Annotated in this window: 52 protein-coding genes and 2 pseudogenes (1 of these 54 only partly in view); 23 read left to right on the top strand and 31 right to left on the bottom strand. The window is 74.1% G+C overall.

Annotated elements, in window-relative coordinates; all coding sequences use genetic code 11:
• From FH715_RS26775 to FH715_RS26760, 4 genes are all read left to right on the top strand, one after another.
• Window positions 1–189 carry the 3' portion of a GntR family transcriptional regulator gene (locus FH715_RS26775; RefSeq protein WP_139649865.1) on the top strand. 972 nt of this gene lie to the left of the window's left edge, so 189 of the gene's 1161 nt are visible here — the last part of the coding sequence; the start codon falls outside the window, past its left edge; its stop codon occupies window positions 187–189.
• Window positions 186–1205, top strand: coding sequence for a Gfo/Idh/MocA family protein (locus tag FH715_RS26770; protein ID WP_139649863.1), 1020 nt, complete (start codon window positions 186–188; stop codon window positions 1203–1205). Before FH715_RS26775 ends, FH715_RS26770 begins: the two co-directional genes overlap by 4 nt.
• Window positions 1206–1933: 728 nt before the next feature.
• Entirely contained in the window at window positions 1934–2599 is a 666-nt protein-coding gene (locus FH715_RS26765; RefSeq protein WP_139649861.1) for a hypothetical protein, read from the top strand.
• A 9-nt stretch (window positions 2600–2608) separates the two neighbouring features.
• On the top strand, window positions 2609–6697 hold the full coding sequence (locus tag FH715_RS26760; protein ID WP_139649859.1) for a CHAT domain-containing protein: 4089 nt from the start codon (window positions 2609–2611) through the stop codon (window positions 6695–6697).
• A gap of 1067 nt (window positions 6698–7764) precedes the next feature.
• Here FH715_RS26760 and FH715_RS26750 read toward each other — a convergent pair.
• Both FH715_RS26750 and FH715_RS26745 read right to left on the bottom strand, forming a co-directional pair.
• Window positions 7765–8607 carry an NAD(P)H-binding protein gene (locus FH715_RS26750; RefSeq protein ID WP_139649857.1) on the bottom strand — a complete coding sequence of 281 codons (843 nt, stop codon included), beginning with the start codon at window positions 8605–8607 and terminating at the stop codon, window positions 7765–7767.
• The gene (locus FH715_RS26745) at window positions 8607–9071 is read right to left on the bottom strand and encodes a nuclear transport factor 2 family protein (protein WP_139649854.1); all 465 of its coding nucleotides are present in this window, start codon (window positions 9069–9071) and stop codon (window positions 8607–8609) included. Before FH715_RS26745 ends, FH715_RS26750 begins: the two co-directional genes overlap by 1 nt.
• A gap of 128 nt (window positions 9072–9199) precedes the next feature.
• On the opposite strand from FH715_RS26745, the gene FH715_RS26740 reads away from it, so the two are divergent.
• Window positions 9200–10027 carry a helix-turn-helix transcriptional regulator gene (locus FH715_RS26740; RefSeq protein ID WP_139649852.1) on the top strand — a complete coding sequence of 276 codons (828 nt, stop codon included), beginning with the start codon at window positions 9200–9202 and terminating at the stop codon, window positions 10025–10027.
• 173 nt (window positions 10028–10200) lie between these two features.
• Here the strand turns inward: FH715_RS26740 and FH715_RS26735 are convergent, their stop codons facing one another.
• Both FH715_RS26735 and FH715_RS26730 read right to left on the bottom strand, forming a co-directional pair.
• Window positions 10201–11358, bottom strand: a complete 1158-nt coding sequence (locus tag FH715_RS26735) for a CobW family GTP-binding protein (RefSeq protein WP_139649851.1) — start codon at window positions 11356–11358, stop codon at window positions 10201–10203.
• Window positions 11355–11618, bottom strand: coding sequence for a type B 50S ribosomal protein L31 (locus tag FH715_RS26730; RefSeq protein ID WP_139649850.1), 264 nt, complete (start codon window positions 11616–11618; stop codon window positions 11355–11357). Before FH715_RS26730 ends, FH715_RS26735 begins: the two co-directional genes overlap by 4 nt.
• Window positions 11619–11790: 172 nt before the next feature.
• On the opposite strand from FH715_RS26730, the gene FH715_RS26725 reads away from it, so the two are divergent.
• Together FH715_RS26725 and FH715_RS26720 are read left to right on the top strand one after the other, a co-directional pair.
• Entirely contained in the window at window positions 11791–12132 is a 342-nt protein-coding gene (locus FH715_RS26725; RefSeq protein WP_139649847.1) for an ArsR/SmtB family transcription factor, read from the top strand.
• 68 nt (window positions 12133–12200) lie between these two features.
• Window positions 12201–13808: a SulP family inorganic anion transporter gene (locus FH715_RS26720; protein WP_139649879.1), complete on the top strand. Its 1608-nt coding sequence runs from the start codon at window positions 12201–12203 to the stop codon at window positions 13806–13808.
• Window positions 13809–13821: 13 nt separating this feature from the next.
• Here the strand turns inward: FH715_RS26720 and FH715_RS26715 are convergent, their stop codons facing one another.
• The 3 genes from FH715_RS26715 to FH715_RS26705 form a co-directional block, all read right to left on the bottom strand.
• On the bottom strand, window positions 13822–14727 hold the full coding sequence (locus FH715_RS26715; RefSeq protein WP_139649845.1) for a CE1 family esterase: 906 nt from the start codon (window positions 14725–14727) through the stop codon (window positions 13822–13824).
• A 208-nt stretch (window positions 14728–14935) separates the two neighbouring features.
• Window positions 14936–15964: an endo-1,4-beta-xylanase gene (locus FH715_RS26710; RefSeq protein WP_139649843.1), complete on the bottom strand. Its 1029-nt coding sequence runs from the start codon at window positions 15962–15964 to the stop codon at window positions 14936–14938.
• A gap of 37 nt (window positions 15965–16001) precedes the next feature.
• Window positions 16002–17639, bottom strand: coding sequence for a glycoside hydrolase family 43 protein (locus FH715_RS26705; RefSeq protein ID WP_139649841.1), 1638 nt, complete (start codon window positions 17637–17639; stop codon window positions 16002–16004).
• 602 nt (window positions 17640–18241) lie between these two features.
• Between FH715_RS26705 and FH715_RS26700 the strand changes: the two genes are divergently transcribed.
• Window positions 18242–19357: a glycoside hydrolase family 62 protein gene (locus FH715_RS26700; protein WP_139649839.1), complete on the top strand. Its 1116-nt coding sequence runs from the start codon at window positions 18242–18244 to the stop codon at window positions 19355–19357.
• 89 nt (window positions 19358–19446) lie between these two features.
• Here the strand turns inward: FH715_RS26700 and FH715_RS26695 are convergent, their stop codons facing one another.
• The 12 genes from FH715_RS26695 to FH715_RS26640 form a co-directional block, all read right to left on the bottom strand.
• Window positions 19447–20460, bottom strand: coding sequence for a MerR family transcriptional regulator (locus FH715_RS26695; protein WP_139649837.1), 1014 nt, complete (start codon window positions 20458–20460; stop codon window positions 19447–19449).
• A 13-nt stretch (window positions 20461–20473) separates the two neighbouring features.
• A complete protein-coding gene (locus FH715_RS26690; RefSeq protein WP_246109001.1) occupies window positions 20474–21181 on the bottom strand; it encodes a HEAT repeat domain-containing protein in 708 nt (235 codons plus the stop codon).
• Between the two features lie 47 nt (window positions 21182–21228).
• On the bottom strand, window positions 21229–22329 hold the full coding sequence (gene paaE, locus FH715_RS26685) for a 1,2-phenylacetyl-CoA epoxidase subunit PaaE (protein ID WP_139649835.1): 1101 nt from the start codon (window positions 22327–22329) through the stop codon (window positions 21229–21231).
• Window positions 22329–22832, bottom strand: coding sequence for a 1,2-phenylacetyl-CoA epoxidase subunit PaaD (paaD, locus tag FH715_RS26680; protein ID WP_139649833.1), 504 nt, complete (start codon window positions 22830–22832; stop codon window positions 22329–22331). Before paaD ends, paaE begins: the two co-directional genes overlap by 1 nt.
• A complete protein-coding gene (gene paaC, locus FH715_RS26675; RefSeq protein ID WP_139649831.1) occupies window positions 22826–23674 on the bottom strand; it encodes a 1,2-phenylacetyl-CoA epoxidase subunit PaaC in 849 nt (282 codons plus the stop codon). The genes paaD and paaC overlap by 7 nt, the downstream gene beginning before the upstream one ends.
• 33 nt (window positions 23675–23707) lie before the next feature.
• On the bottom strand, window positions 23708–24010 hold the full coding sequence (gene paaB / locus FH715_RS26670; protein ID WP_246109000.1) for a 1,2-phenylacetyl-CoA epoxidase subunit PaaB: 303 nt from the start codon (window positions 24008–24010) through the stop codon (window positions 23708–23710).
• Complete coding sequence (paaA, locus tag FH715_RS26665; RefSeq protein ID WP_139649829.1) at window positions 24007–24972, bottom strand: 1,2-phenylacetyl-CoA epoxidase subunit PaaA; 966 nt, start codon at window positions 24970–24972, stop codon at window positions 24007–24009. Before paaA ends, paaB begins: the two co-directional genes overlap by 4 nt.
• A gap of 55 nt (window positions 24973–25027) precedes the next feature.
• Window positions 25028–25837 carry an enoyl-CoA hydratase/isomerase family protein gene (locus tag FH715_RS26660; protein WP_139649827.1) on the bottom strand — a complete coding sequence of 270 codons (810 nt, stop codon included), beginning with the start codon at window positions 25835–25837 and terminating at the stop codon, window positions 25028–25030.
• Between the two features lie 50 nt (window positions 25838–25887).
• Window positions 25888–27147 (bottom strand): dihydrolipoamide acetyltransferase family protein, encoded by a 1260-nt coding sequence (locus FH715_RS26655; protein ID WP_139649825.1) that lies wholly within the window; start codon window positions 27145–27147, stop codon window positions 25888–25890.
• Window positions 27144–28184, bottom strand: a complete 1041-nt coding sequence (locus FH715_RS26650) for an alpha-ketoacid dehydrogenase subunit beta (protein ID WP_139649873.1) — start codon at window positions 28182–28184, stop codon at window positions 27144–27146. The genes FH715_RS26655 and FH715_RS26650 overlap by 4 nt, the downstream gene beginning before the upstream one ends.
• A 1-nt stretch (window position 28185) precedes the next feature.
• Window positions 28186–29304, bottom strand: a complete 1119-nt coding sequence (locus FH715_RS26645; protein WP_139649823.1) for a thiamine pyrophosphate-dependent enzyme — start codon at window positions 29302–29304, stop codon at window positions 28186–28188.
• A gap of 197 nt (window positions 29305–29501) precedes the next feature.
• A complete protein-coding gene (locus FH715_RS26640; protein WP_139649821.1) occupies window positions 29502–30341 on the bottom strand; it encodes a helix-turn-helix transcriptional regulator in 840 nt (279 codons plus the stop codon).
• A gap of 141 nt (window positions 30342–30482) precedes the next feature.
• Between FH715_RS26640 and FH715_RS26635 the strand changes: the two genes are divergently transcribed.
• The 4 genes from FH715_RS26635 (at window position 30483) to FH715_RS26620 (ending at window position 33681) form a co-directional block, all read left to right on the top strand.
• Window positions 30483–31280 carry an SDR family NAD(P)-dependent oxidoreductase gene (locus FH715_RS26635; protein WP_139649820.1) on the top strand — a complete coding sequence of 266 codons (798 nt, stop codon included), beginning with the start codon at window positions 30483–30485 and terminating at the stop codon, window positions 31278–31280.
• A 185-nt stretch (window positions 31281–31465) separates the two neighbouring features.
• Window positions 31466–32230 carry a glycosyltransferase family 2 protein gene (locus FH715_RS26630; RefSeq protein ID WP_139649818.1) on the top strand — a complete coding sequence of 255 codons (765 nt, stop codon included), beginning with the start codon at window positions 31466–31468 and terminating at the stop codon, window positions 32228–32230.
• Between the two features lie 2 nt (window positions 32231–32232).
• Entirely contained in the window at window positions 32233–33072 is an 840-nt protein-coding gene (locus FH715_RS26625) for a P-loop nucleotide/nucleoside kinase family protein (RefSeq protein ID WP_139649816.1), read from the top strand.
• 213 nt (window positions 33073–33285) lie between these two features.
• Window positions 33286–33681 (top strand): hypothetical protein, encoded by a 396-nt coding sequence (locus tag FH715_RS26620; protein WP_139649814.1) that lies wholly within the window; start codon window positions 33286–33288, stop codon window positions 33679–33681.
• A gap of 15 nt (window positions 33682–33696) precedes the next feature.
• Here FH715_RS26620 and FH715_RS26615 read toward each other — a convergent pair whose 3' ends face one another.
• Complete coding sequence (locus FH715_RS26615) at window positions 33697–34125, bottom strand: hypothetical protein (RefSeq protein WP_139649812.1); 429 nt, start codon at window positions 34123–34125, stop codon at window positions 33697–33699.
• Window positions 34126–34567: 442 nt separating this feature from the next.
• Between FH715_RS26615 and FH715_RS26610 the strand changes: the two genes are divergently transcribed.
• The 4 genes from FH715_RS26610 to FH715_RS26595 all read left to right on the top strand — a co-directional run bounded on the left by FH715_RS26610 (window position 34568) and on the right by FH715_RS26595 (window position 40099).
• On the top strand, window positions 34568–35620 hold the full coding sequence (locus FH715_RS26610) for an SGNH/GDSL hydrolase family protein (protein WP_211367782.1): 1053 nt from the start codon (window positions 34568–34570) through the stop codon (window positions 35618–35620).
• 186 nt (window positions 35621–35806) lie between these two features.
• The gene (locus tag FH715_RS26605; RefSeq protein ID WP_139649810.1) at window positions 35807–38038 is read left to right on the top strand and encodes an iron-containing redox enzyme family protein; all 2232 of its coding nucleotides are present in this window, start codon (window positions 35807–35809) and stop codon (window positions 38036–38038) included.
• 4 nt (window positions 38039–38042) lie between these two features.
• Window positions 38043–39872 carry a carbamoyltransferase family protein gene (locus FH715_RS26600; RefSeq protein WP_139649808.1) on the top strand — a complete coding sequence of 610 codons (1830 nt, stop codon included), beginning with the start codon at window positions 38043–38045 and terminating at the stop codon, window positions 39870–39872.
• A 47-nt stretch (window positions 39873–39919) separates the two neighbouring features.
• A complete protein-coding gene (locus FH715_RS26595) occupies window positions 39920–40099 on the top strand; it encodes a hypothetical protein (RefSeq protein WP_139649805.1) in 180 nt (59 codons plus the stop codon).
• Here FH715_RS26595 and FH715_RS26590 read toward each other — a convergent pair.
• Complete coding sequence (locus FH715_RS26590) at window positions 40090–40422, bottom strand: ArsR/SmtB family transcription factor (RefSeq protein WP_211367781.1); 333 nt, start codon at window positions 40420–40422, stop codon at window positions 40090–40092. The genes FH715_RS26595 and FH715_RS26590 overlap by 10 nt on opposite strands.
• A gap of 16 nt (window positions 40423–40438) precedes the next feature.
• Here FH715_RS26590 and FH715_RS26585 point away from each other — a divergent pair, with 16 nt between their 5' ends.
• Window positions 40439–40918, top strand: a complete 480-nt coding sequence (locus tag FH715_RS26585; RefSeq protein ID WP_139649802.1) for an SRPBCC family protein — start codon at window positions 40439–40441, stop codon at window positions 40916–40918.
• The gene (locus FH715_RS26580; protein ID WP_246108999.1) at window positions 40915–41718 is read left to right on the top strand and encodes an alpha/beta fold hydrolase; all 804 of its coding nucleotides are present in this window, start codon (window positions 40915–40917) and stop codon (window positions 41716–41718) included. The genes FH715_RS26585 and FH715_RS26580 overlap by 4 nt, the downstream gene beginning before the upstream one ends.
• On the opposite strand, the gene FH715_RS26575 is transcribed toward FH715_RS26580, so the two are convergent.
• Entirely contained in the window at window positions 41696–42382 is a 687-nt protein-coding gene (locus tag FH715_RS26575) for a class I SAM-dependent methyltransferase (RefSeq protein ID WP_139649798.1), read from the bottom strand. The two genes, FH715_RS26580 and FH715_RS26575, sit on opposite strands and share 23 nt — an antisense overlap.
• Before the next feature lie 114 nt (window positions 42383–42496).
• On the opposite strand from FH715_RS26575, the gene FH715_RS26570 reads away from it, so the two are divergent.
• Entirely contained in the window at window positions 42497–43546 is a 1050-nt protein-coding gene (locus FH715_RS26570) for a zinc-binding dehydrogenase (RefSeq protein ID WP_139649796.1), read from the top strand.
• 64 nt (window positions 43547–43610) lie between these two features.
• On the opposite strand, the gene FH715_RS26565 is transcribed toward FH715_RS26570, so the two are convergent.
• The 4 genes from FH715_RS26565 to FH715_RS26550 form a co-directional block, all read right to left on the bottom strand.
• Window positions 43611–44516 carry an NADP-dependent oxidoreductase gene (locus FH715_RS26565; protein WP_139649794.1) on the bottom strand — a complete coding sequence of 302 codons (906 nt, stop codon included), beginning with the start codon at window positions 44514–44516 and terminating at the stop codon, window positions 43611–43613.
• 130 nt (window positions 44517–44646) lie between these two features.
• Entirely contained in the window at window positions 44647–44916 is a 270-nt protein-coding gene (locus FH715_RS26560; RefSeq protein ID WP_139649793.1) for a hypothetical protein, read from the bottom strand.
• 109 nt (window positions 44917–45025) lie between these two features.
• Entirely contained in the window at window positions 45026–46516 is a 1491-nt protein-coding gene (locus tag FH715_RS26555) for a carboxylesterase/lipase family protein (protein ID WP_139649791.1), read from the bottom strand.
• Entirely contained in the window at window positions 46509–47453 is a 945-nt protein-coding gene (locus FH715_RS26550) for an MBL fold metallo-hydrolase (RefSeq protein ID WP_139649789.1), read from the bottom strand. Before FH715_RS26550 ends, FH715_RS26555 begins: the two co-directional genes overlap by 8 nt.
• 269 nt (window positions 47454–47722) lie before the next feature.
• Between FH715_RS26550 and FH715_RS26545 the strand changes: the two genes are divergently transcribed.
• Entirely contained in the window at window positions 47723–50536 is a 2814-nt protein-coding gene (locus FH715_RS26545; protein ID WP_139649787.1) for a helix-turn-helix transcriptional regulator, read from the top strand.
• A 36-nt stretch (window positions 50537–50572) separates the two neighbouring features.
• Here the strand turns inward: FH715_RS26545 and FH715_RS26540 are convergent, their stop codons facing one another.
• On the bottom strand, window positions 50573–51616 hold the full coding sequence (locus FH715_RS26540; protein ID WP_139649785.1) for an NAD(P)-dependent alcohol dehydrogenase: 1044 nt from the start codon (window positions 51614–51616) through the stop codon (window positions 50573–50575).
• Window positions 51617–51713: 97 nt separating this feature from the next.
• Between FH715_RS26540 and FH715_RS26535 the strand changes: the two genes are divergently transcribed.
• Window positions 51714–52310, top strand: a complete 597-nt coding sequence (locus FH715_RS26535; protein WP_139649783.1) for a TetR/AcrR family transcriptional regulator — start codon at window positions 51714–51716, stop codon at window positions 52308–52310.
• 193 nt (window positions 52311–52503) lie between these two features.
• Here the strand turns inward: FH715_RS26535 and FH715_RS26530 are convergent, their stop codons facing one another.
• Entirely contained in the window at window positions 52504–53439 is a 936-nt protein-coding gene (locus tag FH715_RS26530) for an NADP-dependent oxidoreductase (protein ID WP_139649781.1), read from the bottom strand.
• A 96-nt stretch (window positions 53440–53535) separates the two neighbouring features.
• On the bottom strand, window positions 53536–54414 hold the full coding sequence (locus FH715_RS26525; RefSeq protein WP_139649780.1) for a DODA-type extradiol aromatic ring-opening family dioxygenase: 879 nt from the start codon (window positions 54412–54414) through the stop codon (window positions 53536–53538).
• Window positions 54415–54536: 122 nt separating this feature from the next.
• Here FH715_RS26525 and FH715_RS26520 point away from each other — a divergent pair, with 122 nt between their 5' ends.
• On the top strand, window positions 54537–55007 hold the full coding sequence (locus tag FH715_RS26520; RefSeq protein WP_139649778.1) for a MarR family winged helix-turn-helix transcriptional regulator: 471 nt from the start codon (window positions 54537–54539) through the stop codon (window positions 55005–55007).
• Window positions 55008–55234: 227 nt separating this feature from the next.
• Here FH715_RS26520 and FH715_RS26510 read toward each other — a convergent pair whose 3' ends face one another.
• On the bottom strand, window positions 55235–55690 hold the full coding sequence (locus tag FH715_RS26510) for a cupin domain-containing protein (RefSeq protein WP_139649775.1): 456 nt from the start codon (window positions 55688–55690) through the stop codon (window positions 55235–55237).
• A gap of 151 nt (window positions 55691–55841) precedes the next feature.
• Here FH715_RS26510 and FH715_RS26505 point away from each other — a divergent pair.
• A pseudogene (locus tag FH715_RS26505) lies at window positions 55842–56045 on the top strand (LysR family transcriptional regulator); the annotation flags it as partial.
• Between the two features lie 169 nt (window positions 56046–56214).
• On the opposite strand, the pseudogene FH715_RS29615 reads toward FH715_RS26505, so the two are convergent.
• Window positions 56215–56370: pseudogene (locus FH715_RS29615) on the bottom strand (IS701 family transposase); the annotation flags it as partial.

Raw genomic sequence — 56370 nt, 5'->3', positions numbered from 1 at the left:
CCGCTGACCGCGGTCTCCCCACCGAAGGAAGAGGTCGGCGCCCTGGCGGCGCAGCTGCTGCTGAACCGCCTGGAGCGAGGAGAACGGGCGCCGGCCCACCGCGTTCAGCTCCAGCCTCGGCTGGTGGTCCGCGCTTCCTGCGGGGCCAAGCCGCCTGCCGCCGAGCACCCGCCGGCGGGGCCCGCGTGACACCCCCCGCCGTCCCGTTCCGCGTCGGAGTGGTCGGCGCCGGGACCGTCGGCACCGAGCACGTCCGCGCTCTCGCCGACAGCCCGGTCCGCGGGCCGGCCGCGGTCTGCGACATCGACCGTGCCGCGGCGGCGAGGCTCGCCGCGCCCTTCGACGCCCCCGTGTACACCGACCACCGCGAGATGTTCGCGCGCTCCCGGCTCGACGCCGTCATCGTCACCTCGCCGCACGCGTGGCACGCGCCGATGGTGCTGGACGCGGCGCGGGCGGGCCTGCACGTCCTGGTCGAGAAGCCGATGGCGACCACGGCCGAGGACTGCACACGCATGATCGAGGCCTGCCGGAGGGCCGGAACGCTGCTGGCGGTCGCGCACATCATCCACTTCGACCCGATGGTGCGGGAGGCCCGGCGGCTGATCCGCTCCGGCGAGTACGGCGCACCGCTGCTCGTCACCCACCAGCGCTCGTCCCACTACGCCCCCGGGTCCAGGCCGGGATGGTTCTTCGACCGCGCGCTCGCGGGCGGCGGCATCGTGCTGAACGTCGGTACCCACGGCCTGGACCGCGTCCAGCTGTTCGGCGGCGCACTCGTCCGGCGCGTCAGCGGCGTCGTGCGCGGCCGTCCGGGCATGGAGGTGGAGACGGACGCGCTCGCGCTGCTGGAACTCTCCAACGGGGTGTGTGCGAACCTCACGTTGACCAGCCGTGGAGCCCCCTACCTCGACGAGACCGAGGTGGTGATGGAGACGGCCACCCTGCGGCTTTCCCGCACGAACGGACTGGCCCTGCTGCGCGACGGGGAGTCCGTCGGCCTCCTCCCTTCCGACCGGGACCACCCGCGCCCGGCCTTCCGGGCCCAGCTCGACGGATTCGTCGCGGCGGCCCGCGGCCGGGGCGGCCGGTACGCCGACGGGACCTACGGTCGGTCGGTCGTGTCGGCCGCGCTGGCCGTCTACGACTCGGCGCGCCTCGGCGACCCGGTCGAGATACCCGGCGAGGACGCGGTGGTCCCGTGAACCGGGGGCCTTCAGCACCCGTGCCCCGGTGCCCCGGAGCCGGACTCGACGGGGCGATCCGCCTCGCGCTGACCGACGGCCGCCGCACCGGAGTCGAACCGCGTGCCGTGGTGCCCGGGCTCTGGCTGTTGTTCGCCGCGAGTGTCGACTCCGAGCGCTCTTCTCCTCCGACCTCTTCGACATGTCCAGCTTCTGCGGTACCAGGTGAGGTAGATGCCGTCGCTCTCGCTGAGAAGCGCCTCGATGTCGCGGAACAGCAACTGAGCCTGGGGCCCTACAGTGGGAACGCCGCCGCCCCCACGTCGCCAAGACATCCGGGCAGCGGGGAGACTCCTCGCCGTTCCCAATGCTTCTGAGCTGAGGACCGGGAGTAGGACCGGGAGTACCACTCGACCTTCGCGGCGGTCTCCCGCCCGACCGGCAGCTCCGATTCGACGTCATCCGCGCGGGGACGTACCCCTGCATGCGGACGGTTGCTGAGGGTACGCTTTTCTGACGGAAAGGGCTTTGTGTGGGGGCTCACATATGTCTGAACACGTATCCGGGGCGGATGAGGTTCCTGAACCAGGCGCCGTTCGGGTCGACGACGAGGGCCGGGTGGAGTACTACGACGGTACGGCCTGGCGGCTTTACGTGGAGCTGCCCGACGATGGCGACCCTTCGGAGCTGCGGTTCCGGCGTGACGACGATGCGAGTTCCGTGTGACCGTCAGCGCCTCGTCTCCCGCGATGTCGCAGCCGCGGAATGCCGCGGCGTCGATCGGTGAGCAGGCGGTCGTGGCCACTCATGCGGACGCCACCGTTGCCGACATGCGCGCCGTGGCGCGCTGGACGATCACGGCGTACGCCGCCGTCGGCGGACTACTGCTCGCCGGCTTTCCGCTGGCCGCCATCGGGAAGATCCACGATTCACGCGACGCCCTGTTGGCCGGCGGCGGGCTCGCCATAGCGTCGCTGGGGATTTTCTGGGCGATTTGGAGCACCGCTGAAGTGCTCACACCACGTTTCACCACGCTGAAGTCCATCCGAGACCCCGCTTTGGCTGACCTGCGCGCGGAGATCGATGCCGCTCCGGAACTGTTCTTCGGCCCGTTCGGAACAACGGTGGAGGAACTCGGCCGGGCGTGCCGGCTACACACCACGGTGGCCGTCAACCTGAAGGCGCGTCTGACCCGGGAGTGTGACGCAAAGCTGCGCGACGAACTGGAACACGCTCTTGCGGCTGCCCAGGCCAACATCGCCCGCGCCGCCGCCCGCCGTCGGGCCCTGGTGGAACTCGCGCACGCCTGGCAGGTGCGCGGGGTTCTGCGCCGGGCGAGGCTGTACACGATGTTCGGCGCGCTGCTCGTCGTGTTCGGCGCGGTGTTTTTCCTGTTGGCTACCGACGGAGGGTGAGCTGACGCGGTGAGCACGTCACGAGAAGGCGACGCGACACGCCTCGCCGCCCGGGCTCTGGAGCAGTACGCGCGCTGGGGCGCGGTTGGTGATCCGCGCGCGCTGGAAGAGGCCGTCAACCTCCTCCAGCGAACGTGTGATCTGCTACCCGAGGGCCATCCCACCCAGACCGTCGCGTTGTCCCATCTCAGTGCCGCGTTGCGAGACCGGTTCGTGGTGCGGCGGGATGCGGCTGACCTGGATGCGTCGGTGGACTCCGGGCGGCGGGCCGTGGCCCGCACGCGCGCCATCGATCCGAACTCCTGGATGCATCACGGCCACCTCGCGGGTGCTCTCATCGCTTTGGTGCAGAACCGGCCATCGAGCCCGGACAGCCTCCTCGACGAAGCCGTCTCGTGCGCGGCGACGGCGGTGAGGGCCGCGCCTCGACCTTTTCCACTCTTCCACTCGCACCTGGGCCTGGCTCTCCTCTTTCGCGCCGGGAGGGGCGGCGACCGTGCCCTCCTGGACGCGCGCAGGGCAGCCGAGGCCTTTCACGAGGCTGTGCGCACGGCGGACCCGCGTGACCCGCAACTCGCGATGTACCTGAGCCACCTCGGCGTGGCCCTGCACCAGCGAGCTCTCGGCACCGAGAACCCCCGTGAGCGCACCGACTTCCTGCGTGGAGCCCTCGTCCACACCCGGCGGGCGGCGAACCGGTGCTCCCTGACAGATCCGGAATACCCCCTGTATCTGGGCAACTTGGCCCTCGTGATGGAGAGCGTGCTGAAGTTCGCCCAGGACAACACCGAGGTCGATGCCTTGGTGGACACCGAACGCGGCGATGTGCTGGCCCTCCCAGAAGGGGCACGCCCGCGGCGGATGTGGCTGCTCACGACGCTCCTGATGCTTCGGTGCGGTCGAACGTATGATCCCCGAGATATCGGCGAGGTCATCGAGCGCTGCCAGGAGGCACTTCAGTCGGGCGAGGGTAACGTCGTCGGGGTCTACCTCCTGCAGTGCGGCAGCGCCTACCTGGCGCGCTTCCGGCGGTCCCTGGACCCGGCGGACGGCGACGCCGCCGTCGACCTCGCCGAGCGGGCCCTGGCTTCCGTCGCTGGGACGGAGCGGGAGCGGGCCGAGGCGCTGCTGACCGATGCGAGGGTGACCCGGTACCGCCTCATGGAAGACACGAGTGGTGGAGCCGCGAGCCCCGATGATGGCGGGGAAGCTGCCATCGCGGCGCTGGAAGCCGTCTGCCGCCGATCGCCCATCGGCAGTGCGGAACGTGCCGCGAGTCTTTCCGAATTGGGAATCACCTACCTCACCCGGGCGACCCGCCACTCGCACGCGGGCCGGAATGACTCCTCCCATGCGCTGGAGCGTGCTGTCGCTGTCCTTCGGGAGGCGGCGCAGTCGCGGGCGCTGGAGGAGAGACAGGCGCCACCGGTGCTATTCAACCTCGGCACGGCCCTCGTGATGCTGTACGAGCGTTCCAGCGACGTGGACCTGTTGGACGAGGCTGTGCGATATCTGGAGAGAGCCGAGGCCATAGGTGCCAAGATGGGCGGCCTGCGGGCCGCGCAGGTGCTCTCCACACTCGGGATGACCCTGCGGCAGCGCGCCGAGCGCCTCGACAGCCAGGCCGACCTGCACCGCGCGGTGGCCCTGACGGAGCAGGCCGTACGGGTCACCCCCGCCGGTGATCCGGAACACTCGAAGTGGCTTTCGCACCTCGGAGCGGCGTTGACTCATCGCTATACCCGGCTGGGCATGGCGGCGGACCTGGAGGCGGCGGTTCGGGCTGCTCGCGAGGCCGTAGGCGGACTGCTGGCCGGGACACCGCCGCACGACCGGGCAGTCGTGCTGATGAACCTGGGCGTGGCACTGCGTCGTGCATATGAGCGGTCGGGGGCGGTCTCCGATTTGGACGAGGCTGCCGAGGTGCTGCGCGAAGCCGTTGAGACGGCGGCCCCCGGCAGCCAGCGCGCGGGTCAGGCGGCCAGCACCCTGTCTCTCGTCCTGGCCGAACGACACGAGCGTACGCAGAGGATCCAGGAGTTGGACGAGGCGGTCGACGCCGGGCGGCTGGCTGTGCAGACGCTGCCGCGGGGCGGTGTGTGGCGGTTCGCGGCGCTGACAAATCTGGCAGCGGTGCTCCTGGACCGCTCGCGGCTGCTGGAACGGCTCGGTGACATCAACGAGGCCGTCCGCTGTTGCCAGGAGGCTCTGGCCGCGGCCCCGGAGAGTCACCCGGCCTGGCGCAAAGCGCTGCTCGGGCTCTCCATCGCCTACATCACGCGGTATCCGCTGACGCGCGCCGCCGCCGACCAGGCTGCGGCGATCGACGCGGCGAAGGCCGGACTGAGGGACACGTCCGAGGATGACGCGTGCCGCGTCTCCTTTCTCGTGGCGCTGGCACAGGCATACTCCCTCGCTGCCGCGCGCGGTGCGGGTGATGACGGACTCGCCGAGGCATGCGCCCTGTTTCGGGAAGCGGCAGCCGTCGACGGCGTGCCGCATCGGGTGGCCTTCTCCGTCTCGGCGCACTGGGCGCTGCGGGCCGCATTGCTCCAGGACTGGGGACAGGCCGTCGACGCCTACCGAGTGGCCCTCGCCCAGCTGCCGTTGCTGGCCTGGCACGGCCTGGAGTTGGAGGACCGCGTCAGTGGGCTGGCTGTCTCGGACAGCATCGCCTGCGACGCGGCTGCTGCTGCCCTGTACGGAGGCACACCCGAGGTGGCCCTGCAGTTGTTGGAGTCGGGGCGCGGGGTGCTTCTTGCTCAAGCCGTGGCCCCCCGTTTCGGCATGGCGGAGTTGGAAAAGCGGTCGCCCGGGCTTGCCGGGCGCATCGGGGAGATCTACCGGGCCCTCCACTCGGCCGACGCTCCTTTCGCCGACCCGATGGCATCTGCTCACGAACAACGGGCCGACGCCCGCGAACGCCGCGAAATGGCGGCTCAGCTCGATGAGTTGATTCGCGAGGCATACCGTCTGCTCGGTTTGGACGATCATCTGTACCCACCCACTCCCGAGGAACTGCGGGCCTCGGCAGCCGACGGGACCGTGGTGGTCGTCAACACGAGCTTCCTACGCTGCGACGCGTTCGTCGTCACGCGGGACAGGGTGCGGACGGTGCCGTTGCCGAACCTGAGCCTGGAGGACGCTGACGGCATCCGGGCCCGGACAGAGAGGTTGCTCGCCGCGTTATCTTCGGCTGGCTCCTCGCCGCACGAAGCCAACCGCGTCCTGAAGAGCACCCTGGAATGGCTCAGGGAGACAGTCGTGGAGCCGGTGTTGACCGTCATGCGGTCCGCTGGACAGGAGTCGGGACGTTTGTGGTGGTGCCCCACCGGCCTGCTCGCTCTTCTCCCCCTGCACGCTGTCGGCGACGTCCCCGAAAAGTACGTCTGTTCGTACGCCACGACGCTGAGATCCCTGACAGATGCGCGTAGGCGGGCCGGTGGCGGCCGAAGTGGCGGTGGGGACCGAGCCGCCGATAGCGGTGACGGGGGTGGAATCCTGGTGGTGGACCAGGCCGACGTCCCTGGGCTGCGGCAGTTGCCGTTCGCTCGCAAGGAGGCGCTGCGGCTGGTCGCACAGGTGAAGGAACGCCGGCTGTTGGCGGGGACCACGATCGATCAGCGCGCCATCCTCACGGCCCTGCCCCACCACTCCTGTTTGCACTTCGCGGGGCATGCCCGCCATGACCCGGCCAGCCCCGCCCGAAGCGGGCTGTTCTGCCACCGGGACGGGCGACCCGCGCTGGTCACCGTCGAAGACATCGCCCGCCTCCGGCTCGGCGCCGCGAAACTGGCCTTCCTGTCGGCCTGCGAGACCGCCCGTGGTCCCGAACGATTGCCGGACGAGGCGTTGCATCTGGCAGGCGCCCTCCAACTCGCGGGATTCGCCCACATCGTGGCCGCGCAGTGGGTCGCCGAGGACACGGCGGCTCAGGAACTGACCAGCCATTTCTACGCCGAGTTGCGTTCCCCCGACACCGCCGATCGTCTGCAGCCCGCCCGCTCCGCATATGCCCTCCACGCGGCTGTTCGCCACATCCGCCAACGCTTCGCCGACCCTCTGCTGTGGGCCGCATACGTTCACATAGGCCCCTGAGTCGTGTCTGTGGCAGTTGGGAGAGGCCCTCCACGCGGGCCCGTCCGTTCTGCTGGGTTCCGTTGTCGACACCCTCTTCCGCGCCAGGTGCGCCTCGGAACTCCTATGGCTGCGGAAGGCGAGACGGTCGTGGAGGGGACCACGTTCGCCTGAGGTGGCAGACGCCGGCCCCAACGCACGCGCCTACGTAGTCACCCACACCAACAGGTTCCTCGGCCGGCTCGACGCCCAGCTCAACCAGATGGTGGCCAACGGGCTCGGCGCAGGACGCGGGCCACCGCGCGATCCGCGCCCGCCCGGGCGACGAGCCGCGCGGCATACTGGACCGCGTGAGGAGCGAGGCCGCCCCCGAAGCCCTCGCCGTGTACCGCCTGCTGCCAGGACTGGGCGGTACCCGGCGCACGCTCCGCCTGGACGACCTGCCGCTGCGGCGGATCACCCGCTGGCAGCTGACGCGTTCGTCCGCCGACCGGCCCACCGAGGTCACCGCGCGCTGGAGCGACGACGCGGACCAGCCGGCCGCCGAGTTCCCCAGCGCCTACCCGGGAGCACCGGTGCTCAGCCGACGGCTGGTCGCACTGCTCGGCGACGGGCTCTCCGACGCCGAACTGGTGCCGGTGCACACCGACGAGCCGGGGGAGGAGCCGCTGCTGGCGCTCTTCCCCGAGCCGGTGGACTGCGTGGACACCCGCCGCTCGTCCAGACCCAGGAAGCGCGACGGCCAGATCAAACAGGTCGCCTTCCTCCCCGAGCGGCTGCCGACCGGTCAGGCCGCGTTCCGGGTCCCGGGGTTCCCCTCCGGCGTGTACTGGAACGGCTGGGCCGCGGCACGCCTCACCGCCGAGACCGGCGGCGACGTCGAAGTTTTGCGGCAGTGCTGGTGCCAGGACCCGTCACGCACGCCCCCACCCGGCCCCTGGACCTTCCAGCCCCGAGGCGCGGGGGAGCGAACAGCCGGCTCCCGGGCGCCTCGCGTCCGGCGGGTTCCCGGGGGACCGCGGGCCGGTGGGACCACCGCTCCGGCCGACCGGCCGACCGGCCGACCGCGCGGCGCCGTCGCTCGGGCGCTACGGCGTCCACTCGTGCGCGTGAGCGGAGACGAACTCGGCGAAGGCACGCGGCGGACGGCCGGTCAGTTCGAGCACCGCGGTGCTGACCTGGTCCTCCCGTCCCTCCTCGATGCCGCGCTCGACGGCGGCGAGGGCGTCGGCGAACTCCGCCGGCATCCCGGAGGCGCGGTAGGCGGCGGCCTGCTCCCGTTCCGTCACACGCTCCACCCGCACCCGTCGGCCGGTCCGCGCGGTGATGATCCGCGCGGCCCGCGGATAGCTCATCCCGTGCGGCCCGGTGATCAGGTAGTCGCTCCGCGCCTCCACCTCCGGGTCCGCCAACAGCGCGGCGGCACTGGCCGCGACGTCCCGCGCGTCGACCCACCCCACTTGGCCGTCGCCGGCCGCGGTGCGGATCTCACCGTGGCGGAGGATGCGGTCGGCCAGTGGGTGCGGGCGCAGGAAGTTCTGCATGAAGCCGGACGCGCGGAGTACGACGCCTCCGGGCTGGGCCCGGACCTGGGCGGCCATCTCCACGGCGCTGGGCGCGTGGGGCAGCACGATGGCGGAGCCGAGCAGCACCAGGCGCCGGACGCCGGCCCGTCGCGCGCGGCGGAGGAAGGGCTCGACCAGCGGCAGCGGGTCCACGCTCTCCACCGGGGGGACCAGGAAGACCCGGTCGGTCCCGTCGAGCGCGGGGCCGTGCGTGGCCGGGTCGTTCCAGTCGAAGCGGATCGCGTCGGGGTCGGCCGCGGCCGGGTTCCGGCTGGCGGCGCGCGTCGACACCCCGGTGCCGCGAAGCCGCCGCACCAGCGCCCTCCCGGTCCTGCCCGTCCCTCCGGTCACGAGCACCCCGGCCATCAGGCGTTCTCCCCTTCCCGCTTCCCTTCCCGCTTTCCCTCCAGCGAGCCGAGCAGCTCGGCGAGCCCCCCGGCGGCGTTGGCCGCCGACAGCGGGCTCCAGTAGTCCCGGTACAGGGCGATCAGCCCGTCGCGGACCGTGAGCACCACGACATAGTCCAGGCGGTAGGGCCGCGAGGTGGCCACGGTGCGGCCGGTGGCCGTCCACTCCACCACGGCGGTGTCCCCCTGGTCCGTGGGCCGCACGGTGAGCGCGGCCACCTCCCGCATGTCCATCAGCTCCGGATAGTGGGCGAGGTAGGCGCGCACTTCCTCGCGTCCACGGAGAACGCGAGGGGAACCCCCGGCCGCGAAGGGGAACTCCGCGACGCCGTCGGGCGCCCACAGGTCCGCCACGGCGTTCATGTCCTTGGCCAGCATCAGGTCGATCATGCGGCGGAAGGTCTCCTCGGGATCAGCGGGCATCTCTTCTCCTCGCGGTCGGGTACCGGCCGGGCCACCCTGCACGGCGGAACCGCGGGCGCGGAACGGACGGTTGAGCCCCGGACCGGCGGGGTGAGGCTCGGCCGCCCCTCCCGTGACACGATGGAACGGTGAGCAGCCAGGAACTCGCGGACTTCCTCCGCCGCCGTCGCGAGGACCTGCGGCCGGAGGACGTACCGGCCGGGGCCGCGCCTCCACCGGGCCGGCGTGCTCGCCGCACGCCCGGGCTGCGCCGCGAGGAGGTGGCCGCCCTGGCGCGGGTGTCGGTGAGCTACTACGAACGACTGGAACGGGCACGGGCGCCTCGACCCTCACCCCAGGTGCTGTCCGCGCTGGCGACGGCTCTCCGGCTCACCGGAGCGGAGCGGGACCATCTGGCGCGCCTGGCCGGACAGGTGCTGCCGGCCGAGACCGACGCCGCGCGGCGGCGCGTGCCCGAGGAAGCCCAACGGCTACTCGACGGGCTTGACGGCGTCCCCGCCTATGTCGTCAACGCCCGGCAGGACATCGTCGCGTGGAACGCGGCGGCCACGGCTCTCCTCACCGACTTCTCCGGTCTCGCGCCCGAGGAGCGCAACGTCCTGCGTGTCGCGGCGAGATTCCGCGACACCCTCTGCGCGGGCACGTCCGGCGCGGAGTCCGCTTTCTCCCGGCAGGTGGCCGCCGAACTGCGCGCGGTCAGCGTGCGATACCCCGCGGACCGCCATCTCGCGGGGCTGATCGACGAGTTCGCGACCCGCGACCCGGATTTCGCGCGCAGTTGGCTTCACCACGCGGTGCGCCCCGTCCCCGGCGTGCGGAAGACCCTGCGTCACCCCGCACTCGGCGAGCTGGAGGTCGACCGGTACACCCTCGGCCTGCCCGGCTCGGATTTCTCCCTGGCGATGTACACGGCGGAAGCCGGCAGCCCCAGCGCCGCGGCGCTCCGGAGCCTCTGACCGCGCGCCCGACGGCCGGCGGCTCCCCCTCGGGAGGCCGGTCCAGCCCGTGTCCACCGTGTCCATCGTGCCCGGATGCCGTCCGCCGTCGACGCGGCCCCCGCCCGAGCGGTACCGGCGCGGCGGTGCGGGCGGCCCGCCCGCACCCCCTCGGCCGCTGCCGGTGCCCGCCGTCAGCGGATCGGTTCGAGCAGCCGGTCGAAGTCGCTGTCGTGGTGTGTCCAACGGGCCGGGTCCGCCGTGTGCGCGGCGAGTTCGGCGTCGGTGAGCAGGCAGGACTCCAGGCGCGCGCGGAGCGCTCCCACGTCGAGGCCGGGGGAGGTGAAGACCAGGTGCTGGCTCCGGTCGCCGAGGGTCGGGTGCCAGTCGACGAGGGCGGCGGCGCGGCGGGCCGTCGGCACGTCGGGCCAGGCGGCGCGGGGGAGTGCGGCGAGCCAGGGACCGAGGGCCTCGACGCACAGGGCTCCGCCGGCTGCCTGCCAGGAGAGCAGCGTCTCGCGCCTGTTCGCCAACCAGAACCTGCCGCGGCTGCGGAGCGCCCCGCAGGCCAGTTCGGGCAGGGCCGCGTAGAGGCGGTCGGGGTGGAAGGGCCGGTCCGCGCGCCACACGAACGTGGTGACGCCCGCCTCCTCGGCCTCCTGGGGGAGCAGCGCGGTCGTCGGATGTACGCGGGCGGCGGCGGCCGAGGCGTCGAAGCCCGCCGTGGCCTCCGGGAGGAAGGCGGGGTGGCCGGGGCTGGTGAGCCGCGCCAGCGGGTGGAGTTGGGAGAGCAGGGCCCGGTCGGTGGCGTCCGGCGCCGCCTCGCCCTCGACGAGGGCGAGCAGCGGCGCGTACTCCAGCTGGCGTGCGAAGGTGTCGCCGACCGTCCGCTGGTCGTCGCGGGCGGCGGCCAGTCCGGCGCCGGCGAGGTCGTCTCCGTTGGCCAGGCAGGGGTGGACCAGCGCCGGATCGACGGCGGTGACGACGCCGACGAGCGTCAGCCGCTCGTCGCCCCGGGTGCGCAGCAGTTGGGCGACGGAGAGCGGTTCGACCGAGTCCCACAGCTCCACGACCGCCAGCGCGCACAACTCCCCGCTGTCGGCGAGCCGTTCCAGCTCGGGCAGCAGGTCCTCGCGCAGCGCGCAGCAGGCGCAGTCGTTGACCAGCGGTGCCGTCGCGGAGTCGAGGACGCCGCCCGCGTCCCGCAGGGTGCGTCGCACCGTGCCGGCCGGTGCGGAGGTGAGGTCGTGGTGGAGCGCGACGCCCCTGGGCACCGCGCGCAGCAGGGCGTCGACCGTGGCGCGCCGGGCGTCGGCGTGCAGTCCGGCGACGAGAACGACGGGGAGTGTCACCGCCCCTCCCGGCGCTCGTAGCGGCGGCGGAAGCGCTCGACGCGGCCGGCGGAGTCCACGATGCGCAGCTGGCCGGTGTAGAAGGGGTGGCTCGCGGAGGAGATCTCGACGTCGAAGACCGGGTAGACGTTGCCGTCCTCCCACTCGACGGTCGGCACGTCCGTGCGCGCGGCCAGCGTGGAGCGGGTGAGGAACGCGAAGCCGGCCGCGCGGTCGCGGAAGACCACGGGGCCGTAGTCGGGATGGATGCCGGAACGCATGGGAACGGGGCCCTCCTTCGGGAACGGGAAGCGGGGGACCCACTATACAGAGATGGAAATCATTTTCATCTAGGGGTGGGTGGCGTTGTTGGCCAATTGCATAGTTCTGCAATTGGCCATAGAGTCGCATCCGGTTCTCCGGACGGACGAGGGACGGGTAGGGGAGAGACACATGCCGGTGCCGCTGTACCAGGCGAAGGCCGAGTTCTTCCGGATGCTGGGGCACCCGGTGCGGATCCGGGTGCTGGAGCTGCTGCAGGACGGGCCCATGCCGGTCCGCGACCTGCTCGCCGAGATAGAGATCGAGCCCGCCGCGCTCTCCCAGCAGCTCGCCGTGCTGCGCCGCTCCGGGATCGTCACCTCCGCCCGCGAGGGCTCCACCGTGGTGTACGAACTGGCGGGCGGGGACGTCGCCGAGCTGATGCGGGCGGCGCGCCGGATCCTGACGGAGATGCTGGCGGGACAGAACGCGCTGCTGGCCGAGTTGCGGGAAGCCGAGGTCCCGTCCGCGTGAGCTTCTCCGCAGCGCCGGGCCTCGCCCGGGTCCGCTCCCTCCTGCCCTCCCGCGCCGACCTGGCCGCCATGGGGCGTTCCCCGCGTCGTGACCTGCTGGCCGGGCTGACCGTGGCCATCGTCGCCCTTCCGCTGGCGCTGGGATTCGGCGTCTCCTCCGGGCTCGGCGCCGAGGCCGGGCTGGCCACGGCCGTGGTCGCCGGGGCGCTGGCCGCCGTCTTCGGCGGTTCGAACCTCCAGGTCTCCGGCCCGACCGGCGCGATGACCGTGGTGCTGGTCCCGATCGTCGCGGCGCACGGCGCCGGCGGCGTGCTGATGGTCGGTCTGCTCGCCGGAATCATCCTGGTGGCCCTCGCGCTGGCGCGGGCGGGGCGCTACATGTCCTACATCCCGGCCTCCGTGGTGGAGGGGTTCACGCTCGGCATCGCCTGCGTGATCGGGCTCCAGCAGGTGCCGGGCGCGCTCGGCGTCGCCGACGCGGAGGGCGAACGGGTGCTGACGGTGACCTGGCACGCCGTCGAGTCGTTCGCACGGGACCCGAACGTGACCGCGGTGGCGCTGGCCGCCGGTGTGGTCGCGGTGATGCTGGCCGGCGCGCGCTGGCGGCCGACCCTCCCCTTCTCGATCATCGCGGTGGTCGCGGCGACGCTCGTCGCCCAGGTCTTCCACCTGGACGACGCCACCCCGATCGGGGACCTTCCGGCGGGGCTGCCCGTTCCCTCGCTCGGCTTCCTCGACCTGGGAACGCTGGGCGCCCTGCTTCCCTCGGCCGTCGCGGTGGCCGCGTTGGCCGCCCTGGAGTCGCTGCTCTCGGCGCGGGTCGCCGACGGCATGACGACCGGGCAGCGGCACGACCCGGACCGCGAACTGTTCGGCCAGGGCGTGGCGAACATCGCCGCGCCGCTGTTCGGCGGCGTGCCCGCCACCGGCGCGATCGCCCGCACGGCGGTCAACGTCCGCACGGGCGCCGCCTCCCGGCTGGCCGCACTGACGCACGCGGCCGTCCTGACGGTGATCGTGTTCGCCGCCGCCCCGCTCGTCTCCCGCATCCCGCTCGCTGTCCTGGCGGGCGTGCTGGTCGCCACCGCGATCCGCATGGTGCACGTCGCCTCGCTGCGCGCGACGGCCAGGGCCACCCGCGCCGACGCCGTCGTGCTGGTGCTGACGGCCCTCGCCACGGTCGTGCTGGACCTGGTGTACGCGGTGATCATCGGCCTGCTGGTCGCCGGCGCGCTGGCGCTGGGCGCGGTGGCCCGGCACGGGAGCGTCGCCCGGCTCGACCTGCCGGGGGCGCGCGAGGAGGAACCCGCGCCGTGGGACGGGCAGATCCTCGCCTACCGCGTCGACGGGCCGCTGTTCTTCGCGGGCGCCCACCGCCTGCTCCGGGAGCTGTCCGAGGTCGGCGACGTGCAGGTGGTGATCCTGTGCGTCTCCCGGGTCAGCGCGATGGACGCCACCGGCGCCCTGGCCCTCAAGGACGCGGTGCGGGCCCTGGAGCGACGCGGCATCACGGTGCTGGTCTCCGGGGTGCGCCCCGAGCAGCGGCAGGCCCTGCGGTCGGTCGGCGCCCTCGACCCGCCGCCCTCGGGGCCACGGGAGTACGCCACCACCGCCGAGGCGTTCGCTGCCGCTCGCGAGCGGGGGGAACGCGGGGCGGTGCCGGCGCCTCCCGTCTGACACGCCACCGGCGTCAGAACTGGGTGAGGAACTCCCAGGTCTCCTCCGGCAGCCACGAGTCGCCGCCGTCACCCGGCGCGCCGTCCCGGGGCGCCGAGATGTGTCCGCCGTCGAAGGCGGCCCAGACGACGGGGTGGTCGGCCGAGCAGCCGGTGTAGGCGGTGGTGACATGGGTGAGACTGCCGGGCGCCGGTGCCGGCGGGTCCTGCGCGTCGCATCCGTTGTTGCGCACGAACGTGTCCCGCAGCGGCGCGTGGCCGTCGCTGTCGCTGACACCGTGCGCGCCGAAGTAGGCGACCGGCTCGGTGCCGCCGTCGCACCCGCTGACCGGACCCGGCGAGCCGTAGGCGGCGACCGCGCGGAAGACGTCGGGGCGGGAGCAGGCCAGGGAGTAGCTCATGGCGCCGCCGTAGCTGAAGCCGACCGAGAACCGCTGCTCGGTCTCGACGCAGAGGTTCTCCTCCAGGACGCGGAGCAGTTCGTCGACGAAGGCGACGTCCTGGCCGCCGTTGTTGGGCCACGCGTTGTCCAGGCCCTGCGGCGCGACGAAGATGGTGCTGTCGCCGGCCAGCCGCTTCAGCCCGTAGTAGGCCCAGGTGCCGGTCTCGACGGTCTGGCCGGTCGCGACGTCGTCCGCGGTGCCGCCCCACCAGTGGAAGCCCAGCACCAGTCGGTGGGGGTGGTCGTTGTCGTAGTTGTCGGGGATGTCGAGGATGAACGACCGGTCCTGGCCGCCGCTTTGCACGGTGTGGGTGCCGTCGGTGAGGCCGGGGTCACTGCCGCATCCGGCGGTGGCCTCGGAGGTCCCGGGGACGGCGGCCGGTTCCTGGCCGTCGGCGGCGCCGAGTGCCGAAGCACCGGTGCCCAGCGTCAGCAGGAAGGCGGCGACGACGGGGACGACGGCGAGCCTGAGTTTCATGGCGCGTCCTTTCGTAATACTGGCACGGGGGAATCGACTCCTTTTCATGGAAGGGGGAAGGGAATGGCGTTCTCTCGGTTTGTGCGGGGTTGCCGGCCACCCGGGTGTTCGGCTATCCGGGTGGCCGAGAATTCGGGTTCCCGGGGAGTCTCACTCTCCACTTCCCGGGAACCCCTGCCGCGCCCTGACGGGGGAGACCCCGGCCGGTCTAGGCGGCGTTGAGCGCGTCGAGGACGGCGTGGTACGCCTCCTTCTTCTGGTAGTTGGTGTCGAACAGCAGCGGGGTGTCGTCCGCGCGCCAGGAGTGCCTGTCGGTGAAGCCCCAGATGGTGATGCCGGTGCAGCGGGAGACGGCCAGGCACGCCTCGGTGACCTGGCGGTAGGCGTCGGCCTGGGCGCTGCCGGACCCGCCGATGTCGAGCTCGGTGATCTCGACGTCGACGCCGAGGTCGGAGAAGCGCTGCAGGTTCGCCTGGTAGCTGGAGAGGTCGGAGTTGGAGTCGAGGTGGCTCTGGAAGCCGACGCAGTCGATGGGCACACCGCGGGCGAGGAAGTCCTGGACCATGGCGTAGATGCCGTCGCTCTTGGCGTTGATGGCGTCCGTGCCGAAGTCGTTGTAGCAGAGCTTGGCCTCCGGGTCGGCGGCGTCGGCGGCGCGGAACGCCTCCTCGATCCAGCCGTCGCCGAGCTGCTGCTGGAGGTTGGACTGGCGGCGGCTGCCGTCCCACTCGAACGCCTCGTTGACCACGTCCCAGGACGAGATCTGGCCCGCGTAGTGGCCGGCGACGCCGTCGATGTGGTCGAGCATGGCCTGCCGCAGGTCGTCACCGCCCAAGCCGTTGACCCACGAGGGCTGTTGGGCGTGCCAGACCAGGGTGTGGCCGCGCACCTCCATGCCCTGCTCCTGGGCGTGGGCGACCAGTTGGTCCCCGCCGCCGAAGTCGAACTGGCCGCGGTTGGGCTCGGTGGCGTCCCACTTCATGACGTTCTCCGCCACCACGCTGTCGAACTCCTGGTTCAGCGTGGACGCGTAGTCGGCTTCGCCGAGGAGGTGCGGGGCGACGGCGGCGCCGTAGTACCGGCCGCTCTGCTCGGCGGCCCCGCCCAGCGTTTCCGCTGCCTGGGCTGAGCCCGCGAAGACCAGGAGGCCGGTGGCCGCCAGGCCGGCGCTGGTCGCCGCCGCGAGGGTGGCCCGTGCGCGGCGACGGGTGCGCCGTCCCGGGGAGGTGCTGGTCATGGGGAACTCCTTCGGTGTGGAGGATGGTGAGGTCGGCTCAGGGAGTGGTCAGGTCGAAGCGCGCCACGCGGACGCTGCCGCCCAGCGCCCGGGTGGCGTGGTGGAAGAGCGCGAAGCGGTAGCCCAGGAAGAACTGCCAGGCGTTGCCGAGCGTGAAGCCGGGGCCGAGCGCCGTGAACGTGGAGCCGTCGGCGCTGTGGGAGAAGTGGGCCTGGCGGCCCGAGCCCGGGGTGATGTCGACGGTGACGCGCAGCCAGAGGCGGGTGCCGGCAACGTCGGCGCTGGCCCGCTCGGTCCCGGTGGAGACGGTGTTCCAGCTGTCGTCCATGCGGATGTCGTCGACCATCGCGAGCCGGGTGGCGCCGTCGTCGCGCACCAGGCCGATCCAGGCGGAGGAGTCGCGCAGCACGGCCAGGCCCGCCCGGTCGCCGTCGGTCATGGCGGCGTGCTCCAGCTCGATCGTCGCGGTGGAGGTGGGGCCCTGGATGCGGTGGGTGAGGGTGTTGCGGGCCGCGTAGAGGTCGTCGGTGACGGTGGCGGTCGACAGGGTGAGCCCGTTGTCGACGGTGAAGCGGTCGTTGTCGGGGTTGTGGTTCCACTCCCAGCGGGGGGCGAGCGCGGGGCCTTCGAAGGTGTCGGGGCCGGTCATCGGCCGGGTCTCACGCGGGGGCTGGGGCACGTCGGGCAGCGGGTAGGAGGCGCCCCAGGCGCCGTCGACGAGCTGGAGCTCGGGCCAGCCGTCCGCCGTCCAGCTGACGGGGGCGAGGGCCGGGACCCGTCCGCCGGGGTAGGCGTCCACGAACGCGAGGTAGTACCAGTCGCCACCGGGTGTGTCGACCAGTCCGCCCTGGTGGGGCACGCCGCCGCCCGGGATCGGCCCCGGCAGGTCCAGCAGCAGCTCCCCCAGCTCGTAAGGGCCGAAGGGGGAGGGCGCCTTGAGGATGTACTGGCCGTTGGCCGGGCGGGTGAGGAAGATGTAGTAGTCGCCGTTGATCCGGTAGAACCTGGCGCCCTCCAGCGTGCCGATGCCGGAGGGGGTGCTGAACACCTGCTCGTTCCTGACCTCCGCGGTCAGGTCGTCGGAGAGCTGGGCCACGGAGATCTGCGTGTTGCCGTACGCCACGTACGGGGTGTCGCCGTCGAAGAGCAGCCCGGCGTCGTAGTAGGCGCGGGGGAGCGTGGCGACCTTCTCCCAGGTGGCCTCGACGTCGGTGGCCGCGTACACGTGGCTGACGGAGAAGTCGGTCTGCCCCAACCAGTAGAAACGGCCCTCGCTCGCACGGTGGTTGAGGGTGGAGGCCCAGATCCCGGCGACATAGGCGCGACCGCCGTCCAGGTCGTACCTGGCGCCGAAGTCCAGGCGCGGTACGGAGTGCCCGGCGAACTCCCAGTCGACCAGGTTCCAGGAGCGCAGCACGGGCGCGCCGGGGGAGTAGTGCATGGTCGAGGCGGAGTAGTAGAAGGTGTCGCCGACACGGATGACGTCGATGTCGGCGAAGTCCTGCCAGAGGACGGGGTTGTCGAAGCCGGCTCGCGGCCGGGGGCCGGGCGGTGGCGCTCCCTGGGACGCCGCCGCATGGGGGGACGACGTGCTCCAGGGGAGCGCCGCGGCGAGGCCGAGGCCGGTCGCCCCGGAGAGCAGGCCGCGACGGCTGGGGCGTGGGGTGGGGGACATGGGGGGAGTCCTTCCGGAGCGGCTCGTGGGGGTGGACCGCTGTGGCGCGCGCCGCGCCCGTGAGGTGCCCAAGTGGGCACCCGCCAGGCGCAGTTCGGTATACCGAACCGTGTCCTACGGCGCGAACAGAGAATAGGAAGGGGGGTGTGGCGCGTCAACGTGTCCCGTCGAGATTTTCTCGAACGCCTGGTGTGAGGAGGTCGCGGATTTCTTCCGTCTTTCGAGTTCAGGGCCTTGGAAAACGAAGTCCCGGTTGGTCGTCCCGAAAGACCTCCCCTGCGCCGGGCGGCCGGCTCGACGTCAACCGGACGCGGTGGTCGCGGTTTAGGGAAGGCGGGGAAGACGTTTTCTGTCGGCCTTTTTCGCGTCGCTCGGTGGAAAGGGTTGACGCCCGCGCGCGGCTCTCTAGGATCACCTGATGTCCGGCGGGGCGTTCGTTGGTCGGAATGTCGAACGCGTCGGTGTGGTCTCGCCGTCGGCGAACGCCGCCCCGCACCCGCCATCCGCATGTGCCGAGGAAGCCCGCACGCCGCACCTCACCCCCACCGGGGAACCCGTGCCCGTGTCGGGACGCCCGGTCGAGTCGTGAGGGAGTCCCCACCATGTCCCCAGCGCAACACCGCCACCGCTTACGCTTCCTGACCGCCACCCTGACGGCGCTGCTCGGGCTGACCCTGGCGCTGCTGGCCGGGCCGGCCTCCGGCGCCCAGGAGCCGGCCCCCGAACCCGCCCCCGAGCCCGCGACGGAGCCCCTGGCGGAGTTGCCCACCACCTTCCAGTGGTCCTCCTCCGGCCCGCTGATCTCCCCCCACTCCGGGCTCGGCTCGGTCGCGGCCAAGGACCCGTCCGTGGTGCAGGACCAGGACGGCAGGTGGCACGTCTTCTTCACCAGGGTGGACACCGCCGGCGACTGGGGGCTGGCCCACACCAGCTTCACCGACTGGTCGCAGGCCGGAGACGCCACCCAGACCGACCTGGAGGCGTCCTCCGCCATCGGCGGCGGCTACCGGGCGGCGCCCCACGCGTTCTACTTCGCCCCGCACGACGAGTGGTACCTCGTCTACCAGACCGGGCTGCCCTCGTTCTCCACCACGACCGACGTCAACGACCCCGGCAGCTGGTCGGCGCCGCGCAACTTCATGGACAGCGTCCCCGACATCGTCGAGGAGAACATCGGCAACGGCAACTGGCTGGACTTCTTCGTCATCTGCGACGACGCCACGTGCTACCTGTTCTCCGCCGACGACAACGGCCACGTCTACCGCTCGGAGACCAGCCTGGCCGACTTCCCCAACGGCTTCGGCAACACGCAGATCGTCCTGGAGGACTCCGGCAACAACCTCTTCGAGGGCGGCGCCGTCTACCAGGTCGGGGACACCGACACCTACCTGCTGCTGTGGGAGGCGATCGGCTCGGACGGCCGGCGCTGGTACCGCTCCTTCACGGCCGAGGGCCTGGGCGGCCAGTGGCAGCCGCTGGCCGACACCCAGGACAACCCCTTCGCCCGCAGCAACAACGTCTCCTTCGAGAACGGGAACGCCTGGACCCAGGACATCAGCCACGGCGAGCTGCTCCGCACCACGCCCGACCAGACCATGGCCATCGACCCGTGCGACATCCAACTGCTCTACCAGGGCATCGACCCCTCCGCCGGGGGCGAGTACTCCCAACTGCCCTGGCGCCTCGGACTCGCCACCAACACCACCGCCACCTGCTGACCCGCGGCGGGCCACGGCCCGAGAAGGCACCGCCCGTCGGTGAGGCACCCGCCTCCTGGTGAGGCACCGCCCCGCCAACGGGCGGTGCCTCACCGCGCGTCGCGCAGCCGCAGCGCGTAACGCGCCGTCAGCGCCACCGGCCCCGCGGGCTCCCGCGCCAGCTCCGCCAGGGCGCGGTCCGCCGTCGGGCCCGGGATGTCGGTGAGGGCCTGCACCAGGCGCTGGCGCGCCGGCGGGGCGGCCCCCTCGGCGGCGAGACGCTCGACGATCCCGGTGGCGATCCGGTCGGCCGCCCCCGGACGGTCGGCCAACGCGCTGAGCGCGTCGGCGGCCTCGACCTCGTGCGTCTGCGCCACCAGCAGGTCGAGCAGGACGGGGATCACCTCCTCCGCGCCGCGCGCCCCCAGCGCCAACGCCGCGTGCCGCCGCACCACCTGATCGTCCCCGGTCAGCGCCTCGCGCAGCAGCACGCCCGCCTCCTCGCCCGCGTTCCCCTCGCCCGCGACCTCGGCCACCGCCCGCACGGCGCGCTCGCGCACCTCGGCGGCGGGGCAGCGCAGCCCCTCGGCCAGCGCCGGAAGCCCGGCGCCGCCGGAACGGGCCAGCGCCCAGCGCAGCGCGCCGGCGACCACCGGGTCGCTCTCCCGCAACACCGCCTCGACCAGCGCCTCCGCCGGCACCGTCTCCACCGAGGACAGGGCCGCGCGCTGCCGGCGCTCCGCGCTCGGCGAGCGCAGCGCCTGGAGCAGTGCCACGGTCCGCAGCACGTCCTCCCAGCCGGCGGGCTCCGCCGCGCCGATGCGGCGCAGCCGGGTCAGCAGCTCCGTCTCGTGCGCGAGGCGCTCCCGCGTACGGTCGATCAGGCCGTCCACCAGCCGCGCCGGCGCGAAGTCCGGCTCGTCCAGCGCCCGCCCCACCTCGCGCAGCGAAAGCCCCAGCGACCGCAGACTCTCGATGTGGAAGATCCGCCGGACGTCCTCCGGCGAGTACTCCCGATAGCCGCCCTCGGTGCGCCCGGTCGGGCGCACCAGCCCCAGCCCCTCGTAGTGCCGCAGCATCCGCGCGCTCACCCCCGAGCGCCGCGCCACCTCGCCGATCAGCACCCCGGAACGCCCCTCACCCGGTCGTCTCCTCCTGCCCGGGCCCCACCACGCGCCTCGCCTCCTCGATCGCGAGAGCGAAGCTCACCTCCGGGTCGCGCGCCAGCTGCTCCGTGGCCAGCGCGTGCACCCGCGCGACCGGGTCGCCGCCCGCGCTCGCGGCCCGCAGCACGGGCACCCCCGCCTCCCCGAGCGCGATCAGCGCGCGGCTCAGGCTCAGCTGGGTGTCCCGCGTGCCGCGCCCCAACTGCCTGGCCAACTCCTCGGCCAACGCGGGACGCTCCCCCTCCGGCGCGAGCCCGACGGCCGCCCGCCAGGCGGTGCGCGCCACCTCGTCGTCGGCGTCCCTCATCAGCTCCTTCGTGATCGCCGGCCAGGCCGCCTGGTCCCCGATCTTGGAGAGCGTGTGCAAAGCCTGGCTTCGCGCCCGCGCACCCTCCGAACGCAGCTCGGCCACCAGCGCCGGCACCGTCAGCTCCGCCGGGTGGCGGGTCAACGCCCACGTCAGCGTCTCCCGCACGAATAACTCCGGCTCCACCGCGCACCGCTCCACCAACCCCGCCACATACCCGCCGTCGGGCCTCGACCCCACCTCCATCGCCGCCCGCATCCGTATCTGGGCGTCGTCGTGCCCCAGCGCGCGATAGGCCGGCGACCCGGCCGCTCCCCGTTCCACCATGGTCACCGGGACCACCTCCTCGGACACCAGTGAAGACCTTGCCACCGTGTCAGAGTCAAACGGCTTCCGCCCCCGCTCCCGACGTCGCCCGGTCAGCCGTCGTAGTCCAGGGTCACGGCCTCCGAGTCCGGCACCGCCTGGCAGGTCAGCACGTACCCGGCCGCCACCTCCGCCGGCTCCAGCGCGAAGTTCCGCCGCATCACCGCCCGCCCCTCGACCACCCGCGCCCGGCACGTGCCGCACACCCCGCCCCGGCAGGCGAACGGCAGCTCGGGCCGCGCCCGTTGCGCGCCGTCCAGGATCCGCCGGCCCGCCGGCAGCGCCACCGTGCTGGCCCGCCCGTCCAGCACCACCGTCACCCGGCTCGTCGGCCCCTCCGGCTCGCCGGGACCCGCGGCCCGCCGCGCCGGCGGAGGCTCGTCGTCCGCCGCGTGGAACAGCTCCCCCCGCACCCGCTCGGGCGCCACCCCCAGCCCGGCCAGCGCCCGGCGCGCCTCGTCCACCATCGGCAGCGGCCCGCACAGCCACCACCGGTGCGCCACACCCGGATCGAGCAGCGCCCGCGCCAGCAGCGCCAGCCGGGGCCCGTCCAGCCGACCCGACAGCACGTCGACCTCGCGCGGCTCCCGGGACAGCACGTGCACCAGCTGAAAACGGGTGGGGTACGCGTCCTTCAGCTCCGCCAGCTCGTCCGCGAACATCACCGTGTCGCTCGCCCGGTTCCCGTACAGCAGCGTGACCCGCCCGCCGGGGGAACGGCGCAGCACCGAGGCGGCGATCGACACCATCGGCGTGACGCCCGAGCCCGCCGCCACCAGCACATGGTGGTCGGGCACCGCCAGCTCAGGGGTGAACGTTCCCGCGGGCGGCGCCACCTCGACCTCGTCGCCCGGCGCCGCCCGTTCCACCAGCCAGCCGGAGACCAGCCCGCCGGGCACCAGCCGCACCCCGATCCTGGGCGGCGCGCCGACCTCGGCGCAGATCGAGTAGGAACGGCGCTCCTCCCGCCCGTCCACCCACCGCCGGACCGTCAGCCACTGCCCCGGCGCGAACGCGAACGCGCCGGCCAGCGCCCCCGGCACCTGGAACGTCACCGCGACCGCGTCGCCGCACAGCCGCTCCACCCGCGCGATCCGCAGCCGGTGGAAGACCCCGCGCCGCGACGCCGGTGCCGCCGAGGCGGGCGCACCCATCAGACCTCCCTGAGGTGTTCGAACGGTTCCCGGCAGGCCAGGCACCGCCACAGCGCGGTGCACGGCGTTCCGCCGCTGCGCGAGACCTCCTCCGTCTCGCGCGCCCCGCAGCGCGGGCACGGCACGGCCGTCCGCCGCGCCGACAGCGTCAACGCCACCGGCCCCCGCGCGGGAGCGGCACCCGGCGGCGCGACACCGGCCGCCGCCAGCTTCCGCCGCCCCGCCTCGCTGATCCACTCCGACGTCCACGGCGGCGACCACACCGTCACCACCTCGACACGGGCGAAGCCCGCCGCCCGCAGCGCCGCCGCCACGTCGGCCCGGATCTCCGCCACCGCCGGGCAGCCCGCGTAGGTCGGTGCCAGCCGCACCACCACGCCGCCCGCCCCGTCGCACGCCACGCCGCGCACCATGCCCAGCTCGGCGACCGTCACCACCGGCAGCTCCGGATCCGGCACCGCGCCCGCGACCCGCAGCGCCCACGTCTCGGCCGCCGTCACCACGACGCCCCCGGATGCGCGCGCGCCACTCCCTGCAACTCGGCCAGCAGCCCCGGCAGATGCGGAGTGTGCACGCCCGCGCGCCCGCCGGCGCCACCGGCCGGCGCCGGCACCGGCAGCGGCACCCCCGACTGCCGCGCCACCCGATCCCAGTCCGCCGCGCACGCCGCCCGCACCGCGCCCGGCGCCACCCCCCACTCCGCCCCCACCTCGTCGTCCAGGACCTCCGCCAGCCACGGCTCGGCCTCCCCGACGGCCCGCCGCAGCCGGCCACGCGACACGGCGGTGCCGTCGCCCAGCCGCACCACCCACTCGGCGGCGAACAGCCGGTGGTAGGTCACCTCCGTCACCCCCCGCTCGGCGACCGCCGCCAGCACCGGGTCCGCCGCGCCCCGCAGCCCGTCCAGCAGCGCCAGCCGCGCGCAGGACAGCGCCAGCAGCCGCAGCGCGGTGAACGCGAAGTCGCCGCGCGGGAGTTCGGTCAGCCGCAGGCAGCGGAACTCCTCCGCCGCCCGCCGGTAGGCGAAGTCGTCCTCGCCCCGGCCGCTGCCGTCGACCTGCCCGGCCCGCGCGTACAGCAGCCGCGCCTGCCCCAGCAGGTCGAGACCCACGTTGGCCAGCGCCAGCTCGATCTCCAACTCGGGTGCGCACGTCACCCACTCGGCGAGCCGCTGCGCGCCCACCAGCGCGTCGTCGGCCAGCGCGACACAGACACCGGCCACCGCCGCGCCGTCCACCCCGGGCGGCAGCTCCGCCACCACCCCGTGCAGCGGGTCCTCGAAGCCCGTGCCGAACGCCCAGCGCGCGTCGCCCGGCACCTCCCCGTCCTCGCCCGTGCCGTTCACCGTGCACCGCCCTTCGCCGTCGCCACCGCCGCGTCAGATGTGCGGCACGTCATCGGGGATCTCGTAGAACGTCGGATGCCGGTACACCTTGTCGCCGCTCGGCGCGAAGAACGGGTCCCGCTCGTCGGGCGCCGAAGCCGTCACGTCCGCCGAGCGCACCACCCAGATGCTGACGCCCTCGTTCCTGCGGGTGTACAGGTCGCGGGCGTGGGTCAGCGCCATCCGCGCGTCGGCCGCCCGCAGCGACCCCACGTGCACGTGGTTCAGCCCGCGCTTGCCGCGCACGAACACCTCGAACAGCGGCCAGCCGCCGTCCACCCCCTCCGTCCCGTTCACCGCGCCACCCCCGAGTCGTCCGTGCGCCGCGCGCGCCGCTGCGCGTGCGCGACCGCCGCCTCACGCACCCACGCGCCGTCCTCGTGCGCCGCCGTGCGCCGGGCGACCCGCTCCGCGTTGCACGGCCCGTCGCCGCCGATCACCCGCGCCAGCTCGGCGAAGTCCGGCGTGCCGAAGTCGTGGTGGCCGCGCTCCTCGTTCCACCGCAACTCCGGGTCGGGCAGCGTCACCCCGAGCCGGTCGGCCTGCGGCACCGTCATGTCGACGAAACGCTGCCGCAGCTCGTCGTTGGAGTGCCGCTTGATCCGCCAGGCCATCGAACGCCGCGAGTTGGGCGAGGCCGCGTCCGGCGGGCCGAACATCATCAGCGACGGCCACCACCAGCGGTCCACCGCGTCCTGCACCATCTCCCGCTGCGCCGCCGTGCCGCGCGCCATCGTCCACAGCAGCTCGTACCCCTGCCGCTGGTGGAAGGACTCCTCCTTGCAGACCCGCACCATCGCCCGCGCGTACGGGCCGTAGGAGGAACGGCACAGCGGCACCTGGTTGCAGATCGCCGCGCCGTCCACCAGCCAGCCGATGACCCCGACGTCCGCGAACGTGGCCGCCGGGTAGTTGAAGATCGACGAGTACTTCTGCCGCCCCTCCAGCAGCCGCCGCGTCAGGTCGTCCCGGTCGGCGCCCAGCGTCTCCGCCGCCCCGTACAGATACAGCCCGTGGCCGGCCTCGTCCTGCACCTTCGCCCACAGGATCGCCTTGCGGCGCAGCGAGGGCGCGCGAGTGATCCAGTCGCCCTCCGGCTGCATCCCGATGATCTCCGAGTGCGCGTGCTGCGCGATCTGCCGCACCAGCGTCGCCCGGTACGCCTCGGGCATCCAGTCACGCGGCTCGACCCGCCGGTCCGCGGCCACCGTCTCCTCGAAGTGCGCCCGCAGCTCCCGCTCATCCGCCTCCGTGGCCATCGCCGGCCTCCCGTCGTCTCCTCGTGCCGTCAACCCCGCCGCGCCCCACGGCGGTTCACCGCCCCCGGAACGCGGGCCGCTCCCGCGCGAGAAACGCGGCCACCGCCCCCGCGTGGTCCTCGGTCCCGCCCAGCCGGCTCTGCGCCGCCGCCTCCCGCGCCAGCGCCGCCGGCCAGTCCGGCTCGGCCGCCTGCCGCAGCAGCGCCTTCACCTCGCGGAAGGCGGCCGTCGGCCCCCGCGCCAGTTCCCGCGCCAGCGCCAGGGACTCCTCCAGCGCCGCGCCCCTGGCCACCACCCGGTGCGCCAGCCCCCACGCCAGGGCCTCCTCCGCCCCGAACCGGTCGCCCAGCAGAAAGAGCCCCGCCGCCCGCGAGGGCCCGACCGCCCGGGCCAGCGACACGCTCAGCCCCGAGTCGGCGGCCAGCCCGACCCCCGCGAACGCCGTCGCGAACGCCGCCCCCTCGGCCACCACCCGCACGTCCCCCGCCAGCGCCAGCCCGAGCCCCGCGCCCACGCACGCGCCCTCCACGGCGACGATCAGCGGCACCGGAACCCCGAGCAGCGCCGTGACCAGCGGGTTGTACTCCCGCTCCACACAGGAGAACGCCGCCTCGGCGCCGCCCTCCAGGGCCGTCGCGTGCTCCGCCAGGTCCTGGCCCCGGCAGAACACGCCGCCGCTGCCCGCGAGTACCACCGCCCGCACCGCGTCCCCGGCCGCCGCGACCTCGCCCACCGCCGCCCGCAGCGCGCGCCGCGTCGACGCGTCCAGCGCGGGGCGGCGCAGCTCGATCACCGCCACCTCCCCCTCGCGGCGGGAGACCACGCGCGGTGGCTCCGCCCCCTCCGTCGTGACGCCGATGCCCATGCCCACGCCTTCCGTTCGCGATGTCCGCCGCCGTACCACGCCCGGCGCCCTCACACCTCGGCCAGCAGCAGCGCCGGCCGCTCCACCCGGTCGGCGACGTACCGCAGGAAGCCGCCGGCCACCCCGCCGTCGCACACCCGGTGGTCGAACGTCACCGACAGCTGCGTCACCCACCGCACCGCCAACTCCCCCTCGACCACCCACGGCCGCCGGACGAGCCGCCCCACCCCCAGCATTCCCGCCTCCGGGTGGTTGATGATCGGCGTCGACCCGTCCACGCCGAACACCCCGTAGTTGTTCACGGTGAACGTGCCGCCCGTCAGCGCCGCCGGCGCCAGCGTGCCCTCCCTCGCCGCCCCGGTCAGCTCCCGCAGCCGCCCCGCGAGCGCCGCCGTCGTCAGCCGCCCGGCGTCCCGCACCACCGGGACGACCAGCCCCCGTTCCGTCTGCGCCGCGAAGCCGAGACGCACCTCCCGCAGCCGCACCAGCTCCCCGCGTTCGGTGTCGACCCGCGCGTTCAGCTCGGGGTAGCGCGCGAGGCCCGCCAGGCACACCCGCGCCACCAGGGCCAGCAGCCCGATCCCCGACTCCGGGGCCGCCGCGCGCAGCGCGTCCCGCACCGCCACCAGCTCGGTGGCGTCCACATCCACCCACGCCGAGGCGTCGGGAATCTCCCGGCGGCTGCGCGCCACCCGCTCCGCCATCGCCCGCCGCACCCCGCGCAGCGGCACCCGCACCTCGCCGTCCCCGTCGCCCCCGGGCTCCGCGCGCGCCGGCTCCCGCGCGGCGAGCGCCGCCTCCACGTCGCGCCGGCGCACCACCCCGCCCGGCACCCGGTCGGAAAGCGCCCCCAGATCCAGCCCGTGCTCCGCCGCCAGCCGCCGCACCAACGGCGAGATCGCCCGCGGCGCCCACCCCGCGCCCCCACCCGCCGGCGCCCGCGCGGGCGCCCGCGCCCCCCGCCGAGCCCGCCCCCGCCGCGGCCCCTCGCCACCCGGCGCCGTGCCGTACCCGACCAGCACCGGACCCGAGGTGGAGGGGCCGCCCTCCTCGACGGTCTCCGTCGCGGCCACCGTCACCAGCGGCTCACCCACCCCGACCCGGCCACCCACCGCCGCGTGCAGCGCCACCACCCGCCCACCGAACGGCACCGGCACCTCGACCGCGGCCTTCGCCGTCTCCACCTCGGCCACCACCTCGTCCACCGCCACCACGTCCCCCACGGCGACCCGCCACGTCAGGACCTCCGCCTCCGTCAGCCCCTCGCCCAGATCCGGCAGCCGGAACTCCCGCCCGGCGCCGCCCGTCACGACGCCACCCGCGAGACCTCGCGCGCCCGCTCCGAGACCTCGTGCGTCCGATCCGGCTCGTCGTCGAACTGCAGGCGGAACACCGCGTCCAACACCCGCCCCACGCCCGGCAGATGCGCCCGCTCCACCACCGGCGGCGGATACGGCACGTCGAACCCGGCGACCCGCAGCACCGGCGCCGCCAACGAGTGGAAGCACCGCTCCTGTACCCGCGCCGCCACCTCCGCCCCCACCCCCGCGAAGCCCTGCGCCTCCTGCACCACCACGCACCGGCCGGTGCGCCGCACCGAGGCCGTCACCGTCGCGTCGTCCAACGGCACCACCGACCGAAGGTCCACCACCTCCAGCTCGACGCCCTCCGCCGCCGCCTCCCGCGCCGCCTCCAACGCCACCGGCACCGCCGGCCCGTACGCCACCACCGTCGCGTCCCGCCCCGGCCGCCGCACCACCGCGCGCCCCAGCGGCGCGGCCGACCGCGCCCCCCGATCCAGCTCGCCGCGCGCCCAGTACAGCCGCTTCGGCTCCATGAAGACCACCGGGTCCGGATCCGCCACCGCGTCCCGCAGCAGCCAGTACGCGTCCTCCGCCGTCGCCGGCGTCACCACCTTCAGCCCCGGCGTGTGCGCGTAGTACGCCTCGCTGGAGTCGCTGTGGTGCTCCACCCCGCCGATACCGCCGCCGAACGGAATGCGAATCACCAGCGGCAGGTTCATCCGGCCCCGCGTCCGGTTACGCGCCTTCGCCACATGCGAGACGATCTGCTCGAAAGCCGGATAGGCGAAGGCGTCGAACTGCATCTCCACCACCGGCCGAAAACCACCCATCGCGAGACCGACCGCCAACCCCACGATTCCCGCCTCGGCGAGCGGCGTGTCGAAACACCGCTCCGCACCGAATTCCGCCGTCAACCCGTCCGTGATCCGAAAGACCCCGCCCAACGGGCCCACGTCCTCGCCGAAGACCAACACGTCCCCGTCGTCCCGCATCGCGTCCCGCAGCGCCCCGTTCAGCGCCGCCGCCATCGTCACCGCCTCCATCTCACCGCTCACCCCCCTCGGCGTCCGCCGCCAACTCGGCGGCCAACAGCGCCCGTTGCTCCACCAGCTGCGGCGTCGGCTCCGCGAAGACATGCCGGAACATCTCCAGCGGATCCGCCTCCATCTCCCCACCCAGCCGCTCCCGCACCTCGCCCGCGACCCGCTCCGCCTCCTCCTCGGCCGCCGCGACCCCGCCGTCCGCCAGCAGGCCCCGACCCCGCAGATAGCGCTCCAGCCGGGCGAGCGGATCCGCCGCCCGCCACCGCGCGACCTCCGTCTCCTCCCGGTACCGCGTCGCGTCGTCCGCGTTGGTGTGCGGCTCCACCCGGTAGGTGTGCGCCTCCACCAGGAACGGGCCCTCACCCGCCCGCGCCCGCTCCACCGCCGCGGTCACCACCGCCAGCGTCGCCACCAGGTCGTTGCCGTCCACCTGCTCGGACGCCACCCCGTACCCCACGCCCTTGAACGCCAGCGCCGGCGCCGCCGACTGCCGCGCCAGCGGCACGGAGATCGCGTAACCGTTGTTCTGCACCAGGAACACCACCGGCGCCCGCAGCACCCCGGCGAAGTTCAACGCCTCGTGGAAGTCGCCCTCGCTCGTCCCCCCGTCACCCACCAGCGCCAGCACCACCCCGCCGCGCCCCCGCCGCCGCAGCGCGTCCGCCAGGCCCACCGCGTGCACCGTCTGCGTCGCCAACGGCGTGCACTGCGGCGCTGTCCGCCACGCCGCCGGGTCGTACCCGCAGTGCCACTCGCCCCGCAGCAGCGTCAGGATCTCCACCGGATCCAGCCCCCGCGCCAGCAGCGCCACCGAGTCCCGGTACGTCGGGAAGAGCCAGTCCTCGCCGCGCAGCGCCAACGCCGAAGCGATCTGGCACGCCTCCTGACCGCGACTCGACGGATACACCGCCAGCCGCCCCTGCCGCGTCAGCACCGTGGCCTGCGCGTCGAAACGCCGCCCCACCACCATGCGCCGAAAAGCGTCCACCAACAACGCGTCCGCGGGCAGTTCATAAGCCTCAGGCGCCGCCAGCGGAACACCGTCCTCGGCCACCACACGCACCGGGGAGAACGAGGGAAGTAAACGGTCGACCGTTCCACGAGAAGTCAATGACGACATGCGCGACACTCCCAGCCCGAGAAAGACCAGACTGAGGAAATGGTCACCCGGACCGAACAGCCGCTACAAGACGACGGAATACGCACGGGAAAACGCGCGACGTATTGCCGGAACAACCCCGCGCCGCCGCACACCTGTCCACCCGGGCCACCGCCCGGGGCCGGCCCGCCGGACGAATGGCCACCCGCCCCGCCCGCTCACGGACTCCCGGCACCCAGCTCCTGCGTCCCCACCACCGGCAGCAACTCGAACCCGGCCACCGCCGCCGTCCCCGGCACCGGCGTGAACCACAGCAGCCGCTGCCGCCCGTCCTCGCTCGCCAACGTCAGGCAGTTCACCTCCAACACCCCCAGCGAACGGTGCACGATCCGCTTCCGGTCACCGCGCCGCACCGCCACCTCCCGCCGCTCCCACAGCTCGGTGAACTCCGCCGAACGCGCCGTCAGCTCCGCCACCAGCGCGTGCGCCTCCCCGGTACGCTCCGCGCGGCGGCCCACCGCGGCCCACAGATCCGCCACCATCACCCGCGAGTGGTGCGCGTGGTCCGCCTCCGGATACAGCAGCCGCGCCCGCGGATCGGTGAACCAGCGGTACACCTGGCACGCCCCACCCGTCTGGTCGCCCACCAGCGCACGGGCCAACGCGTTCTGCACCAGCACCATGTGCAGATCGGTGATCACCATCGCCGGCGTCCCCGCCAACCGGTCCAGCAGATCCAGCATCCCCGGGTGCACATGCGCCGCCGCGCCCCCGGACGACGGCAGCGGACGCCCCGCCAGGTGGTACAGGTGGTCCCGCTCGTCCCGCGAGAGCCGCAGCGCCCGCGCGAACGCCGCCAGCATCTGCTCCGACGGCTGCGCCCCGCCGCCCCGCTCCACCTCCGTGTAGTACTCCACCGAAGCCCCCGCCAACGAGGCGACCTCGTCCCGCCGCAGCCCCGGCACCCGCCGCCGCGGCCCGGTGGGCAACCCGACGTCCGAGGGCCGCACCCCGTCCCGACGCGACCGCAGGAACGCCCCCAACTCCCGAAGATCCATCCCCCCAGTCTGCGCCCCGCCGCCCCGCCGACCCAGGGGACGCCAACCCCCCGGTCGACGTCCGCTGGCCGCGCCCGCCCGCCCCGCCCACGCTGGAGAACGTCAGTCCACGGACCCACCACCCACCGAAACGAGGCACCCATGAGCACCGCCCCCACCACCGGCCGCCGCATCGCCCTGGTCACCGGCGCCAACCGCGGACTGGGCCGGGCGGTCGTCACCGCCCTCGCCGCCACCGGCACCGACGCCGTCCTCACCTACCGCTCCCACGAGAACGAGGCCCGCGAGGTCGTCGAGTCCGTCCGCGCCCAGGGCGCCACCGCCGTCGCGCTCCACCTCGACACCACCCGCACCGACACGTTCGACGACTTCACGGCCGGGCTGCGCCAGGCAGTCCACGCCACCTGGGGCCGCGAGACCCTCGACATCCTCGTCAACAACGCGGGCTCCTCCGGCGACACCACCCTCGGCCACACCACCGAGGACGAGCTGGACCGCCTCTTCGCCGTCCACGTCAAGGGCGTCTACCTCCTCACCCAGGCCGTCGCCACCGCACCCGAGGGCGCCGCCCCGCTGCTCGCCGACGGTGGACGCGTCATCAACGTCTCCAGCGGGCTCGCCCGCTTCGTCACCCCGCCCTACGCCGGTTACGCCGCGATGAAGGGCGCCGTCGAGGTCCTCACCCGCTACTGGGCCCAGGAACTCGGCGCCCGCGGCATCACCGTCAACACCGTCGCCCCGGGGCCCGTCGCCACCGACTTCGCCGGCGGCTACCTCCGCGCCAGCGAGGACATCCAGCGCGCCATGAGCGAGCGGACCGCGCTCGGCCGCGTCGCGCACGCCGACGACATCGGCCCCGCCGTCGCCGCCCTCGCGGGCGAGGGCGCCGGGTGGATCACCGCCCAACGCGTCGAGGCCAGCGGCGGCTTCCGCCTCTGACCGTTCCCGGCGGCGCCCGCCGAGGTCGGTAAAGCCGCAGGCGGAGCGGGGATCGGGGGTTGCTACCGTGGGGCGGCGCCCACGGGGGAAGAGCCGTTCACCTCCGCGGACGCCCTCCCGCGGGAGGCGTCCTCGCCGCCGCCCCCGGGCGGACAGACGGCACCCGACGCTGGAGGTGGGCCCCGTTGCCGACCATATCCGTGATCACCCCCGTCCACGGCGGGAGTGAGCCCTACCTGCCCGACGCCCACCGCTCCGTCGCCGCCCAGCGGCTCCCCGACGGATGGGACCTCCAGTGGGTCGTGCAGGAGGACGGCAGAACCGGCGGCCCGCTCGCCGCGCTGCCCGACGAACCGTGGATATCCCCGGGCGCCGGCCGCGCCGGGGGAGCGGCCCGCGCCCGCACCCTCGCGCTGCACCGCGCGGCCGGCGTCCTCACCCGCACCCTGGACGCCGACGACCTCCTCCCCGACGAACGCACCCTCGCCCGCGACATCGAGGCGCTCGCCGCCCACCCCGACCTGGCCTGGACCGTCGCGCCCGCGCTCGACCTCCACCCCGACGGCCGGCTCGTCCCCGGCCCCTGCGACCCGCCGCCCGGCCCCCTGCCACCGGAGCTTCTCGTCGACGGCGCCCGCGTCGGCGTGCTGCCCGTCATGGGCACCACCTTCACCGTCTACACCGCGCTGCTCGTCGCCATCGGCGGCTGGCCCGCCCTGCCCGCCTACGAGGACGTCGGCCCGCTGCTGGCCGCCGAGGCCCTGTCCGGCGGCCTGATGCAGGCCGAACCGGGCGAGATCTACCGCAAGCACCCCGGCCAGTCCACCGCCGACCCGGCCTACCACGACGCCGAGGAGAAGGCGACGCGCATGGCCACCGTCATCGCACGGGCCGACGCGCTGCGCCGACTCGGCTGGAAGTGGCAGCCCGAGCAGCCGGCGGTGGTGTGACCGTGCGCCCCACGACCCCCGCCGACCGCTCCGACACCCCGCCGCCCGTGCTGTGGATCGGCGGCCCGCCCTGCGCGGGGAAGACCACCGTCGCCCGCGTCCTCGCCCGCCGCCACGGGCTGCGCTGGTACAACGCCGACGCCCGCACCTGGCACCACCGCGACCGGGCCGTCGCCGCGGGCCACCCCGCGGCGATCCGCTACGAACGCCTGCCCATCCCCGAGCGCTGGTCCGCGCCCATGGCCGAGCGCGTCGCGATGTCCCTGCACCACGAGCGCGGCCCGATGGTGCTGGACGACGTCCGCGCCCTGCCGCCCGCCCCGTTGACCGTCGCCGAGGGCACCCCCGTGACCCCCCGGATCGTCGCCTCCCGGGACCGCGCCGTCTGGCTGATGCCCACCCCGGAGCTGCAACGGGCCAGGCTGCGCGAGCGGGGCATCGACGGCGGGGTGGGGGAGACCTACGAGCGGCTGCTGACCGAGATCGCCACCCAGGTGGAGCGGGCCGGCGCGCCCACGCTGACCGTCGACGGCTCCCTCGGCGTCGCCGAGACCGTCGCCGAGGTGGAGGCCCGCTTCGCCGACGTGCTCGCCCGGGGCCCCCGCGCCTCCTCGGCCGTCGAACGCGCGGAGCTGATCCGGCACGCGAACCTGGCGGTCGTCGCCCAGTACGAGACGTTCTACACCCGCGCCTGGGCCCGCCGGCTCGGCGACCTGACCACCACGGTCCTGCCGTTCTCCTGCGAGTGCGCCCGCCCCGACTGCGACGAGCGGATCGAGATCCCCGTCGCCGACTTCCCCGACGCGCCGCTCCTCGCCCCCGGCCACGCCCCGCCGCCCTGAACGGGCCGGCTCGCGGCCCGTGGGCCGCCGTCAACACCCGCCGGAGCACACCTACTCCGTCCGGTGGCCCCGAACCCGCCCCCGCCGACCGCCGCCGCGCCCCGCCCTGACCAGCGGCGCCGGGCGCCACCCGGCGCCCGCCCGGCCCGCGCCGCCCGCCCCGCCACCGCAAACTCCTGCGCGCCGTGCGCCCGTTGCGTCAGGATGAGACCCATGCAGACAACACCCCAGGGCGACCCCGTGTGGACTCCCGAGGACCAGCGGCTGCCCGCGGACCTCGTGGAGCGGGTCAGCGATGTCCTCCGCCACGTCGGGCTGCCGCTGGCGCACGAGAACGACGACGTCGGGGTCTTCCTCACCCGCGGCGACGGCCGGCCGATGAACGCCCCCGAGCCCGCCGACCACGTCGCCCTGTCCTGGCACGCGCCGCCCGCCCTCTACGACACCGTCGACCAGGAGGGCGGCGCGGGGCCGACCGCCCGGCTGATGTTCGCCGTCGACGACGGCATGGAGGCCACCCTGAGCGAGGTCCTCACCGCCGCCGGGCTGCACGTCGCCCCGCACCCCGCCACCGAGACCCTCTCCGTCTGGTCCACCCCGCCCCGCTGAGAGCCCTCACCCCGATCACCCCGGGGGAAAATCCTCCGGCGACGCACGGAACTTCCGGCGCAGCGCCCACAGGATCCGCCCCCCCTCGGTCCGCGCGTCGTACTCCTCCTCCAACCGGTCGAGCAGCGGCCCGCTGCGGGCGAAGTCGTACACCTCCTCGGACGCGCACGCCAGCGCCATTCCGTCGAAACTCGCCGCCAGCCGCGTCAGCCCGAAATAGGCGGCGCCTTCCGCGGCGGCCGACAACTGGCCCTGACGGAGCACCGCGACGGCGTGCCCGACCCCGCCGTCGCACACCAGGTGGTGGACGGCCAACACGGCGGCCAACTCCCGCTCCCCGCGTTCCGCCGCCTCGTTTCCGCGCGCCGCGGCGCGCTCCCAGATCACGGCGGCCGGGTCCTCGTCCTTCTGTGCCATGTCGCGCAGGCGATCGGGTCGTGTCATGACGGAATCCTGGCACGCCCCCACCGGCGGCACCCGGGCACCCCGCCCGGACAACCCCCGTGCCCCACACGTCCGTTGGGCCCGCGCCGCCCCTCGGGCCACCGCGCCGCTCGAATAGCACGCACCGGAATCCGTGACAACCCCTACCGGCCCGCCGAGACGTCGCGGAATATTTCCCTCCGCCCCCTTTCCGGAGAACGATTTCGCGCCGCGAAAAGGGGGTCCCCCTGGAAACGGGAAATCGGAAGAAGACGCGTTGTCACCCCCCGGGGCCACTGCTACGGTTCCCCGCATGTCTCTTCCCGCCCCGCCCTGAGAACGAGCGGAATACGGGTGCACCAGAACCGGCGGGAGATCGGCACGCCAAGCGCCCGCGTTCCCGTGGCCGCCGCCGACGCAACTCCCACCCGCGCACACGCGGGTGGAAAACAGGGGGAAAGCGATGCAGGACCTCGGAAAGGTCGCCGAACGCGGCAAGGAATACGAAAAGCTCATGGCGGGCGGCGGCGACGGAATTCGCTGGCTTCCCTATCTCATGTTCTTCGCCAACGGCGACTACACCTCACCGGTCGTCAACACCGACCCCGGCGGCTTCCGCGTCAGCCACGGCCCGGCCGGCCCCTGCTCGCTGATGGGCGACCTGCCCGACGGCGAGGTCAGCGTCCTGCTCGGCGGCTCCCCGGCGTTCGGCTTCGGCGCCAGTACCGACGAGGAGACCATCCCCTCCCACCTGGCCACCGGCCCCGACGCCGTGCCCTGGCTCAACCTCGCCTGCAACGGCTTCAACTCCACGCAGGAAGCCGTCCTCTTCCTCCTGCACCGCCACCAACTCCCCGCCGTCCGCGACATCGTCGTCCTCTCCGGCCTCAACACCCTCGTCCTGGCGGGCCTCCCCGGCGCCGACCGCGACTACGGGCAGTTCTTCTTCTCCGGCGCGTTCGCCCGGCGCCTCGGCCTGCCCGAACCGTCCGAACCGCGGCCCCTGCTCGCCCGGTTCACCGAAGCCACCCAGCGCATCCTGGGACGCGGCGACGACACCGCCGACACCGAACCGGAGATCCTCGCCCCCGCCGAACGCGTCGACCTCGCCGTGCGCACCGTCGCCCGCGACCTCGACCGGCTCACCGAACTCGCCGCCCCCACCGGCGCCCGCGTCCACTTCGCGCTCCAACCCGTCTCCACATGGACCCGCAAGCCCTACACCGACGAGGAACGCCAACTCATCGAGGAGCGCGGCCGGCTGTGGGACGGCCTGTTCTCCCTGGTGCTCGACCCCGAAACCCACGAGAGCTACGCGCGCGGCCTGCGCGCCGCCTGCGAGGAACGCGGCCTGCCCTTCCTCGACCTCAACCCCGAACTCGGCACCGGCCCCGCCGCCGACCAGTGGCTCTTCCTCGACCTGGTCCACCTCACCGACCAGGGCAACCGCACCACGGCCGAACTGCTCCGCACCCGCCTGGGCCTCGCCGACCCCCGGCCCGCGCCCCGCCCCTGACCGGCCGCGCACACCATGACCCGCCGCCACGACCGCCAGGACCCCGCAGCCCCCGCACCGACGAAGAAGGAGCCCCCCGATGTTCCGCAGGATCGCCGCGTTCCTCCGACGCCGCCGCCAACGGAAGCAGCGACGAGGCGACAACACCATCTACCCGATGAACTGACCCCCGGGGCGGAGGCCGCCATGCCCGACCACCGCGCGCTCTACCTCCGCGCGCTCGACCCCGAGGGCCCGCTCCCCCTGGACCCCCGCGCCCCCGAGCGGCTGCGCGCCGCCCTCGGCGCCCCGCCCCCCGACGACGAGCCCACCCCGGACCCCGACGCCCTCGTCGCCGCCGCCCGCGACTGGAGCACCGAGACCACCCGGCGCTTCCACGCCGTCCTCGACCCCCTCACCGGCGAGCACCGCGCACCCGCCGCGCGCTGCGTGCTGCTCAACACCGCCCCCCTCGCGCTGAGTACCGGCGCCTGGCTCCAGTGGCTCACCAGCGCGGGCAACGCCGAGACCGAACCCGCGCTCGCCGCCCTCGCGCTCTACGCCTCCGACCTGGGCGTCGGCCTCCCCGACGCCCACCGCGGCGCCGACTACCGCGCCCTGCTCGCCCGCCACCAACTGGAGCCCACCGCCCCGGGGATGCGGCTGGCCGCCAGCGAACACCTCCTCACCACCAGCTTCCGCCTCCCCGGCACCCTGCTGGCCATGAGCCGGCTGCCCGACCGGTTCCGGCCCGAGATCCTCGGCGCCGACCTGTGCCTGCGCGCCGCCGGCCTCCTCCCGGCCCTCGCCGCGCTCACCGGCAACGAACTCGACGCGCCCGCCGCCCGCGCCCTGGACCCCGGCGCCGCCCGCGCCGGCGACCCCGCCACCGGCCTCGCCCTCTCGACCGCCGCCACCCGCGCCCTCCTCGCCGAACCCCACCCCGACACCGCGCCCGGCGCCGCCCGCCGGCTGCACCACGGCCACGCCTGGGCCCTGCGCGAGCTGACCCGCTTCAGCGACGACCTCCTCGCCGAGACCACCCTCACCCAGCATCCCGACTACGGCGTCTGGCGCCTCATCCACACCCGCGCCCGCCCGGCGGCCGTCTACCACTCCGGCTACGAACTCGCGGGACGCCCCCTCGCCGACTGGTTCCAGCACCTCGACGACGGTCCCGGCCCCTTCCTCGACGCCCTCGCCCGCAGCCCCCTGGTCCGCCCGGGCCGCCCCGAGGCCAGCCCCCTGGTCCGGGGCCTCATCGACGCGCGCGGCCCCATGTTCCGCGTCTTCACCGACGACGAGACCGCCACCCTCCGCCGCTGGATCGCCCGCCTCCCCGCACGCGACGAGCTGCGCGGGACGCTCACCCCCGGCGGCACGCGCGCCGCCGACCGCGCCCTCGCCGAAGCCCGCCACCGTTGGAACCTCCCCGCCGCCCCCGCCCCGGACCCCGAGCCCGCGACGGCCGATGCCGCCGACCCCGACGACCCCGCCGCGTTCGACCACCGTTCACCCCGCGCCGCCTACCACGCGCTGCTCCACCGGCACACCTCCCCGGCCCTGCGCCGCTTCGCGCACGACTACACCACCCGCTGGCTGACCCGCGCCCGCTACCGGCTGCGCCACGCCCCGGGCCAACTCCCCGCCCGCTGGGACCGCGAGACCGGGCTGCGCGACTGGCTGGCCGCCGCCCACGACCAGCACGCCGAACAACACGACGCCGCCGCACCGCCGTTGCCCACCCGCGAGGAACTCGTCGACTCCACCCTGCAACTCGCCCCCCTCATCATGATCGACGGCGGCTGGCTCCAGGGCTTCACCGACCACCACCACGCCTCCGCCGCCTCGGGCCACTTCCTCTTCCGCACCTACTGGGACGAACTCGGCAACGGCGAGAGCGAGTGGAACCACCCCCGCATCTACCGGGCCCTGCTCGCCGAGATGGGCGTCACGCTCCCCGCCACCGACGCCCCCGAGTTCAGCACCTGGCCCGGCTTCCGCGACGCCTCGTTCGCCACCCCCGTCTACTGGCTGAGCATCAGCCGCTTCCCCCGCACCTTCCAGCCCGAGATCCTCGGCCTCAACCTCGCGATGGAACTCTCCGGCGTCGGCGGCGGCTACCGCAGCGCCTCCCTCGCCCTGCGCCACCACGGCTACAGCACCCAGTTCGTCGACCTGCACAACACCATCGACAACGTCGCCACCGGCCACTCCGCCTGGGCCGTCGACGCCATCGACAGCTATCTCGCCGACCTTCCGCGCCTCGTCGGACCCCACCAGGAACAGGCCGTCTGGGAACGCGTCCGCGTCGGCTACCGCTCCCTCAACCCGCCCACGACCACCGCCGCCCGCCTCTACGCCGCGCTGCGCTCCCGTTCCGGCCGCGCCCACCGCGATGCCCCCGGCACCCCGGGAACCACCCGGGAGAACAGGTGACCCCATGACCAGCGCCCTCGGCATCTCCGCGTTCTACCACGACAGCGCCGCCGCCCTCGTCGACGACGGCACGATCGTGGCCGCCGCCCAGGAGGAACGGTTCAGCCGGCGCCGGCACGACCCCGCGTTCCCCGCGCTGGCCGCCGCCTACTGCCTCACCGAGGCCGGCACCAAGCTCGACGACCTGGACCACGTCGCCTACTACGAGGACCCGCGCCGCAAGTTCCACCGCGTGCTGTGGACCCAGATCGGCACCGCGCCCCGGGGCTACCGGACCTTCCGCCGGGTGCTGCCCGAGTGGCTGGCGTGGAAGCGGCGCGCCGCCGAGACCGTCGCCGACCGGCTGCGCGCCCTCGACCTCGGCGCCGTGCCACCGGTGGTCTGCTACCAGCACCACGAGTCCCACGCGGCCTCCGCCTTCCTCCCCAGCCCCTACGAGTCCGCCGCCGTCCTGTGCGTCGACGGGGTGGGGGAGTGGGCCACCACCTCGCTGTGGCACGGGCGCGAGGACCGGGTCGAACCGCTCGCCGAGCTGCGCTTCCCGCACTCCCTGGGGCTGCTGTACTCCGCGTTCACCTACTTCTGCGGCTTCAAGGTCGACTCCGGCGAGTACAAGCTGATGGGCCTGGCGCCCTACGGCACGCCCCGCTACGCGTCCCTGATCCGCGAGCGGCTGGTCGACGTCAAGCCGGACGGCTCCTTCCGGCTCGACACCCGCTACTTCGCGTTCCTGCTGGGTCGGGTGATGACGGGGCGCGCCTTCGAGGAACTCTTCGACGGCCCGCGCCGCGAACCCGAGGCGCCCCTGACCGAGCGGGAGTTCGACCTCGCGGCCTCCGTGCAGCTGGTCACCGAGGAGATCATGCTGCGGCTGGCGCGCACCGCGCGCGAGCGCACCGGCGAGTCCCGGCTCTGCCTGGCCGGCGGCGTCGCGCTCAACTGCGTGGCCAACGGCCGCATCGTCGAGGAGGGCGTCTTCGACGAGGTGTGGGTCCAGCCCGCGGCCGGCGACGCGGGCGGCGCCCTCGGCGCGGCCCTGCTGGCCGCCCCGGCCGCCGCCGGTCGCACCCACCCCGCCCGGGGCCGCGACGCGATGCGCGGCGCCCGGCTCGGCCCGGCGTTCGACGACGACGCGATCCAGCGCTACCTGGACGACCACGACCTGCCCCACACCCGGCTGGCCCCCGAGGAACTCTCCCGCAAGGTCGCCGCCGAACTCGCCGAGGGCCGGGTCGTCGGCTGGTTCCAGGACCGCATGGAGTTCGGCCCCCGCGCCCTGGGCTGCCGCTCCATCCTCGGCGACCCGCGCGACCCGGCGATGCAGTCGGTGATGAACCAGAAGATCAAGTTCCGCGAGTCGTTCCGCCCGTTCGCGCCGATCGTTCTCGCCGAGGACGCCGAGGAGTACTTCCGGCTCGGCCAGCCCAGCCCCTACATGCTGCTGGTCGCCCGCCTCACCGAGGCCCAGCGGCGCACCGCCCCCGGCGAACAGGACGCGCGGGGCCTGGACCGGCTGCGCGCCACCCGTTCGACCATCCCGGCCGTCACCCATGTCGACCACTCGGCGCGTGTCCAGACCGTCGACCGCGCCGACCACCCGGTGCTGCACCGCCTGCTCGCCGACTTCAAGGCGCTGACCGGCTGCCCGGTGCTGGTCAACACCTCGTTCAACGTGCGCGGCGAGCCCATCGTCGCCACGCCCGAGGACGCCTACCGCTGCTTCATGCGCACCCGCATCGACTCCCTCGCCCTCGGCGGCTTCCTGCTGCACAAGGCCGACCAGCCCGAGTGGACCGAGAGCGGCGACTGGCGCGAGGAGATCCCGCTCGACTGAGCGAAGTGCCGGCCACCGCCCGTCCCGAGGAAGAAGAGGAACCGCCGATGCCCACCCTCCGCCGCGCCGCGGCAGGACTGCTGCTGCCCGTGCTGTACGCGCTGGTCGTCGTCCCCGCCGGCCTGGTCACCCGCCTGCTGCGCGACCCGCTGCGCCGCCGCCCCGACCGGGCCGCCAGCAGCTACTGGATCAGTACCGGCCAGGGCTCAGGCGACCGTCACCGCTGAGGCCGCTCCAGGTCCGCGAGCAGCGCGACGGCCGCCGTCATGTAGCCGGCGATCCACCGGTCGTGGACCCGCTTGATCGGCAACGGCGACAGCGACAGATGCCGCTCGCGCCCGACCCGCCGCCCCGCCACCAGCTCCGCCCGCTCCAGCACCCGCAGATGCTGCAACACGGTGGTGCGATCCAGCTCGGGCAGCGCCGCGCACAGCTCACCCGTGGTGCGCGGGGCCGCCCTGAGCACGTCCAGCATCCGCCGCCGCGCCGGCGAGGCCAGGGCCTTGAACACGCGATCGTCCTCGGCGTCCTTGTCGACCGAACCACTCATGTTGTAAAAATACAACATGAGTTCGCATGCGTCAGCGCTCTCCGAGCTGTCCTTCACCGTCTCCGGGCGCATCGCCCGCCCCCGCGCCGACGTCTACGAGGCCGTCGCCGACCCCGCCCAGCTCTCCCGCTACTTCACCACCGGCGGCGCCCGCGGCCGGCTCGAAGCCGGCGCCGAAGTCACCTGGGACTTCGCGGACTTCCCCGGCGCGTTCCCCGTCACCGTCGTCGAGGCCGACCCGCCGCGGCGCCTGGTCATCGAGTGGGACGCCGAAGCCGCCACCGCCGAGAAGGGCACCACCCGCGTCGTCTTCGAGTTCGAACCCATCGACTCCGGCGCCCGCACCCTCGTCACCATCACCGAGACCTCCTGGCGCCCCACCCCCGACGGCGCCAGGTCCGCCTTCGGCAACTGCGAGGGCTGGACCGGGATGCTCGCCGCCCTCAAGGCATGGACCGAACACGGCATCAACCTCCGCGAGGGCTTCTACCGTTGACACCCCACCCGCGCACCCACGCCACCGCGGCCGACGGCACCCGCATCGCCCACCAGCTCCAGGGCGAGGGCCCGCCGCTGGTCCTGCTGTCCGGCCAGCAGAACAACCACCACTGGTGGGACCCCGTCCGCGCCGACTTCCACGCCACCCGCGCCACCCTCACCCTCGACTACCGCGGCACCGGCGACAGCGACAAACCCGACCACCCCTACACCACCGAACTCCTCGCCTCCGACGTCGTCGCCGTCCTCGACGCCCTTGGCATCGACCGCGCCGACGTCTACGGCACCTCACTCGGCGGACGCGTCGCCCAGCAACTCGCCGCCCGCCACCCCGACCGCGTCGGTGCCCTCGTCCTCGGCTGCACCTCGCCCGGCGGCCGGCACGGCGTCGCCCGCGACAAGGCCACCGGCCGGGCCCTCGCCCACCCCGACGCCCGCACCGCCCGCGACGCCCTCCGCCACCTCATGTACACACCCGACTGGCTCGCCACCCACCCCGGCCCCCACCACACCCTCGGCGACCCGGCGATGCCGGCCCACGCCCGCCGCCAGCACCTCGCCGCCAGCAACCGGCACGACGCCTGGGACCTCCTCCCCGAGATCAAGGCCCCGACCCTCGTCGTGCACGGCGCCGACGACCTGCTCAACCCCACCGCCAACGCCCCCCTCCTCGCCTCCCGCATCCCCGGGGCCCGCCTCCACCTGATCCCCGGCGCCCGCCACGCCTACTTCGAGGAGTTCCGCGCGGTGGCCAGCCCCCTCGTCCTGGACTTCCTCAACGAGGCCGCTCGGCCATGACGACCACCCCGGGGCCGCCGTTCCGCTCGCTCGCCGGCAGCCGCAGCTCGGCCACCGTGCGCAGCCCGGCCTCCTCGACCATGGCCACCAGCCGCTCCGGCCGCCACCTGTGCGTCGTCCACTCCACGGGCACCCCGCCGTAGGCCTCGGTGCGCCGCAGGTCGCCCTCCCCGACGTGGGTGCCCGTGATCAGGCACCCGCCGGGCCGCAACGCCCGCGCGAACCGCCCCAGCACCCGAGGCAGCACCTCCCGCGGCAGGTTGAACAACGACCACCAGCCGAGCACGCCGCCCAACGACGCCTCGCCGAGCTCCAACTCGGTCGCCGACGCCACCTCGAAACGGCACCCCGGGTACAGCCGCCGCGCGTGCTCCACCATCCGGGGCGACAGGTCGACACCCGAGATGTCCACCCCGCGCTCCGCCAGATACCCCGTCACCGTCCCCGGCCCGCACCCCACGTCCAGCACGGGCCCCACCCCGTCCACCGAGGCGGCGAACGCGTCGATCGCCGCCCTCAGCCACGGATCGCGGCGGACGTCCCCCATCCCCGTCGTCTCCACCAGCCGGACATAGTTGTCGGCCACCCGGTCGTACGACTCCCGCACCACGTCCAGATCGGCCGGCCGGTCGACGGAACGTTCCTCATTCTGGTCCTCACGCATCGGGCCATCCTAGAGCGGCTTCCTGCGGTGCGGGGAGCCACCCGGCAGACCTTTACCGATCGGTGTACCGTGGCGGGGGTTCACAGACCGGTATAACCCGAGGAGGCCCGCACGATGACCCCGCCCACCACCATGCGCGCCGTACACCTCACCCGCCACGGAGGACCCGAGGTCCTCGCACACGTCGACGTCCCCGTACCCACCCCCGGCCCCGGGGAGGTCCTCGTCGAGGTCACCGCCGTCGCCCTCAACAACACCGACCTGTGGACCCGCGAAGGCGCCTACGGCCGCCCCGACGACCCCCACGCCCCCTCCGGCTGGCGCGGCCCGATCGACTTCCCCCGCATCCAGGGCGCCGACGTCGCCGGCCGCGTCGCCGCCCTCGCCCCCGACGTCGACCCCGCCCTCCTCGGCCGACGCGTCGTCGTCGACCCCGCCCTCTACGACGGCGAGGGCCCCCACGCCCACCCCGTCGGCCTCATGGGCAGCGAACGCGACGGCGGCTACGCCCAGTTCGTCACCACCCCCGCCCACCGCGCCCACGACGCCACCGCCTCACCCCTCACCGACGACCAACTCGCCACCCTCCCCACCGCCTACGGCACCGCACTCGGCATGATCGAACGCGGCGGGCTGCGCGAAGGCGAGACCGCCCTCGTCACCGGAGCCTCAGGAGGCGTCGGCCTCGCCCTCGTCCAACTCGCCCGCGCCCGCGGCGCCCACGTCGTCGCCGTCAGCAGCGCCCCCAAGGCCGACGCCGTCCGCGCGGCCGGCGCCCACACCGTCCTCGACCGCGCCCTCGACCTCGGCCCCCCACTCCGCGTCGCCGCCCCGCGAGGCATCGACGTCGCACTCGACGTCGTCGCGGGGGACCTCCTCAACGACCAGCTGCCGCACCTGCGCGAGGGCGGTCGCTGGGTCGTCGCCGGCGCCCTCGGCGGCTACCGGACCCACCTCGACATCCGCCGCCTCTACCTCCACAACCTGCGGCTCGTCGGCTCCACCATGCACACCCCCACCCACTTCGCCCTCCTGATGGACCTGGCCCGCCAGGCCGCGATCCAGCCGGTGGTCGCCGCCACCTTCCCCCTCGCGCGGGCCGCCGAGGCGCAGCGGGAACTCGCCGGCCGCGGCCACGTCGGAAAGATCGTCCTGCACCCCTGAGCCGGGCCCCGCGGACAGGCGGCCCCCGGAGCCGAAGCCTCGGGAGCCCTCAGGCGCGACCGGATCAGAGCCGGACCACGACCTTCCCCCTGGTGTGTCCGCGTTCGACGTACGCGTGCGCCTCCGCGAGCTGCTCGAACGGGTAGCAGCGCTCCACCCGTGGCGTGTAGCGGCCCTCCTCGCCCAGCCGGGCCGCTTCGGCGAGGAAGCCGGGATCGTTCTCCGCGTTGGCCACCACCACCCCCAGCGCGGGCGCGTGGGCGTGGTCGGCGACCGTCGTCACCCGGTCCGCGCCGCCCACCAGCGCGACCAGGTCCGCCAGGGACCCCGAGGCCGCGGTGTCCAGCGCGACATCGACACCGTCCGGGGCCAGGGCGGCGACCCGCTCACCGAGACCGGGACCGTAGCGGGTGGGCACGGCCCCGAGCGAGGTGAGGAACGCGTGGTTGCGCTCGCTGGCCGTCCCGATCACCCGCGCCCCCCGGGCCACCGCGATCTCGACCGCCGCGCTGCCCACACCCCCGGCGGCCCCCTCGACGAGCAGCGTGCGCCCGCGCAGCGAACCGAACGGCCGCAGCCCGCCCATCGCCGTCACGGACGCCAGACCGGCGCCCGCCGCCTCCTCGTCGCTCCACGCACGGGGGGCGTGCGCCCACGCCGAGAGCACCGCCAGCTCCGCCGTCGCGCCGGTGACCCCGCCCAGCCCGAAGACCCGGTCGCCGACGTCCACCCCCCGCACGCCCTCGCCGAGCGCGTCGACGACGCCGACGGCGTCCCGTCCGGGGATCGCCGGCAGATCGACGTGGATCACGGCGCGCGCCGCGCCCGAACGCACCTTCCAGTCCACCGGGTTGACACCGGCCGCCCGCACCCGCACCCGCACCTCCCCGGGCCCGGGACGAGGCTCCGGCACCTCCTCGACCACGAGGGTCTCCACACCGCCGTACTCGTGATAGCGGACTGCGCGCATGACGTTCTGCCTTCCCGTGAGGTGGCGCGACGCTCGACGAGCGCCGCGCCCTCACGCTAAAAGCTGACACCGGTGTCAGCGGCAAGTCGCCGCGCCCGCGCGTCCGCGCCCCGTGGCGGGCGGCCCGAGGTCAGCTGTCGGCGGACTCCGCCGGGGGGACGGGCGGGGCGCCCCGCTGGATGCGCGCGACCTCCACCCGGGCGCGGGCGGCTATCTCCGCACGCCGGGTCTCGCCGCGCTGCGTCAGGTAGGCGGTCGCCACGCTCCTGATGGTGGCCGCGACGCCCAGGACGCTGATGGTGACGATGGCGAGATCGCTGAGGGCCGGGACGAGCGAGCCGGCGAGCGCCTCCCGCTCGCGCGGGCCGGCCGGGGTGGCGGAATTCTTCTCAGTGGTCATGCCCCCATGATCGCCCAAAGGAATCCGCCGCGCCGCCCGCCCACCCCGCCAACGGCCGCCCGCCCAAAGCGCGTTGGCATCCGCCGGGGGGCGGCGCGGCGCGGAACGCTCAGTCCCAGACCCGCCGTTCCCCGCCGCGCGGGTCGTCGACCAGCGTCCACTCGGCGTCGATCCGCATCGTGGCCCTGCGGTCCGCGCTGTACCCGGCCCACCCCGGGTCGCCCGTCCTGGCGAACCGCACCCACGCCGCGTGGACGCGGGCGGCGAGCCCGGCGGGAACCTCGCCGGGGCCGAGCAGCGCGTCGCGGCCACGCAGTTCCGGCCGGCCCGCCACGTCGAAGACGAACGGCACCTCGACGGCGTGGCAGGCGCCCAGCCGCCCGCCCAGCGCGGGGGAGCGCCAGGCGAACTCGTAGGCGTGGGTGGCGGAGTGCGGATGGGCGCCGTGGGCGTCGGCCAGCGCGCGGCTGCCCACCCCGAACAGGGCGTCCGTCAGGAGCGCGGAGCGCAGCTCCCCGAAGGACGCCCCGGGGCGGCTCGCGCGGTACGCCGCGACGAGTCGTCCCGGGTCGTGATGCGCACGCGCGGCGGCCTCCTCGACGTCGGCGGCGGTCGAGCCGTCGTACGCACCCACCGGAACCAGATACAGGTTGCCCTCCTCGGCGTTGGTACCGACCAGCAGGTCGACCCCGGCGGCCAGGCCGCCGGCGACGGACACGGCGGGCTGGGTGTCGAGCACCAGACCGAACGGGCTGAGCCCCATCAGCGGATCGCCGTGGGTACCGGTCCGCAGGTCGATGCCCGCGAGCCCGCCGGCGGCCTCCACCAGCCGCTCGTCGGGGACCTGGGCGAAGGCCGCCGCACGGGGCTCGATCCCCAACGCCCCGGCCGCGGCCCGCGTGACGCGCGCGCCCTGCTCGGGCGTGAACGCGCCCAGACCGCTGCCGCTCTGCACGATCGCCCGCCGGAACAGACCGACCGCCGCCGGGGCGGCGAGAACACCGCCGACCAGGGTCGCGCCGGCCGACTGCCCGAACAGCGTCACATTGCCCGGGTCACCGCCGAACGCGGACACGTTCTCCCGCACCCACCGCAACGCGGCGACGACATCGAGCAGCCCGCGGTTCGCGGGCGCCCCGGGCACGTCAAGGAAACCGGCGATCCCCAACCGGTAGTTGACCGTGACCAGGACCACGCCGTCACGGGCGAACGCCGCACCGTCGTACAGCGCGGACCGATTCGACCCGGCGACGAACCCCCCGCCGTGGACGAACACCATGACCGGCAGCCCCGCGCCGCCGGCCGCCGGCGCGTACACACTGACGGTCAGATAGTCCTCGCCCCGGCTCCACCCCGCACCGAAGTACGGGGTCATGTCCAGGCCGCCGAGCCGGCGCGCCGACTGCGGCGCGGTCGGCCCCGGCACGGTGGCGTCCCGCACCCCGGCCCACGGCTCGTGCGGCCTCGGCGGCGCGAACCGGCCGGCACCCCGGGGCGCCGCCGCGTACGGCACGTTCAGGAAGACACGGGCGTCGCCCCTGCGCAGCCCGCGCACCGCCCCCCGCGCGGTGGCCACCACGGGACGGGAACGGTCAGACATCCGCCGACTCCTTCTGCCCCCGCGCCCGCTCGCCGTACGGGGCGAACGGCGCCCACCCCCGGACGGCGAACCCATTCCGCGCCCGCCCCACCTCCAGGGCACCGTGGCCACCGAGATGCGCCGGGAAGACCAGGGCGCCGCTGTCGGCCGCCGCGCCCAGCAGCTCGCGGCGGGTCGCGCGCGCCATGGCCGGGTCCTCGCAGAAGCAGCTGTTGGCGTCCGGCTCGACGACCTGGATCGGGCTGTGCAGCAGATCCCCGACGAACAGGGCCCGGTCGGAGCCGGAGGCCAACCGCACCACCGAGGACCCCGGGGTGTGCCCGGGGGCGAGCTCCAGCCGCAGATTGCCGTCGATGCGGTGGCTGCCCTCCCACAGATGGGTCAGCCCCGCCTCGTGCACCGGGGCGACGCTGTCCTCGAAGACGTTCTGGTTGCCCCGGCCGAGCCGGGTCGCCACCTCGTTGGCCGGATTCCAGTAGTCGAAGTCCGCCCTCGCCATGAGATACGTCGCCCGGGGGAACGTCGGCACCCACGTCCGGCCCGCGAGACGGGTGTTCCAACCGACGTGGTCCACGTGCAGATGCGTGTTGACCACGATGTCGACATCCTCGGGACGGACCCCGGCGCGGGCGAGAGCACCCAGGAAGTCCGTCTCCAGACGGCTCCACACCGGCGCGTACGGCCGGTCCTTGTGGTTCCCGACACCGGTGTCGACCAGAACGGTCTTGCCCTCGCTGCGCAACACCCAGGTCTGCACCGCCGAGTTGACCGCCCGCCCCCCGGCGTCCAGGAAGTCCGGCACCAGCCACGAACGGTGCGCCTCCCACGCCTCCGCCGAACTGTCCGGAACGAACTCCCGCGGCGCGAGACCGACCGGACCGAAGTACTCCCAGACCCGGGTCACGGTCACCTCGCCCAACGTGATGGTGTCCGACATCCCTCTCCCACTCCTCCCGCAGACAGGCGCCGCGCGCCGGGCCGCCGCAACACACCGACGGCGCTCGGACGGCGCGCGCGACGGCCCCGGGGGCGGGCACTCGACCGCCACCCCGAACCGCTCCGCCATCCTGCGCCGCACGCCCCGGACGGCGGTATCCGTCACCCGACCGCACCCGCGCCACCGCACCCGGCGGCGGGAACACCGCGCCCCCGCACACGCGTTGCCGAACCCCCGACACCCCGCGAACCCCCACCCCGGAGCCCTCCATGGACAAGACGGCGACCGCCCGCACCCCGACCGCGGACCCCGGCCCGACCCTCGTGGGACGGGAGACCGAGACCGCCCACCTCGCGCGACACCTCACCGCCCACCCACCCCACGACCCCGTACTGGTCGTCGAGGGCGCCCCCGGCACCGGCAAGAGCGCCCTGCTCGACCTCGCCACCAGCCGCGCCCGCCACGCCGGCCACCACGTCCTGCGCGCCACCGGCAGCGAAGCCGAGACCCCTCTCGCCTACGCCGGCCTGCACCAGCTGCTCCGCCCCGTACTGGCCCGCACCGACGGCCTGCCGGCACGCCAACGCGCCGCCCTCCACGCCGCCCTCGGCCTCACCGAACCCCCCGCACCCCCCGACCCCGCGCACGTCTCCCTCGCACTGCTGACCCTGCTGTCGGACCTCGCCCGACCGGCACCCCTCCTCCTGGTCGTCGACGACGCCCCCCGGGTCGACCCCGCGTCACTGCACGCCCTCTCCTTCACCACCCGGCGCGTCGACGGCGAACCCGTGACCCTCCTGCTCGGCAGCCGCACCGCCGCAGAACTCCCCGCGTTCGACACCGCCCGCCAGCGCCTGCACCTCGGCCCCCTCAGCGACACCGCCGCCCTCCAACTGCTCGACGCGCAACCCCGACCGCCCACCGGCCGCACCCGCGCCCGCGTCCTGCGCGAAGCGGCCGGCAACCCCCTGGCCCTCATCGAACTCACCCGCGCCGCCACCACCCGACAACCACCGCGGCACACCCCGCACGGACCGCTGCCCCCCACCGAACGACTCGAAGCGCTCTACGCCCGGGACGCACGGCACCTCCCACCCCCCACCCGCCACGCCCTGCTGATGCTCGCCGCCGCCGACACCCCCGACACCCCCGCGGCCACCCGCGGCCTCCCCGAGCCCGCCGACCCCCGGTGGACACCCGCCGAACACGCCGGCCTCATCCGGCACCACGGCGCCACCACCACCTACCGCCACCCCCTCGCCCGCTCCGCCGTCTACCACGCCGCACCCCCCGCCGAACGCGCCCGCGCCCACCGCGCGCTCGCCGACCTCCTGCACGACCAACCCGACCGCCACGCCTGGCACCTCGCCGCCGCCACCACCCGACCCGACACACACGTCGCGGCGGCCCTGGAGCGAACAGCCGACCGAGCCCGCCGCCGAGGCGGCCACGAGGCCGCCGCCACCGCCCTGCAGCGCGCCGCGGAACTCAGCCCCCACCGCGCCGACCAGGCGCGACTCCTGGCGGACGCCGCGCACCTTGCCGCCCTCACCGGCCAACTCGCCTGGGTCGAGCACCTCGTCGACGAGGTCAGGACACGCACCGACGATCCGGCGCTCCTCAGCCGAGCGACCCTGGCGGCAGGACGACTCATGACGGCGGGCCCCCACCACACGGCCGCCTTCACCGCGCTGGCCCGCGTCGCCGACGACGCCGCGCGCACCGGCTCCCCCCACCTGCTGGACGCCCTCGCCGCCGCCGCGGTCGTCCGCTACTACTCAGGCGAGGAAAGCCAACGGCAGCGCATCGAGGCCCTGCTCCCCACCCCGCCGCACCCCTCCGCGGCCGACGCGCGACACGCCTGGACACGGGCCGTCTCCGACCCCGCCCACGCGGCGCCACTCGCCCCGGCGCTGCCCCACCTCATCGCCCGAGCCGAGGACGACGCCACCTCCCTGACCGCACTCGCCGTCGTCGCCTGGCTCCTCGACGAAACCCCCCTCGCCGCCCGCGCGTTCGACGCCGCACACGAACGCTGGCAGGCCCACGGCCCGCTGCCGGCCGGCCTCGGCTGCGCCGCCGGCTGGACCTACCTCGAACAGGGCCGCTGGAACGAAGCCCGCCTGGTGGCCGCCGACATCACCGCCACGGCCTCCCAGAACGGCCTCGCCCACGCCGAGGCCTGCGCACGCACCCTGGACGCCACCGCCGCGGCCCTCCTCGGACAACCCGCCGACGCCCGCGCCCACGCCGAACACGCGCTGACCCTCGTCAACCCGCTGGAAAGCCGCTCCGTCACCGTCCTCGCCCGCCGCGCCCTGGGCCTGGCGGCGGTAGCCGAAGGAGACCACGAGACCGCCTACACCCACTTCCGCTCCGCCTTCACCCCGCACGGCGACCCGCTCCACTACCACCTCTCCCACACCCTCCTGGCCGAACTCACCGCCGCCGCCGTACGCCAGGGCCACCACGCGACCGCGGCCCACGTCCTCGAACGGTCAGCACGCCACCTCGGCACCGGCATGACCGCACGCGTGCGCCACCTCGTGCATCGCGGACGCGCACTCCTCGCCGCACCCGACGACGCCGAGGCGCACTTCCAGGCCGCGCTGGCCGACGAGACGGGCGAACAGTGGCCCTTCGAACGGGCACAGCTGCGACTGGACTACGGGGAATGGCTGCGCCGGCAGCGCCGCATCGCCGAAGCCCGCCTCCCACTGACCGAGGCGCTCCACACGTTCCGACGACTCGGCGCCCTCCCGTGGACCGCCCGCGCGCACACCGAACTGCGCGCCGCCGGCATCGAGCCGCGCCCCGCCGCGCCCGGCGTGCTCACCGGCCTCACGCCGCAGCAGCAGCACATCGTCCGACTCGCCGCCCGCGGCCTGACGAACCGCGAGATCGGCGAAAGGATGTTCCTGTCCCCCCGGACGGTCGGCTCCCACCTCTACCGGGTGTTCCCCAAGCTCGGCGTCACCACCCGCACACAGCTGCGCGACCTCGTCGAGACCGCCCCCATCGCCCACCGGGCCACCGGCGCACCCGCCGCGCGACCGCGTGGCGACGGAGGACCGCGCACCTGACGACCCGTCGGCCCGCGGGGTGCTCAGGGAACGCCGTCAGTCGAGGTCGGACATGTCGAGCACGAAGCGGTAGCGCACATCGTTGCGCTCCAGCCGCTCCAGCGCCTGGTTCACCTGGGACGACGGCAGCAGCTCGATGTCGGCGGTGATGCCGTGCGCGGCACAGAAACGCAGCATGTCGGCGGTGGACGGACGCCCGCCGCTGCCGGCCGAGCTGAGCTTCTTGCGGCCCGCGAGCAGGTCCATGGTCTCCACGGTGACAGGACCGAGGTGCCCGAGGTGGCTGAGGGTGCCGTCCATCGCGACCACGCGCAGATAGGGAGCCAGGTCGTGGGGGGCGGAGATGGTGTCGATCACCACGTCGAACCGGTCCCGCACCGCCTCCATCCGCGCGGCGTCGGTGGTCACGACGAACTCCCGCGCCCCCAGGCCGCGCGCTTCGCCGACCTTGTCCGGAGTCCGGCTGAGGACGGAGGTCGTGGCGCCCAGCGCGGACGCCATCTTGACCGCGAGGTGTCCCAGACCGCCCAGCCCGGCGACGGCGACGGCACTGCCCGGGCCCACCCCCAGCGCCCGCAGCGGCTCCCAGACGGTGACGCCGGCGCAGAGCAGGGGAGCGGCGCCGGCCGCGTCGAGGCCCTCGGGGAGGGGATAGGCGAACGCCGCGCGAACGACGTACTCGCGGGAGTACCCGCCCAGCGTGGTCCTGCCGTCCTGCCGGTCGGTCCCGCCGTAGGTCAGCGTCGGGAACGCGCGGCAGAAGTTCTCCTGGCCGACCTGGCACATGCGGCACTCGCCGCACGAGTCGACGATGTTGCCGACGGCCACCGGGTCGCCGGGGGAGAAGCCGGAGACCGCGTCGCCGACCTCGACCACCACGCCGGTGAACTCGTGCCCCGGCACCAGCGCGCCGTCCGCGCCGCCCCCGTGCGCCCGCAGCGCGTGGAGGTCCGTGTGGCAGACGCCGCAGTACTCGACGCGCACCGCTATGTCGTCCGCGCGCAGGTCCCGGCGCTCCAACACCGTGCGGCGCAGGGTCCGCGTCGCGCTGTCCGCCTGCCAGCCGATCGTGGAACGCATCGCTCTCTCCTTAGACAGACTGTTCGGTCTTTTTTCACCGTAGGGCACCGGCGACCCGAACGACAAACAGACCCGTCGGTCCGTTACCCTGCGGAGAATGCCCGACCAGCCATCCAGCAGCCGCGGCGCCGCGACATACCAGCGCATCATCGACGCCGCCACCGAGGAATTCGCCCAGTACGGCATCGCCGGCGCGCGCATCGAGCGCATCACCACCGCCGCCCGCACCAACAAGGCCCAGCTCTACGGCTACTTCGGCAACAAGGAACAGCTCTTCGACGCGATCTTCCTCGCCTCACTGGAGCGGATCACCAACGTCGTCCCCATCGACGCCGGAGACCTCGCCGACTGGGCGGTACGCCTCTACGACGAGTACCTCAACCGCCCCGACCTGATCCGGCTCGCGACCTGGGCACGCCTGGAGCGGCGCCCCAGCGGGCACCTCGTGGCGGACCACGACCGCTACGACGACCGCAAACTCCGCGCCGTCGCGGAGGCCCAGGCAGCCGGCCGCGTCCGGCAGGGAGACCCCTTCGACATCATGGCCATGGTCATCGCCATGTCCATGGCCTGGTCACCCGTCAGCAACGTCTACGCCGCCTCAGCCGAGGAACCCGCGAGCACCCACCAGCAGCGCCGCACCCTGCTCCGCGACAGCGTCCACCGCGCCGTCGCCCCCGACACCGCCCCCTGAACCCCCGACGTCCGACGCCCAGTTGACCGGACCGGCGGATTCGGCGGGGGCTGCGCCGTCCAGCGCCACGCCGTGGCGCGCCGTCCACCCACCGGCCCCGCGGACGGCTTACCCGGCGCCGGCGGTTCTCGCCGCCCGCGCGGGGCCGCCCGCCGGTCCGGGAGGGAACGGCGGGCGGCCGGGCCGGGGTGGGTCAGGGAGCGAGTACGACCGTCTTGCCGGGCAGCCGTCCGGCGCCGGCGTCCTCGTGCACGGTGGCCAGGTCGGCTGCCGGGCGGTGGGCGGCGACGTGGAGCCGGAGCGTGCCGGCGTCCACCTTGGCGACCAGGTTGGCCAGTTGGGATCCGTCGCCGCGGACCCACAGGTTCGCGGCGCGCACCTTCCGGGCGGGATCCTCGGGTATAGGGCCGGCCGTGCTGGCGGCGACCCCGCCGTCAGCGACGTAGTGCGTCAGCCGCGCGAGTTCCTCCGGGGAGACGCGCACATGGTTGACCACGGCCTGGAACGGGCCGCCCACGGCGGCCGGGCCCGCGGCGAGGTCGAGGGGGCCGACGACCCGGTCCGCGCCGTAGTCCCGGAGGCGGTCGGCGTGGCGCGGCGCGTCCACCGCGGTGACGTGCGCTCCCGCGTCGGCGGCGAGCTGCACCACGAGGCTGCCCACGGCGCCCGCCGCCCCGTTGACCAGGACCGTCTGACCGGGCTTCAGCTCGGCGAGTTCGAAGGCCGTCTGCCAGGCCGCCAGGCCGGTCAGCGGCAGCGCCGCCGCGTCGACCAGCTCGATCGTCCGAGGTGCCGGGACCACGCTCTCCGCCGGGGCGAGCGCGTACTCGGCCGCCCCGCCGGCGGAGTCCAGGGGCAGCATGGCCACGACTCGGTCGCCGACGTCCAGGCCCGTCACGCCCGCGCCGAGTTCGGCGACGGTGCCCGCCAGATCGATCCCCGGCACGTACGGGAGAGCGATCGGGAGCATCTCGGCCAGGGCGCCGGCGCGGATGTGGTCGTCGACCGGGTTGAACGACGTGGCCGCCACCCGCACCAGCACCTGCCCGGCGCCGGGGACCGGGCGGTCCACGTCCTCGTAGCGCAGAACCTCGCTGCCGCCGAACTCGTGGAAACGGACTGCCTTCATGACTCTTTCCTCCAGGGTGTGTGGATGTCGTCGCCCGAGGGGCGGGCGATCAGGTGTGGGGGCGACCGGGCGTGCGGGCGAAGCACGCCGGGGCACTCAGTTCAGCCGCACCGACCGGGTGGAGTTGCCCATCACCATGCGGTCGATGGCGCTCACGGCGCTGCCGGGGTCGTCGGCGGCGCCGACGGCGGACAGCAGCGGGACGAAGTGGTCGGCTGTCGGATGGGCGACCGAGGCGCCGGGCGCCTTGTCGCGGTAGTCGGCGAGGGCATCGGCGTCGCCCCGGGCGAGGGCGTCGACGGCCCACTCGTCGAAGGCCGCGGTGGCGGCGGCGAGCTCCGGGTGGCGGAAGACGGCGAAACTGTGCGTCATGAAGCCCGAGCCGAGAACGAGGACGCCTTCCTCGCGCAGGGGCCGCAGACGGGCTCCGAGCTCCAGCAGGGCGTCGGGGGCCAGGCTGGGCATCGACAACTGGGTGACCGGGACGTCGGCGGCGGGGTACATGGCCATGAGCGGGATGAAGGCGCCGTGGTCGAGGCCGCGGTCGGCGAACTGGTGCACCGGCGTCGGGGCCAGCAGGCCCCTGAGTCGCCGAGCCAGGTCGGTGGCGTCCGGGGTCGCGTAGGGAAGGGTCTTGTAGCGGGGGTGGAAGCCGCTGAAGTCGTAGAACAGCGGGGTGCCGGCCGCGGCTCCGGACACCGCGACCGGTGCCCGTTCCCAGTGGGCGGAGACGACGACGATGGCCCGGGGTTTGGGCATCGACCGGGCCCAGGCGAAGAGGTCGCCGAGCCACCGCGGATCGTCGAGGGTGAACGGGGCGCCGTGGCTGACGAAGAGGCTGGGCAGGGGCCCGTCGGAAGGGTTCCACACCCGCTGCTCGCGCGCCTGCGGCAGGACCCGGACAAGGAAGTCGTCGTATGCCGCCGCTGGTGCGCGCGACGGAGACATCGAGGTCAAGCTGCTCTTGGTGGTCATCCGAAACCCGCTCCTTCACTTGCCTCGGCAAGCGGTTTTACTTGCCAAGGCAAGTCAAAAGATAGCCGCCAAGAGTTTCCTGAGCAAGTGATGCGAGGTGCGGGGGCACGTAGGATGGGCCCATGGACAACCCACCCTGGCTCGACGACGATCAACAGGCCCTGTGGCAGGCCCTGCTCACGGTCGTCATCGCCCTCCCGGCGGCCCTCGACCGTCAGCTCCAGCGAGAGGCCGGTATCTCCAACTTCGAATACGGGGTCCTGGCCCGGCTGTCCATGGCCGACGACGCGACGATCCGGCTCAGCGACCTGGCCCGAGCCTGCGACAGCACCCAGCCCCGACTGTCGAAAGTGATGGACCGCTTCGAAGCCCGCGGCTGGGTCGCCCGCCGACCCGACCCGACCGACGGCCGCTACACCCTCGCCACCCTCGCCGACGCCGGCCGCCAAAAGCTCGCCGAAAGCGCACCGGCACACGTCGCACAGGTACAGCGGCTCGTGTTCGACCCGCTCACCGCCGCCCAGCGCCGCCACCTGGGCACCGCCCTCGACCGCATCGCCGCCACGGTGCGGCGGGAGCACGAAGGAGGCTGACAGGCCGCGCCCGAGGCCCGGGGAAAGGCGGGCACCCAACGCCCGTTCACCCGGCGGGTGCTCCAGCCGAGGTGGTCGGCGTCCAGAGGGGAGAGGCCGACCAGGTCCACGGAGTCCGGGGGAAGCCAGCGGCGGTCAAGCGCCGCCGCAAAAGGCAAGCCGACCCGCACAGGTGAGGCCACCCACTCCGCGACCCCGCCCGGCGCTCGCCGCCCGCGTCCGCGCGGTCAGTGGAAGTGCACGTCGTAGCGGTCCTGTTCGGGAAGCAGCTCGCCGAAATCCGCCTCACCCCGCTGGACGCGGCCCAGAGCCCGGAAGTACTCGAAGCGGTCGACCCCCGGGGTCAGCACCGCGAACAGGTCGGCCCTCGACCCCGGAGCCGCGCCGAAGGAATGCGTGAGGCCGGGCGGCACACAGACCACACCGCCCGCGGCCACGGCCTCCACGCGCCCGCCCAGGGTGAACTCCATGACCCCGCCGATCACATAGAACAGCTCGGTCGACAGCGCGTGGTGGTGCGGGCGGGCACCGCTCGCACCCACGCCGAGCGTCAGGCGGTTGGCGCCCAGGGCCCCACCGACACCTCCCGCGTCGGCCAGCAGGTGGAACGCGCCGCCATGCGGGAGCGGCACCCGCTCGGCCTCGTCCGCGCGGACGACCAGCGCCCTGTCCTTCTCCGTCATGATGTCGCTCCCAGCGTCGTGCGAGGCGGCTGAACAGCCGCGGTCCATGACAGCGCGGGAAGATGCCGCGCACCACCGGCAGTTGTCGCCCACAGAAATCACGGTTCGTGATGAGTCGGCGGACGACGCGAGAGGCGAGAGGTACGGCGACATGGAGTTGCGGCAGTGGAGATACTTCGTCGCGGTGGCGGAAGAAGGCGGCTTCGGACGCGCCGCGGAACGGTTGAGCATCGTCCAGTCGGCGGTGAGCCAGCAGATCCGCCGCCTCGAACGCTCGCTGGGCGTCGTGCTCTTCGACCGCACCACCCGCCGGGTGCGGCTCTCCGGCGCGGGCGAGCGGCTGCTCCCCGAGGCCTAATACTGCAACCGCATCTGGGGGTTGTGGCCTCGGCGTTTGTAGTGGGAGCGGCGGGCTCGGGCCTGGCTGCGTCTGCGGAAACGTGACCAGCGCAGGTGGTGGTCGTTGGTGGGGTGGCGGGGTGTGATGGCGATGCGCCCGATCAACCGGCGGATCTCCGGGACGCTCAGGGGTATGAGGTCGTGCTCGCCCTCCGCGTCGCCCCTTTTGCGGCTTCTGCGGCACGGACTGCCGTCAGGTAGGCGAGTGCGGCCATCGACAGGGTGATGTGCCGGTACCAGGCCCGGTAGAGCCGGACCTGGTAGTGGTCCAGGCCGCACTC

The sequence above is a fragment of the Streptomyces sedi genome, from assembly GCF_006335015.1.
GTDB lineage: Bacteria > Actinomycetota > Actinomycetes > Streptomycetales > Streptomycetaceae > Streptomyces > Streptomyces sedi.
The sequence above is the reverse complement of the archived record's forward strand: the minus strand, read 5'-3'. Positions and strand labels throughout refer to the sequence as shown.

Coding starts and splice junctions, on each gene's coding strand:
- FH715_RS26765 (WP_139649861.1), top strand. CDS start 1,934: ATGTCGCAGCCGCGGAATGCCGCGGCGTCGATCGGTGAGCAGGCGGTC.
- FH715_RS26615 (WP_139649812.1), bottom strand. CDS start 34,125: ATGACACGACCCGATCGCCTGCGCGACATGGCACAGAAGGACGAGGAC.
- FH715_RS26710 (WP_139649843.1), bottom strand. CDS start 15,964: ATGACCAGCACCTCCCCGGGACGGCGCACCCGTCGCCGCGCACGGGCC.
- FH715_RS26715 (WP_139649845.1), bottom strand. CDS start 14,727: ATGAAACTCAGGCTCGCCGTCGTCCCCGTCGTCGCCGCCTTCCTGCTG.
- FH715_RS26660 (WP_139649827.1), bottom strand. CDS start 25,837: ATGGGCATCGGCGTCACGACGGAGGGGGCGGAGCCACCGCGCGTGGTC.
- FH715_RS26705 (WP_139649841.1), bottom strand. CDS start 17,639: ATGTCCCCCACCCCACGCCCCAGCCGTCGCGGCCTGCTCTCCGGGGCG.
- FH715_RS26750 (WP_139649857.1), bottom strand. CDS start 8,607: ATGGCCGGGGTGCTCGTGACCGGAGGGACGGGCAGGACCGGGAGGGCG.
- FH715_RS26530 (WP_139649781.1), bottom strand. CDS start 53,439: ATGAAGGCAGTCCGTTTCCACGAGTTCGGCGGCAGCGAGGTTCTGCGC.
- FH715_RS26730 (WP_139649850.1), bottom strand. CDS start 11,618: ATGCGTTCCGGCATCCATCCCGACTACGGCCCCGTGGTCTTCCGCGAC.
- FH715_RS26745 (WP_139649854.1), bottom strand. CDS start 9,071: ATGCCCGCTGATCCCGAGGAGACCTTCCGCCGCATGATCGACCTGATG.
- FH715_RS26650 (WP_139649873.1), bottom strand. CDS start 28,184: ATGGAGGCGGTGACGATGGCGGCGGCGCTGAACGGGGCGCTGCGGGAC.
- FH715_RS26565 (WP_139649794.1), bottom strand. CDS start 44,516: ATGCGCGCAGTCCGCTATCACGAGTACGGCGGTGTGGAGACCCTCGTG.
- FH715_RS26700 (WP_139649839.1), top strand. CDS start 18,242: ATGTCCCCAGCGCAACACCGCCACCGCTTACGCTTCCTGACCGCCACC.
- FH715_RS26560 (WP_139649793.1), bottom strand. CDS start 44,916: ATGACCACTGAGAAGAATTCCGCCACCCCGGCCGGCCCGCGCGAGCGG.
- FH715_RS26600 (WP_139649808.1), top strand. CDS start 38,043: ATGACCAGCGCCCTCGGCATCTCCGCGTTCTACCACGACAGCGCCGCC.
- FH715_RS26525 (WP_139649780.1), bottom strand. CDS start 54,414: ATGACCACCAAGAGCAGCTTGACCTCGATGTCTCCGTCGCGCGCACCA.
- FH715_RS26720 (WP_139649879.1), top strand. CDS start 12,201: ATGGGGCGTTCCCCGCGTCGTGACCTGCTGGCCGGGCTGACCGTGGCC.
- FH715_RS26605 (WP_139649810.1), top strand. CDS start 35,807: ATGCCCGACCACCGCGCGCTCTACCTCCGCGCGCTCGACCCCGAGGGC.
- FH715_RS26590 (WP_211367781.1), bottom strand. CDS start 40,422: ATGAGTGGTTCGGTCGACAAGGACGCCGAGGACGATCGCGTGTTCAAG.
- FH715_RS26575 (WP_139649798.1), bottom strand. CDS start 42,382: ATGCGTGAGGACCAGAATGAGGAACGTTCCGTCGACCGGCCGGCCGAT.
- FH715_RS26635 (WP_139649820.1), top strand. CDS start 30,483: ATGAGCACCGCCCCCACCACCGGCCGCCGCATCGCCCTGGTCACCGGC.
- FH715_RS26545 (WP_139649787.1), top strand. CDS start 47,723: ATGGACAAGACGGCGACCGCCCGCACCCCGACCGCGGACCCCGGCCCG.
- FH715_RS26610 (WP_211367782.1), top strand. CDS start 34,568: ATGCAGGACCTCGGAAAGGTCGCCGAACGCGGCAAGGAATACGAAAAG.
- FH715_RS26520 (WP_139649778.1), top strand. CDS start 54,537: ATGGACAACCCACCCTGGCTCGACGACGATCAACAGGCCCTGTGGCAG.
- paaA (WP_139649829.1), bottom strand. CDS start 24,972: ATGGCCACGGAGGCGGATGAGCGGGAGCTGCGGGCGCACTTCGAGGAG.
- FH715_RS26570 (WP_139649796.1), top strand. CDS start 42,497: ATGACCCCGCCCACCACCATGCGCGCCGTACACCTCACCCGCCACGGA.
- FH715_RS26595 (WP_139649805.1), top strand. CDS start 39,920: ATGCCCACCCTCCGCCGCGCCGCGGCAGGACTGCTGCTGCCCGTGCTG.
- FH715_RS26585 (WP_139649802.1), top strand. CDS start 40,439: ATGAGTTCGCATGCGTCAGCGCTCTCCGAGCTGTCCTTCACCGTCTCC.
- FH715_RS26555 (WP_139649791.1), bottom strand. CDS start 46,516: ATGTCTGACCGTTCCCGTCCCGTGGTGGCCACCGCGCGGGGGGCGGTG.
- FH715_RS26620 (WP_139649814.1), top strand. CDS start 33,286: ATGCAGACAACACCCCAGGGCGACCCCGTGTGGACTCCCGAGGACCAG.
- FH715_RS26535 (WP_139649783.1), top strand. CDS start 51,714: ATGCCCGACCAGCCATCCAGCAGCCGCGGCGCCGCGACATACCAGCGC.
- FH715_RS26640 (WP_139649821.1), bottom strand. CDS start 30,341: ATGGATCTTCGGGAGTTGGGGGCGTTCCTGCGGTCGCGTCGGGACGGG.
- FH715_RS26510 (WP_139649775.1), bottom strand. CDS start 55,690: ATGACGGAGAAGGACAGGGCGCTGGTCGTCCGCGCGGACGAGGCCGAG.
- FH715_RS26540 (WP_139649785.1), bottom strand. CDS start 51,616: ATGCGTTCCACGATCGGCTGGCAGGCGGACAGCGCGACGCGGACCCTG.
- paaE (WP_139649835.1), bottom strand. CDS start 22,329: ATGGGTGCGCCCGCCTCGGCGGCACCGGCGTCGCGGCGCGGGGTCTTC.
- FH715_RS26725 (WP_139649847.1), top strand. CDS start 11,791: ATGCCGGTGCCGCTGTACCAGGCGAAGGCCGAGTTCTTCCGGATGCTG.
- FH715_RS26550 (WP_139649789.1), bottom strand. CDS start 47,453: ATGTCGGACACCATCACGTTGGGCGAGGTGACCGTGACCCGGGTCTGG.
- FH715_RS26645 (WP_139649823.1), bottom strand. CDS start 29,304: ATGTCGTCATTGACTTCTCGTGGAACGGTCGACCGTTTACTTCCCTCG.